This is a genomic window from Sporosarcina sp. SAFN-015 (assembly GCF_051966875.1).
Lineage (GTDB): Bacteria > Bacillota > Bacilli > Bacillales_A > Planococcaceae > Sporosarcina.
On the sequence record NZ_JBQCKP010000002.1, the window covers coordinates 57,672 to 115,342 of the forward strand.

Annotated in this window: 53 protein-coding genes and 1 tRNA gene (2 of these 54 cut by a window edge); 26 read left to right on the forward strand and 28 right to left on the reverse strand. The window is 43.8% G+C overall.

Features of this window, described 5'->3' with window-relative positions:
- From ACTHPA_RS03280 to ACTHPA_RS03295, 4 genes are all read right to left on the reverse strand, one after another.
- Positions 1-507 carry the beginning of a DUF4179 domain-containing protein gene (locus ACTHPA_RS03280; protein ID WP_440498654.1) on the reverse strand. 618 nt of this gene lie to the left of the window's left edge, so only the first 507 of its 1,125 coding nucleotides appear in the window; the start codon lies at positions 505-507; the stop codon falls past the left edge of the window.
- Entirely contained in the window at positions 504-1,052 is a 549-nt protein-coding gene (locus ACTHPA_RS03285) for a sigma-70 family RNA polymerase sigma factor (protein WP_440498655.1), read from the reverse strand. The genes ACTHPA_RS03280 and ACTHPA_RS03285 overlap by 4 nt, the downstream gene beginning before the upstream one ends.
- Before the next feature lie 99 nt (positions 1,053-1,151).
- Positions 1,152-1,853: a YjjG family noncanonical pyrimidine nucleotidase gene (locus ACTHPA_RS03290; protein ID WP_440498656.1), complete on the reverse strand. Its 702-nt coding sequence runs from the start codon at positions 1,851-1,853 to the stop codon at positions 1,152-1,154.
- Positions 1,854-1,901: 48 nt separating this feature from the next.
- A complete protein-coding gene (locus ACTHPA_RS03295) occupies positions 1,902-2,414 on the reverse strand; it encodes a DUF1648 domain-containing protein (RefSeq protein WP_440498658.1) in 513 nt (170 codons plus the stop codon).
- Between the two features lie 427 nt (positions 2,415-2,841).
- Here ACTHPA_RS03295 and ACTHPA_RS03300 point away from each other — a divergent pair, with 427 nt between their 5' ends.
- On the forward strand, positions 2,842-4,491 hold the full coding sequence (locus ACTHPA_RS03300; RefSeq protein WP_440498660.1) for a malate:quinone oxidoreductase: 1,650 nt from the start codon (positions 2,842-2,844) through the stop codon (positions 4,489-4,491).
- A 48-nt stretch (positions 4,492-4,539) separates the two neighbouring features.
- On the opposite strand, the gene ACTHPA_RS03305 is transcribed toward ACTHPA_RS03300, so the two are convergent.
- A complete protein-coding gene (locus ACTHPA_RS03305; protein WP_440498661.1) occupies positions 4,540-4,983 on the reverse strand; it encodes a GNAT family N-acetyltransferase in 444 nt (147 codons plus the stop codon).
- A 205-nt stretch (positions 4,984-5,188) separates the two neighbouring features.
- Between ACTHPA_RS03305 and ACTHPA_RS03310 the strand changes: the two genes are divergently transcribed.
- The 3 genes from ACTHPA_RS03310 to ACTHPA_RS03320 are packed head-to-tail and all read left to right on the forward strand — an operon-like array spanning position 5,189 to position 7,435.
- On the forward strand, positions 5,189-5,938 hold the full coding sequence (locus ACTHPA_RS03310) for a methionine ABC transporter ATP-binding protein (RefSeq protein ID WP_440498663.1): 750 nt from the start codon (positions 5,189-5,191) through the stop codon (positions 5,936-5,938).
- On the forward strand, positions 5,931-6,593 hold the full coding sequence (locus tag ACTHPA_RS03315) for a methionine ABC transporter permease (RefSeq protein ID WP_440498664.1): 663 nt from the start codon (positions 5,931-5,933) through the stop codon (positions 6,591-6,593). Before ACTHPA_RS03310 ends, ACTHPA_RS03315 begins: the two co-directional genes overlap by 8 nt.
- Positions 6,594-6,607: 14 nt before the next feature.
- Positions 6,608-7,435 (forward strand): MetQ/NlpA family ABC transporter substrate-binding protein, encoded by an 828-nt coding sequence (locus tag ACTHPA_RS03320; RefSeq protein ID WP_440498665.1) that lies wholly within the window; start codon positions 6,608-6,610, stop codon positions 7,433-7,435.
- A 100-nt stretch (positions 7,436-7,535) separates the two neighbouring features.
- Here ACTHPA_RS03320 and ACTHPA_RS03325 read toward each other — a convergent pair whose 3' ends face one another.
- Complete coding sequence (locus ACTHPA_RS03325) at positions 7,536-8,909, reverse strand: purine-cytosine permease family protein (protein WP_440499198.1); 1,374 nt, start codon at positions 8,907-8,909, stop codon at positions 7,536-7,538.
- A gap of 371 nt (positions 8,910-9,280) precedes the next feature.
- Here ACTHPA_RS03325 and ACTHPA_RS03330 point away from each other — a divergent pair, with 371 nt between their 5' ends.
- Positions 9,281-9,595, forward strand: coding sequence for a DUF378 domain-containing protein (locus tag ACTHPA_RS03330; protein WP_440498666.1), 315 nt, complete (start codon positions 9,281-9,283; stop codon positions 9,593-9,595).
- A gap of 34 nt (positions 9,596-9,629) precedes the next feature.
- Here ACTHPA_RS03330 and ACTHPA_RS03335 read toward each other — a convergent pair whose 3' ends face one another.
- Positions 9,630-10,208: a hypothetical protein gene (locus tag ACTHPA_RS03335; protein ID WP_440498667.1), complete on the reverse strand. Its 579-nt coding sequence runs from the start codon at positions 10,206-10,208 to the stop codon at positions 9,630-9,632.
- 151 nt (positions 10,209-10,359) lie between these two features.
- On the opposite strand from ACTHPA_RS03335, the gene ACTHPA_RS03340 reads away from it, so the two are divergent.
- The gene (locus ACTHPA_RS03340; RefSeq protein ID WP_440498668.1) at positions 10,360-11,070 is read left to right on the forward strand and encodes a GNAT family N-acetyltransferase; all 711 of its coding nucleotides are present in this window, start codon (positions 10,360-10,362) and stop codon (positions 11,068-11,070) included.
- 162 nt (positions 11,071-11,232) lie between these two features.
- A complete protein-coding gene (locus ACTHPA_RS03345) occupies positions 11,233-12,180 on the forward strand; it encodes a Gfo/Idh/MocA family protein (protein WP_440498670.1) in 948 nt (315 codons plus the stop codon).
- Positions 12,181-12,281: 101 nt separating this feature from the next.
- Here ACTHPA_RS03345 and ACTHPA_RS03350 read toward each other — a convergent pair whose 3' ends face one another.
- From ACTHPA_RS03350 to ACTHPA_RS03360, 3 genes are all read right to left on the reverse strand, one after another.
- Positions 12,282-13,304, reverse strand: coding sequence for a DUF4179 domain-containing protein (locus ACTHPA_RS03350; protein WP_440498671.1), 1,023 nt, complete (start codon positions 13,302-13,304; stop codon positions 12,282-12,284).
- Positions 13,279-13,824 (reverse strand): sigma-70 family RNA polymerase sigma factor, encoded by a 546-nt coding sequence (locus ACTHPA_RS03355; RefSeq protein WP_440498672.1) that lies wholly within the window; start codon positions 13,822-13,824, stop codon positions 13,279-13,281. Before ACTHPA_RS03355 ends, ACTHPA_RS03350 begins: the two co-directional genes overlap by 26 nt.
- Positions 13,825-14,120: 296 nt before the next feature.
- A complete protein-coding gene (locus tag ACTHPA_RS03360) occupies positions 14,121-15,314 on the reverse strand; it encodes a coenzyme F420-0:L-glutamate ligase (protein WP_440498674.1) in 1,194 nt (397 codons plus the stop codon).
- Positions 15,315-15,427: 113 nt separating this feature from the next.
- Here ACTHPA_RS03360 and ACTHPA_RS03365 point away from each other — a divergent pair, with 113 nt between their 5' ends.
- Both ACTHPA_RS03365 and ACTHPA_RS03370 read left to right on the forward strand, forming a co-directional pair.
- Positions 15,428-16,312 (forward strand): LysR family transcriptional regulator, encoded by an 885-nt coding sequence (locus ACTHPA_RS03365; protein WP_440498675.1) that lies wholly within the window; start codon positions 15,428-15,430, stop codon positions 16,310-16,312.
- 86 nt (positions 16,313-16,398) lie between these two features.
- Complete coding sequence (locus tag ACTHPA_RS03370) at positions 16,399-16,932, forward strand: GNAT family N-acetyltransferase (protein ID WP_440498677.1); 534 nt, start codon at positions 16,399-16,401, stop codon at positions 16,930-16,932.
- A gap of 35 nt (positions 16,933-16,967) precedes the next feature.
- On the opposite strand, the gene ACTHPA_RS03375 is transcribed toward ACTHPA_RS03370, so the two are convergent.
- The 5 genes from ACTHPA_RS03375 to ACTHPA_RS03395 form a co-directional block, all read right to left on the reverse strand.
- Positions 16,968-18,575, reverse strand: a complete 1,608-nt coding sequence (locus ACTHPA_RS03375) for a ribonuclease J (RefSeq protein WP_440499199.1) — start codon at positions 18,573-18,575, stop codon at positions 16,968-16,970.
- A gap of 124 nt (positions 18,576-18,699) precedes the next feature.
- Positions 18,700-18,771 (reverse strand) — tRNA-Asn (locus ACTHPA_RS03380).
- Between the two features lie 255 nt (positions 18,772-19,026).
- A complete protein-coding gene (locus tag ACTHPA_RS03385) occupies positions 19,027-19,398 on the reverse strand; it encodes a cytochrome-c oxidase (protein ID WP_440498678.1) in 372 nt (123 codons plus the stop codon).
- 120 nt (positions 19,399-19,518) lie between these two features.
- Positions 19,519-20,985 carry an APC family permease gene (locus ACTHPA_RS03390; protein WP_440498679.1) on the reverse strand — a complete coding sequence of 489 codons (1,467 nt, stop codon included), beginning with the start codon at positions 20,983-20,985 and terminating at the stop codon, positions 19,519-19,521.
- Between the two features lie 140 nt (positions 20,986-21,125).
- Positions 21,126-22,796 (reverse strand): ABC1 kinase family protein, encoded by a 1,671-nt coding sequence (locus ACTHPA_RS03395; RefSeq protein ID WP_440498681.1) that lies wholly within the window; start codon positions 22,794-22,796, stop codon positions 21,126-21,128.
- A gap of 125 nt (positions 22,797-22,921) precedes the next feature.
- On the opposite strand from ACTHPA_RS03395, the gene ACTHPA_RS03400 reads away from it, so the two are divergent.
- Positions 22,922-23,632, forward strand: coding sequence for a sulfite exporter TauE/SafE family protein (locus tag ACTHPA_RS03400; RefSeq protein ID WP_440498683.1), 711 nt, complete (start codon positions 22,922-22,924; stop codon positions 23,630-23,632).
- Between the two features lie 68 nt (positions 23,633-23,700).
- On the opposite strand, the gene guaC is transcribed toward ACTHPA_RS03400, so the two are convergent.
- Positions 23,701-24,684 (reverse strand): GMP reductase, encoded by a 984-nt coding sequence (guaC, locus tag ACTHPA_RS03405; RefSeq protein WP_440498685.1) that lies wholly within the window; start codon positions 24,682-24,684, stop codon positions 23,701-23,703.
- A 190-nt stretch (positions 24,685-24,874) separates the two neighbouring features.
- Here guaC and ACTHPA_RS03410 point away from each other — a divergent pair, with 190 nt between their 5' ends.
- The 5 genes from ACTHPA_RS03410 to ACTHPA_RS03430 all read left to right on the forward strand — a co-directional run bounded on the left by ACTHPA_RS03410 (position 24,875) and on the right by ACTHPA_RS03430 (position 31,361).
- Complete coding sequence (locus ACTHPA_RS03410) at positions 24,875-26,422, forward strand: diguanylate cyclase (protein ID WP_440498687.1); 1,548 nt, start codon at positions 24,875-24,877, stop codon at positions 26,420-26,422.
- Positions 26,423-26,443: 21 nt separating this feature from the next.
- Positions 26,444-26,620: a hypothetical protein gene (locus ACTHPA_RS03415; protein ID WP_440498688.1), complete on the forward strand. Its 177-nt coding sequence runs from the start codon at positions 26,444-26,446 to the stop codon at positions 26,618-26,620.
- A gap of 74 nt (positions 26,621-26,694) precedes the next feature.
- Positions 26,695-27,537 (forward strand): class I SAM-dependent methyltransferase, encoded by an 843-nt coding sequence (locus ACTHPA_RS03420; protein WP_440498690.1) that lies wholly within the window; start codon positions 26,695-26,697, stop codon positions 27,535-27,537.
- Positions 27,538-27,730: 193 nt separating this feature from the next.
- Complete coding sequence (locus ACTHPA_RS03425) at positions 27,731-30,883, forward strand: DEAD/DEAH box helicase (RefSeq protein ID WP_440498692.1); 3,153 nt, start codon at positions 27,731-27,733, stop codon at positions 30,881-30,883.
- A 52-nt stretch (positions 30,884-30,935) separates the two neighbouring features.
- A complete protein-coding gene (locus ACTHPA_RS03430) occupies positions 30,936-31,361 on the forward strand; it encodes a hypothetical protein (RefSeq protein WP_440498693.1) in 426 nt (141 codons plus the stop codon).
- A 120-nt stretch (positions 31,362-31,481) separates the two neighbouring features.
- Here the strand turns inward: ACTHPA_RS03430 and ACTHPA_RS03435 are convergent, their stop codons facing one another.
- Positions 31,482-32,477, reverse strand: a complete 996-nt coding sequence (locus ACTHPA_RS03435; RefSeq protein ID WP_440498694.1) for a nuclease-related domain-containing protein — start codon at positions 32,475-32,477, stop codon at positions 31,482-31,484.
- 385 nt (positions 32,478-32,862) lie between these two features.
- Between ACTHPA_RS03435 and ACTHPA_RS03440 the strand changes: the two genes are divergently transcribed.
- On the forward strand, positions 32,863-34,101 hold the full coding sequence (locus ACTHPA_RS03440; protein WP_440498696.1) for a copper amine oxidase N-terminal domain-containing protein: 1,239 nt from the start codon (positions 32,863-32,865) through the stop codon (positions 34,099-34,101).
- 55 nt (positions 34,102-34,156) lie between these two features.
- Here ACTHPA_RS03440 and ACTHPA_RS03445 read toward each other — a convergent pair whose 3' ends face one another.
- Positions 34,157-34,810, reverse strand: coding sequence for a hypothetical protein (locus tag ACTHPA_RS03445; protein WP_440498698.1), 654 nt, complete (start codon positions 34,808-34,810; stop codon positions 34,157-34,159).
- Between the two features lie 155 nt (positions 34,811-34,965).
- Positions 34,966-35,229: a DUF2188 domain-containing protein gene (locus ACTHPA_RS03450; RefSeq protein ID WP_440498700.1), complete on the reverse strand. Its 264-nt coding sequence runs from the start codon at positions 35,227-35,229 to the stop codon at positions 34,966-34,968.
- 163 nt (positions 35,230-35,392) lie between these two features.
- Between ACTHPA_RS03450 and ACTHPA_RS03455 the strand changes: the two genes are divergently transcribed.
- The 3 genes from ACTHPA_RS03455 (at position 35,393) to ACTHPA_RS03465 (ending at position 38,096) form a co-directional block, all read left to right on the forward strand.
- Positions 35,393-36,235 (forward strand): GNAT family N-acetyltransferase, encoded by an 843-nt coding sequence (locus tag ACTHPA_RS03455; protein WP_440498701.1) that lies wholly within the window; start codon positions 35,393-35,395, stop codon positions 36,233-36,235.
- 295 nt (positions 36,236-36,530) lie between these two features.
- Positions 36,531-36,899 carry a MarR family winged helix-turn-helix transcriptional regulator gene (locus ACTHPA_RS03460; RefSeq protein ID WP_440498702.1) on the forward strand — a complete coding sequence of 123 codons (369 nt, stop codon included), beginning with the start codon at positions 36,531-36,533 and terminating at the stop codon, positions 36,897-36,899.
- A 12-nt stretch (positions 36,900-36,911) separates the two neighbouring features.
- Complete coding sequence (locus ACTHPA_RS03465; protein ID WP_440498704.1) at positions 36,912-38,096, forward strand: MFS transporter; 1,185 nt, start codon at positions 36,912-36,914, stop codon at positions 38,094-38,096.
- A 42-nt stretch (positions 38,097-38,138) separates the two neighbouring features.
- Here the strand turns inward: ACTHPA_RS03465 and ACTHPA_RS03470 are convergent, their stop codons facing one another.
- From ACTHPA_RS03470 to ACTHPA_RS03495, 6 genes are all read right to left on the reverse strand, one after another.
- Positions 38,139-38,513: a VOC family protein gene (locus ACTHPA_RS03470; protein ID WP_440498706.1), complete on the reverse strand. Its 375-nt coding sequence runs from the start codon at positions 38,511-38,513 to the stop codon at positions 38,139-38,141.
- Positions 38,514-38,559: 46 nt separating this feature from the next.
- Complete coding sequence (locus ACTHPA_RS03475; RefSeq protein ID WP_440498708.1) at positions 38,560-39,420, reverse strand: helix-turn-helix domain-containing protein; 861 nt, start codon at positions 39,418-39,420, stop codon at positions 38,560-38,562.
- Positions 39,421-39,559: 139 nt separating this feature from the next.
- Positions 39,560-40,435, reverse strand: coding sequence for a metal ABC transporter permease (locus ACTHPA_RS03480; protein WP_440498709.1), 876 nt, complete (start codon positions 40,433-40,435; stop codon positions 39,560-39,562).
- Position 40,436: 1 nt separating this feature from the next.
- A complete protein-coding gene (locus ACTHPA_RS03485) occupies positions 40,437-41,363 on the reverse strand; it encodes a metal ABC transporter permease (protein ID WP_440498710.1) in 927 nt (308 codons plus the stop codon).
- Between the two features lies 1 nt (position 41,364).
- The gene (locus tag ACTHPA_RS03490; RefSeq protein ID WP_440498711.1) at positions 41,365-42,096 is read right to left on the reverse strand and encodes a metal ABC transporter ATP-binding protein; all 732 of its coding nucleotides are present in this window, start codon (positions 42,094-42,096) and stop codon (positions 41,365-41,367) included.
- The gene (locus tag ACTHPA_RS03495; RefSeq protein WP_440498713.1) at positions 42,097-43,041 is read right to left on the reverse strand and encodes a metal ABC transporter solute-binding protein, Zn/Mn family; all 945 of its coding nucleotides are present in this window, start codon (positions 43,039-43,041) and stop codon (positions 42,097-42,099) included.
- Between the two features lie 377 nt (positions 43,042-43,418).
- Here ACTHPA_RS03495 and ACTHPA_RS03500 point away from each other — a divergent pair, with 377 nt between their 5' ends.
- The 3 genes from ACTHPA_RS03500 to ACTHPA_RS03510 all read left to right on the forward strand — a co-directional run bounded on the left by ACTHPA_RS03500 (position 43,419) and on the right by ACTHPA_RS03510 (position 47,671).
- The gene (locus tag ACTHPA_RS03500; protein WP_440498715.1) at positions 43,419-46,475 is read left to right on the forward strand and encodes an efflux RND transporter permease subunit; all 3,057 of its coding nucleotides are present in this window, start codon (positions 43,419-43,421) and stop codon (positions 46,473-46,475) included.
- A gap of 126 nt (positions 46,476-46,601) precedes the next feature.
- A complete protein-coding gene (locus ACTHPA_RS03505) occupies positions 46,602-46,784 on the forward strand; it encodes a hypothetical protein (protein WP_440498716.1) in 183 nt (60 codons plus the stop codon).
- Between the two features lie 278 nt (positions 46,785-47,062).
- Positions 47,063-47,671, forward strand: a complete 609-nt coding sequence (locus ACTHPA_RS03510) for a class I SAM-dependent methyltransferase (RefSeq protein WP_440498718.1) — start codon at positions 47,063-47,065, stop codon at positions 47,669-47,671.
- 249 nt (positions 47,672-47,920) lie between these two features.
- Here the strand turns inward: ACTHPA_RS03510 and ACTHPA_RS03515 are convergent, their stop codons facing one another.
- Positions 47,921-49,858: a GTP-binding protein gene (locus tag ACTHPA_RS03515; RefSeq protein WP_440498720.1), complete on the reverse strand. Its 1,938-nt coding sequence runs from the start codon at positions 49,856-49,858 to the stop codon at positions 47,921-47,923.
- 282 nt (positions 49,859-50,140) lie between these two features.
- Complete coding sequence (locus tag ACTHPA_RS03520) at positions 50,141-52,561, reverse strand: sensor domain-containing protein (RefSeq protein ID WP_440498722.1); 2,421 nt, start codon at positions 52,559-52,561, stop codon at positions 50,141-50,143.
- A gap of 353 nt (positions 52,562-52,914) precedes the next feature.
- On the opposite strand from ACTHPA_RS03520, the gene ACTHPA_RS03525 reads away from it, so the two are divergent.
- Both ACTHPA_RS03525 and ACTHPA_RS03530 read left to right on the forward strand, forming a co-directional pair.
- A complete protein-coding gene (locus tag ACTHPA_RS03525) occupies positions 52,915-54,534 on the forward strand; it encodes a M20/M25/M40 family metallo-hydrolase (protein WP_440498724.1) in 1,620 nt (539 codons plus the stop codon).
- A gap of 155 nt (positions 54,535-54,689) precedes the next feature.
- Entirely contained in the window at positions 54,690-55,952 is a 1,263-nt protein-coding gene (locus ACTHPA_RS03530; protein WP_440498726.1) for an MFS transporter, read from the forward strand.
- Positions 55,953-56,006: 54 nt separating this feature from the next.
- Here the strand turns inward: ACTHPA_RS03530 and ACTHPA_RS03535 are convergent, their stop codons facing one another.
- Complete coding sequence (locus ACTHPA_RS03535) at positions 56,007-56,636, reverse strand: CBS domain-containing protein (protein ID WP_440498728.1); 630 nt, start codon at positions 56,634-56,636, stop codon at positions 56,007-56,009.
- A 142-nt stretch (positions 56,637-56,778) separates the two neighbouring features.
- Here ACTHPA_RS03535 and ACTHPA_RS03540 point away from each other — a divergent pair, with 142 nt between their 5' ends.
- Together ACTHPA_RS03540 and ACTHPA_RS03545 are read left to right on the forward strand one after the other, a co-directional pair.
- On the forward strand, positions 56,779-57,417 hold the full coding sequence (locus ACTHPA_RS03540) for a LytTR family DNA-binding domain-containing protein (RefSeq protein ID WP_440498730.1): 639 nt from the start codon (positions 56,779-56,781) through the stop codon (positions 57,415-57,417).
- A gap of 132 nt (positions 57,418-57,549) precedes the next feature.
- On the forward strand, positions 57,550-57,671 hold the 5' end (the start) of the coding sequence (locus tag ACTHPA_RS03545; RefSeq protein ID WP_440498732.1) for an acetyl-CoA hydrolase/transferase family protein. Its footprint extends 1,393 nt past the window's final position; only the first 122 of its 1,515 coding nucleotides appear in the window; its start codon is at positions 57,550-57,552; its stop codon lies off the right edge, out of view.

Here is a 57,671-nt window from a genome sequence, read left to right on the forward strand (position 1 = left end):
TTTCGTAATGTACTTCGAGTAAGATCCATAATGTTCATATTCGTTTCCGAATTCTTCTGCATAAAAGCTTCCTTCCATTATGGGTCTTTCCCCTAGGTCGTGTTCACTTTCCATTGTATAAGCAATTGCAATATTTTCACCGTCATACACTGCATCTGTTACTGTGACTGCAATTCCGTTGCTCTCCTTCGTCACCCCAATATCTGTTGCGAATGAGTCGAATTTCTCAAAAACGTAATCATCATGGTCAACAAACTGCTCAAAGAAGTTTCCGACAATCGGCAGTTTCGCAGCAAGGGCCGGAAACGCAGCGCCAAACGTTATCCCTGAAGCAATGAAAAAGGCTGCCGCGACAGATAGATTCCTTGGCAAATGGTTTTTCTTCTTCACCCTCCTCATGACAGCTCGTTTAATGCGTGCCTTTTCAAGATCGCTCACATCCATCGGCTGAATGTCCGTGTCGACGCTCATTTTTTGTCTGTCGAATTGTTTATAAAGTCTCTTCAAGTCAAAGCCCCTCCCAATTCCTGCAATCTTTTTTTTCCGCGATACAGTCGATTGTCCACTGATGCTTTAGTTAGGCCGAGGTTATCGGCGATTTCTTTATTTCCCATGTTTAAAAAGTACTTCATCGTAAAAATATCTCGGTCGACTTGGCGCATTTTTGCCATCATGCGCAGCAGTTCCTCGGTCGATGTTCGTAGAAGAAATTCTTCTTCAGCGGACTGCACAGTCATTAAATCTGTTTCGAATTCCGCGGCAATTGGTTGATTACTTAACTTCCGCTGCGCATCGATCGCCTTGAACTTCGCGATTGTGCAAATCCATTTCCTAAAATCCTCCTGCTCCCCTGAAAATTGCTTGGCATTTTCAAAGGCACCCAGGAACGTATCACTGATGCATTCTTCGATGACTTGGGAATCGTTGTAGGATTGCAATGAATTATAGATAATGGCTTTTACAATCCCGCTATATTCATCAATGACAAACTCCAACGCAGCTTCTTTCCCCTTTTTGAAATTCTTAATAAAGTTTTCAGGTGTAATCTCCATACCATCAACTCCCTCTTATCCCGTAAAGGCCTTTACAATAAATACATCGTATCAAACTGGGAATGTTCTCATATTTTCAATGAAAAAACGATCGCATCCTTAACTGGACGCGATCGTTTGAGCATTTATGGATTGAAACTCTTCCCAATCATGAATTTCATATGTTGGCTGTGCCAAACCATTATTCTCTTTTCGTTTTGGATTATACCAGCACGTATCGATACCGTAGTTGTTGCCTCCGCGGATGTCTGACGAGAGCGAGTCTCCGACCATCAGGACACGTGATTTGTCTTTGATATGCAACTGCTTGAAAACATGTTCGAAAATTTCTCTCTGTGGCTTTTGGAAACCGATCTCTTCAGACGTGAAGATTGCTTCGAACGTATCAGCTAAACCGGAAGCGGCGATACGGGCCAATTGCACTTCTTTGAAACCGTTTGTCAAAACTGCAATCCTCGCACCCTTAAGGGAATCAAGCATGGGTACCACACCGTCGATCAAGTGGACTTCCTTCCCTAAATAATCAAGGTATTTTTGACCGAACTGCTCTGCATCCATTTCAAGACCGTGTTCAAGGAACAAACGTCTGAACCGCTCTGTTTTCAGTTCCGCAAGTGTTATTCTGCCTTGTTCCAAATCCTCCCAAAGTACAGTGCTGACTGCCCGGTACGTATCCCTAAAATCCACTAATGCGTTCGGTAAACCATGTGTAGTGAACACATTCGTAAACGCAAGTTTTTCTGTCTCCCCGAAATCCATCAATGTATCATCCAAGTCGAATAAAAACACATCGTATTTCATTCTCACATCTCCTGACTGACTGTAGGCTGTATCTTTAGTATAACACCTTTATTTATATTGAATGGATCGGATAATGAAGAAAATCATTGAACCGAAAAGAATGCCAAGAAAAATTGGCAAGAATAGTATACCAAGTGGCTCAGCCTTACCTAATGCAACTTGCACCATATTGTAATTCACAAAGACAAACAACAAGACACATTCATTTTTAATTACATTTAATAATAAAACGGAATTTTTGTATTGGAATTCAATATTGTTTTCATTGAGATTCATATAATTATGCCATTCCGGATGTTTTTCGAGAAACGACATGGAAATGCCTAAGACTGCAGCAATTATAGGAAGGAGGAGGAGTTCCCACCTTGATCCCCAACGATCCACTTCACCAGCTGCATTATAATGAGCCGGAACTTGATCGGGCAACTGTCCCCAAACGACAAACAAATAGACGATTCCTGCTGCAAAGATAAGCATTGTAATGATGTCGAGTACTTTTTGAAATGTGGACTTCGGGATATCCAATTTCGGTTTATTGTAAATGTGTTTATCTTTATCCATTTCCTTTCAACTCCCCTTCAAGGCCTTCTTTACGAGGGGGACTTCAGAAAAGTTTCAAAACGTCAGCCACAGGTGCCTATGCAATTTTACAACGAAATCAAATTTTTAGGAAAAGTAGTGATGGTGGAAAGGAAAGTGATTGTTGAGTCGATGAATGATGGGAAGTCTTTTATGAGAGTGTACGTCTCCTTTATAAACAACGATATTGAAAATAGCCCACTATATTATTATTTCGATAGAATAATAATAGAAGCTTCTATTTCTATAGGCTGTAGATATTTTAATCATTTTATTATTGTGATACACTACAATAAGGTAATAACAGAACAGAAAAGGTGTGTTCCTAGCTCGCGTCTTGTCTTTTTGTGACGCCTAAGAAGGAGCGTCTACATCCTTTCTGCAAATTCAGGGTATAAGGATGATAAAAATGAGCAACGGAGAAACAAAAACAGACGTCATCTTAATTGGCGCCGGAATCATGAGTGCAACTTTGGGAACAATGTTGAAGGAATTGGCACCGGACTGGAAAATTACAGTGTTTGAGAAGCTTCCGGGCGCAGGTGAAGAAAGTTCCAATGAGTGGAATAATGCAGGGACAGGACATGCCGCACTGTGCGAGCTCAACTACACTACTGAAAAGCCAGACGGAACTTTAGATATTAGCAAAGCAATTAAGGTTAACGAACAGTTCCAGCTTTCTATGCAATTTTGGTCTTTTCTAGTGAAGAATCAACTCATTAGCAATCCAGAGGATTTTATTATGCCATTGCCTCATATGAGCTACGTATACGGTGAGGATAACGTGAAGTTTTTGAAAAAACGATTTGAAGCGCTTTCCAATAACCCACTGTTCGAAGGGATGGAGTTCTCCGACGATCCGGAGAAACTGAAAGAGTGGCTGCCTCTCATGATGAAAGGCCGGACTGTGAATGAACCGCTGGCAGCGACAAAGATTGATACAGGAACGGATGTCAACTTTGGCGCTTTAACACGCATGTTATTCGATCATTTGAAAAATAAGAATGTAGATATAAACTATAATCATAGTGTAAACCAATTGAACCGCATGGCGGATGGATCATGGGAAGTGAAAGTGAAAAATCTCGATAGTGGAGCCGTTGAACGCCATACTGCGAAGTTCGTCTTTATCGGTGCTGGCGGTGGAAGTTTGCATTTACTGCAAAAATCAGGCATCCCTGAAGGAAAACATATCGGAGGATTCCCGGTGAGCGGGCTCTTTTTAGTGTGCAAAAATCCGGAGATTGTCGAGCAGCATCACGCGAAAGTATACGGCAAGGCTTCCGTAGGTGCTCCTCCTATGTCGGTTCCGCATCTTGATACGAGATATATTGATAATCAAAAATCATTGCTGTTTGGACCGTTCGCTGGATTTTCGCCGAAGTTCCTGAAGACAGGCTCCAATATGGATCTCATTTCTTCCGTGAAACCGAGCAATGTCTTTACGATGCTGGCGGCGGGCGCGAAAGAAATGTCCTTGACGAAATACTTGATCCAGCAACTGATGTTATCGAAGGAACAGCGGATAGAAGAATTGCGCAGCTTCATCCCGACAGCTAAAAGCGAGGATTGGGATATTGTTGTAGCAGGCCAACGCGTTCAAGTCATTAAAGACACGGAAGCGGGCGGCAAAGGCACGCTTCAGTTCGGTACCGAAGTCGTCAATGCAGCTGACGGCTCGATTGCCGCATTGCTCGGAGCTTCGCCGGGAGCGTCCACAGCAGTTCACGTTATGCTTGAAATACTCAATAGATGTTTCCCACAACATGTAAAAGAGTGGGAGCCGAAAATTAAAGAAATGATTCCTTCTTATGGAGTGTCGCTCGTCAACAACCCAGACCTTCTGAAGGAAATCCATGCAACAACCGCACAGGCGCTTGGACTAGTTGCACATATACCAGAATCGTCAAATGAAGAAGCAGAGCCGGTAGAAGAGGAATCTGTTGTTGTTGAAACTGGGGAAACGGAACAAGATGCAGCCTTAGGAGTAGACCGCGAAGTGCAAAACGTAGATGATACGTTGATTGTAGAAGAGCATCCTGAGAAAAAAGAAGAGTAACAGTAAAAAGCTGACTCGGCAATCGTGCCGCAGTCAGCTTTTTGCATATTAAAATGTATAGCGGGCTACTTGTTCACCACTAATAATGAACCCGTCCACTTCCGTAAACCCTATTTTTTCGTAGATGCGTTTTGCGTGTTCATTCTCCGGTTCATAAGAAAGTGTGATTGTTTGATGACGTTCTTCTTTATTTGCCAAAATATCATTAATCACTAGTTGGATCGCTTCTTTCCCATACCCTTTTCCTTGATGTTTTTGATCGATCATCATACGGTAGATCCAATATTCATGATCATCTTCATCAATTCCGTAAAGCGCAAAACCGATCATTTCCTCTCCAAGATAGATTCCTTTCGCGTGGAAGTTTTCAAGGAAGTTCAATTGGGCGAGCGATACCGCGTTTGACGCGACAAAATTCACTTGATCCTCCCGTACACGCAACGATATGGCTTTAAACCAATTGTCTTTCGTAATCGTTTCCAAATGCAACATGATCATCTCCCCTTTTCCTAAATTATAGTCGAAGATCTAGTAGTCATGAAAGCAAATTATTTAAAAAAAGGAACTATTTTCATTGGAATTTACAGGAGGCAATATTGGAAATCAAAACTCTTTTACATAATCTGATAAAATGACACGCTAGGTAGATTAGGCTATAATAGTAAGCGTCGCAATCACCCTGAAAGGGGATTTTTTTATGATTACATTACATAATGTGAGTAAAAGTTTCGCGCGTTTCCAGGCTATTCAGTCAGTCTCCTTATCGATAGGAAAAGGCGATATCTATGGCATCATCGGAGCAAGTGGTGCTGGCAAATCGACGCTCCTTCGGCTTATGAATTTATTGGAAGTTCCGGATGGAGGGGAAGTGGAGGTCAATGGTCAAACATTGACAAAGTTGAATGGCAAACAACTTCGGCAAGCAAGAAAATCAATCGGTATGATTTTTCAACACTTCAATTTGGTCGCGAATAAAACAGTATATGAAAACGTCGCAGCATCGTTGGAATTGGCCAAATTTCCGAGAAAAGGACGCCGTGCCCGTGTGGAGGAATGTCTTCAGTTTGTCGGCCTTGCGAGTTACATAGATAAATACCCCGCCCAATTGAGTGGGGGTCAGAAACAACGTGTGGCGATAGCAAGGGCATTGGCGAACAATCCGCAAGTATTATTATGTGACGAACCGACATCATCACTTGATCCGAATACAACCGCGGAAATATTAAGCGTGTTGGAAAATATCAATCGGAGCTTCGGAGTGACAATCGTCATTGTCAGCCACGAGATGGAAGTGATCAGAAGCATTTGCAACCGTGTCACTGTCATGGATCATGGCAAAGTGTACGATACCGTATCCATCAAGCCACAAGGGATCGGGATGGCAGAAAATAGCCCGAGTTTCTTTGTTGAACAGCTTACAAAGGACGGTGAAATAGGTCGTGCTTGACGTTTTACTTCAATATGAGACTGAGATTTGGCGATCGATCGGAGAGACTTTCATCATGGTCGGTGTTTCGATTGCGGCAGCCGTTTTAGTCGGACTTCCAGTTGGCACACTGCTTTTCCTATGCAGGAAGGGCCAAATTTATGAGAACCGGGTTATATTTTCAGTACTGAATTTACTAGTAAATATCATTCGATCTTTCCCGTTTCTATTGTTAGTCGTATTCCTTATCCCGTTCACAAGGATGCTTATCGGCACAGCCATTGGGACGGCAGCCGCAACTGTGCCTTTATCAATCATCGCTATTGCGCATTATTCCCGACTCGTTGAACAATCTTTGCTCGACGTGCCAAAAGGGGTAATAGAGGCTGCAATTGCTATGGGTGCTTCTGTGAGGCAAGTCATTTTTAAATTTCTATTCGTCGAAGCCCGCTCAGGACTCGTGTTAGGATTAACGACGTCGATCATCAGTTTCATTTCGTATTCAACGATCATGGGAGTTGTTGGTGGCGGCGGTATCGGAGACTTTGCGATCCGGTATGGCTATCAGCAATTCAAAACGGATTTAATGATGTACATGATTATTATAATGGTCATACTGGTGCAGTTCATCCAATTTACCGGAACGACTGTATCAAGAATGATAGATAAACGATAACAGGAGGAAACAACATGAGAAAGCTATTAATGCTAACAACATTGCTAATCGTTTTATTAGCAGGGTGCAGCAAGGATAAAGAAGAGGTAGACAATGCGAAGGTGCAGGAGACCGATGAAGAAGTGACGTTGAAAGTTGCTTCATTGATCCCGCCAATGACAGAAATCCTTGAACTCGTGAAACCGAAGCTTGCGGAGGAAGGAATCGACTTGGAAGTCGTTGTACTAGGTGATAATGTGCAACCAAACAGTGCGCTTGCAGCGAAAGAAGTAGATGCGAACTTCTTCCAGCACGTGCCGTACATGGAGGAATTCAATCGCAATAATGACGCGAACCTCGTTCCGATTACGCCTATCTATTTCGCGAATTACGGCGTATATTCGAAGGACTTTGCGTCAATTGATGAACTGCCTGAGGGCTCCGTCATTGCAATGGCGAATGATGTTTCCAACATCGACCGTTCGTTGTCATTGCTTGCTCAACATGGAGTTATAACGTTAGGTGAAAAAACAGACACGTATTATACGCAAGCGGATATTACCGACAATCCGAAAAACTATAAGTTCGAGGAAGTCGATTTGCTAATGCTTGCGCGTATGTACGATGATGCTGATGCAGTGGTCATGACGCCAGCATATGCTGCGCCACTCGGATTGACGCCGAAGAGCGATGCATTGCTTACAGAAGGAGTCGAAAATGACTTTGCAATCACATTAGTAGCACGTGAAGACAACAAAGATTGGGAGCCGATTCAAAAGCTTGCTGACGCAATGACAAGCCCGGAAGTTCGCAAGTTCTTAGAAGAGAACTACGACGAAACTGCCATCCCTGCGTTTAAATAAAATAGGAGAAGAGCCATTCTAATGTGTTTACAATATAGAATGGCTCTTTTTTTGCATAAAAAAGCCATGCCCGATCGAGCGCGGGCATGGCTTCTGTCGTTCATCGTTTCAATTTGTCCTCTTCAACGATATGAGCTGGTTCACTTTGCAAATAATACGCGCCTTTCGTCACTATCGCAATGATGACTGTCAAAATAGCAGCGAGTACCGCGGCGAAAAACGCAGCTGTCGATTGGAGGAACAATCCCATATAGCCAAGTGCGGCGATTGTACCGATTACACTTGAAACGAGGAGAGAAACAACTCCGACAGGATTCCATTTGTATAAGTATTCTTGTGTCGCAACATAATAATTTGGTCCGATTTTCAACCATTTTTTTACGACTAGCGCATCCGTCACCAAGATGGAAGCCCATGCAAACAGGAAGACACCTTGGAATGTCATGACCGTAGCAAGATGGTCTACAATTCCGCCAAGCATTAACACAATTGCCGTCAGTGCGGAGACAACAACCCAAAAGCGTCGGCCAGGGGTGAAACGGAAGATATTTTCAAAGAAGTTTGATAAGGAGAGTGAACTACTATAAATATTTGTGACATTAATACGCAATTGCGTCAACATCGTAAATAAAGCGCCGCCGATTCCGAGCAGCAGCACAATATAAACGCCTGGATCCGACTCCAAATAACGGACGCCGAACCAGATACCTAATCCTCCCATAACGCCATAACAAAAAATTTGAGGAATGAACCCGATTGCTAAAGATCCAACTTTAATATCTTTAGGGCGTAAAAAACGGGCATAATCAGAAGCGAGAAGAGCGGTCAAGCCCATGATCCCATTATGCATACCGATACAGAACAGCAGCGCGGTTCCGCCAAGCTGTACTCCTTCGGGCATATAAGAGAAAACTGGACCCGTATAGATAGCGGGTTTGATAAATGAAACAACAATGGCAGCGAGCAAAAATAAGACGAAAATCGGTAATGACCATTTCTGCAGCTTATCCAGTTGTTTAATTCCAAACCAATTTAGAGGAATAACAATGAGTCCAAATACGAGGATTAAAACCCATTTAGGAAGGGAAGGTAAAAAATGATGTACAGCCGATATAAGAATCAGGCCTTCAAAAGCACAATACATAATAAAATTCGATGCGTAAATGAGTGAGGTCAAAGATGCTCCAATATAGCCGAAGCCGCCGCCCCTCGACAGCAGGTTTACATTCATGCCCGACTTCGCGGATAAATACACAATGACCGTACCGAGTACGCCTGCTACGATGATTGCGTAGCCAGCGGAAATAAGAGCATTAGGAGCTCCGAATTGGAGTGCCATCACACTTCCCATTTGAAAGTAGAAAATAGCTGTTGCTATCCCGAACGTAATATTCGTAATGCTAAGCCAGCCAGCCTTTCGTTCCTCGCGAGGTACACGGTCCAAGGAATAATCCCGGACAACCTCTTCCTTCATATCGTCTTGCACAGTGGTTTGTTCTATTGACAATACATTTCAGCTCCTTATGTGTAAAGCACCTACTCCTTCTGCCTTGAGGCATAATATTTTTCAAACTTCTTTTAATAATGCGCACCACTCCATTTTATCAAAAAAGTAATAAAAAAATCAAGTATTTCGATTTACGTAGTATTAATATATATACATACATTTCAAATGAAAATCGGCATGCCCTTTGCATAAAAACTATAAATCGACAAAAACTTTTTCAGCAAACGGATACGATGCCACACGGGTACAGCATGGAGTTTTTTGGAAGTGGATCGTATGTATGAAAAAGTTCTTATAGCAAATAATAAATATAATTGTTTACATGAGGAGGAGTAGAAATGGGAGCAGTTCGACGGATTGCATTGGCGTTGGTTATCATTGGTGCATTGAATTGGGGACTAATCGCTTTTTTCCAGTTTGACTTGGTTGCATCTATATTCGGAGGACAAGATGCATTTTTATCGAGAGTAGTTTATGCACTTGTAGCGATAGGCGGTTTGATTTGTTTAGGGCTATTATTCAAACCGGATGAAGAGAGGGAAGTCACTACGACGCGCAGTCGCATGTCTACCCCTGCCATGCATACCGAGTTTGGAGAAGAACCGGACTTCAAGAAGGAACGGGAGTTATCCGACAAAAAAGAAGAACTATAAAATGGAGTGACAGTCCCTACATACAAGGGGGCTGTCACTCTTTTTTTTCTTCCTCTATGATTTGATCAATTTTTTCCATTTGCTCCTGAACCTCCTCTTCCACGTCAGTCGTGGCGGGAATGAAAGGCTCGTTATTATAATCGATACGTTTCCCGTAGCGCAGCATTTCATACAGGATCATGCCGTTGTTCGGTTTGCCGTTCACAGTGAACATCGGAACAATGTCTAGCAGTACAAAGTAAAAAACATAAAAAATGAAGCGTTCAAAAAAGGTTCTGTAGTCTTCCAAGAATCCATTCGCCAGCAACATATTTATTGCTAGCGCCAAAACAAGATTAATGAGGATAGGGGCGGCGTAAATGCATATATTCGCAAACTTGCTGTCCCTCTTCAGCGAATCAAAAGAAAACCAACTATACATATGATAATATTTCCGGATATCAAAAATACCGATAATTTTAAAACGGGGTCCCGAACCTATTGTCAGCCTTGGATTTTTCACGCCAAAAATAGCGCTCACAATCAAATAACCGGATTCCCTCAGAAACGACACGACAGGCAGGATGATAAAAGCTGAGATGACGAGTGAAACTAAATCGGAAAGTCCAAACATAGCAGTCCCTTCTCTTCCAGCAGAAGTAAAATTACAACTTCTACACCACGTACCCGAATTAGGAGAAGTTGAATCTTTTCAGAAAAAGCAGGAATCCATACTTGTTTTGGCGAAAAGCCTTGTAGATAAAAGATAAAGGAGAACTTGAGAAGTGAATTTATTTAATCGGATTGAGAAGGACAATGAATATTGGCTTGTTGACCAAGTGAAGGTAGATGGAGTGACGGAACAGGAATATGTAGAAGTGTTTTATACATTACTTAGCAGCTGGAAAGAGAAGCAGATCGGATATTTATCATTGTTAATGGATGCATCCTATGAGAAGTGGCTGTTGGAAGAAGGCTTCCGAAAAGTATCGATGATTGTTGAATATACACGGAAATTGGATGAGACGTTTCCGGCAGAGCAAGGAATTACCGTTACAGCATTAGCAGATGGAATGATGGCAGATTCTGATTTTGCGCTGTTGTATGAACGCTGTCGTAGCGGCTCTGCAAATAAAAATAAGCTATTCACAATTGAGCAGATGATGGAATCACTCGAAAATGAACTTGGTACGGATTGGAGAACGCACTGTTACATCTTCCGAAAATCAGGCGAGCCTGTTGGATTGAGCATCCCTATTATCGAGCAAGGTACCGTCGACGAGGGGCGTCTGTTTTATTTCGGTGTTGTACCAGAATGGAGAGGGAAAGGGTACGGCTCTGCTTTTCATAGGATTTCGCTCAATTTGCTTCAGAGAATCGGTGCCACGACTTATGTCGGCAGTACGGATGAAGCGAATCGGCATATGATTCGTATTTTTGAACAGAACGGCTGTCGGTTGCGGGATCGGAAGGGGATTTATCGGATCGATCGGTAAAGGGAGATTGGTCAAGGGCTCATTTATTTCATCAAGGGCTCAATTAATTGCACAAGGGCTCCATTAATCGTACAAAAGCTTCTTTATTCCATTTTTGTTCTAGCAATGAATAAATGACAGCTCGCCTCACCTATTGTACGATGGAAAAAAGGGGGAATTTTCATGATACATATCGGCATCATCGGGTTAGGTGCAATCGGTCAACGCTTAATCAAACAATTTATAGAGCAAGACAAAGTTACGATTACTGCAGTTTGTGACAGGAATGAATCACTTGCAAGGGAAACATCTGAACAACTAGGCAATGTGCAAGCCTACACGGACTATAAACAGCTGCTTGCAAACACACAAGTAGATCTTGTTTACGTCGCAGTACCACCAAAATTCCACCACGCCATCGTGATGGACGCCATTCACGCAAAAAAGCACATCCTTTGTGAGAAGCCTTTAGCAAATTCATTGGAAGAGGCGAGGGAGATGGCGGATGCGGCGAAAGAAGCGCGTATCGTGCATGCCATGAATTTCCCACTGAACTATGGCCAAGCTGCAACGAAATTCGCAGAGTTGATTAACGATAACTATATAGGCAAGCTTAGGCGCCTACAGCTTTCGATGCACTTCCCGGAATGGCCGCGTGCTTGGCAGAAAAACGACTGGGTCGGCGGTCGGGACCAGGGCGGTTTTGTCCTCGAAGTCGGTGTCCATTTCATCCAGCAGACGCTAAAATTATTTGGCGAGCTTTATAATATCCAAACACGTTTGGAATTTCCGGAGGATCCGACACTATGTGAGAAGGGCATCATCGCTACAGCTGAACTCGCGGATGGCACGCCTGTTTTAATTGAAGGGATAAGCGGACAAGCTGGAAAAGAGCATATTGGATTTACCGCATACGGATTGGATGGCGTCTTAACGCTGGAAAAGTGGGGAGAGTTACGAGGTGGTAAAACGGGTGATGATATAAAAACGATCTCACTTGAAGGAGTGCTTACACCTCGATTGATTGACGAGTTGCTAAAAGCAGTGAGCGGGGAAGAAGCGGAGCTGTATGACTTTGAAGTCGGCTATGAAGCTCAGAAAGTGTTAGAGGAGTTAAGAAAAGAAAGGTAGAGAGGATTGCCCTCTCTACCTTTCGTCACTTTTCAATATCAATTACAATCCCATCCAACTCAAAATTTTCCAACGGTGCTTTACTGTTTTCATGACGATTTCTATAATTCAATTTCAATGTCTTCAAAATAGATCTTTTTTGCACCTTCAAGCGTGCTCACGGTCGCGAACGGATGGAAAATGAGTTTCGTCGCCTGCGGGTCTATATTATGGATGGTCGCACTCCATTGAAAGTCCTCCCGAGTTCTAGCGCCTCCCTCAGTAAATCCGCCGTTATAAGGAACTTTGTATTCATTCCCTAAGTTATCCGTCGCTTTCAGCTCCGCTTCTACAGCCGTCCAGTCATCCAGTATTGCGGGATCGACCAATTGCTGATAGTAAATATTGAAGGTTAGCGGTGTTTTTCTAACTTCCTTGAATAGTATAGCCACGCCATCTTTTTCAACCTTTTTATTCAACGTCTGCACTTCAGCCTCGATTCGCGGTAAGGAGAAGTTCAACTTCCAGTCGCCTTTCACTTCTTTATTATCGCCAAGCAGCATTTTCGGCTCCCATGTGACGTCCACCTGATCAGGTGTTTCTGAAAACCGCGGAGTAATGGTCATAATGCCTGCGTAGCCTAATCCCTTCACCTTCTCAAAGGAAGCGCCGGCATTTCCAGAGGGCACGCCGTCGACGGTTGGCCAGCCGTCGAAGATTAATGTTGAGCCATAATTTTTATTTGTTTGTATCGACACCGCCAAAGTGATGGTCGTCCCATCGAACACCCCTTGGTCAATATTGATTAAAGTGCCTTTATCCTCCGCAGTACGGCCGACATCGGTCGCAAGCTGTCCGAACTCTTTATACGCAGGTTTACTCGTTGAACCGAAATAATCGAATACATTCCCAATGACCGGCAATTGGCTGATCATATTCGCCATTGCTGGATTCAACATTACCGTCCCGCCCAAGATACTAATTGCTAATGTGGCGGCAAGTATATATCCAGTGCGCTTTTTGCTACGTCGTTTTCGGGACGAGGCATTTCCTTTGAATGAATTCTCTATGATCGAATCCAGCTTCTTACTTGGAACAGCTATTGTTTCCATTGTGTCTTCAATAACTTTCGTTTCGTCTTTCATCCGTATATACCCCCTTCATCTTTGTTTTCAACAGGGCAAGACCCCTATGTAAGTTCGTTTTGACAGTACCCTCAGGGCATTCCAGTATATCTGCAATCTGACTGACCGTGTAATCATAATAAAAACGCAATACGAGAACGGATTTATACTTTTCATCTAGTTCATATAGGACATTGGTCAAATCCAGTTTTTCTTCAAGCGAGCTGCCAATCTCTATAACGTCAGGGATTGAATAGCTTTCCATAGTAACGATTTTTTTGTTTTTGCGGATTTCCTTTAACGCGACATTGATACAAATCCGTGTTGCCCATGTGCTGAAATAAGACGGATTTCTTAGTTGGTGTATGGATTCAATGATTTCCAATACGGTTTGCTGAAATACTTCCAGTGCATCATGTTCATTTTTCATATAAATGAATGCCATTTTATACAATTTGTCTTTCTCGTCTTTCAAAAGCAGCTGCAATGCATGCTGATCCCCTTTGATCGCTTGCTTTATAAGCCTCTCCCTTTTCGGCATGGAATCACCACCTTCTATACATTAGGTAAACGGGTTGGATAAAACGTTTCAACTTTTTTAAAACAGCTACGGAATCATAACAAGAAATTAAGTGGTTCCTAAGTCCCGAAATGACAATAACTATTGGGAAATGAACGATATCTCCCCATAATTGATCGATATCTAACGGGAAATGAACGATAAATTTGTGAAAATGACCGATAACACGCGGCAACTGACCGATATACGAAAAATCACTGCCCGCCGGCTCAATGAAGCATGAAAAAGCCCTCAGTCAAAAGACTAAGGGCGGAATCTTATTTCGTATAGTTATCAAAGTATCCTTGAATGAAGATAATCGGTGTTCCTTTATCGCCGCTGCCTGATGTCAAATCGGACAAAGAGCCGATGAGGTCAGTCAGTTTACGAGGAGTTGTCCCTTGGGATTCCATCGAGCCGACGAGGTCTTCTTCTTTATTCACAATAAACTCATTGATCGCCTTTTTCAACTCTTCACCGCGTAGATCAGCAAAGTTATTGTCTGCAAGGTATTTCAGTTTGATTTCATTCGGTGTACCGTCAAGACCTGCAGTGTAAGCAGGGGATACGACTGGGTCCGCAAGCTCCCAAATTTTTCCTACAGGATCCTTGAACGCGCCATCACCGTAAATCATGACTTCAACGGTTTTTCCGGTCTTTTCTTTTAATGCAGCTTGGATATTGTCGACGATCGGCTGGCAATTGCGTGGGAAGAGCTTCACGCTATCTTCTGTTGCCTTATTCGAGCCGAGCAGTCCATATGCTTCATTATAACCGCTGCCATCGACAGATTCGGCAAGAATATTATCGAGGCTGTAGATCTTTTCGCCGCCATTCGCTTTCAAAATGCGTTTCGTTCTTTGGCGAGTATGGATATCACAAGTGAGCACGTCTTTCGTGTAGTCAAGAATCGTCTTCGCATTGTTCGAGAAGATGACTTCACATTCCACGCCGTATTCTTCAATGATTGATTTATAATAGTCGATGTAATCGACTCCAGTGAATGTATGTTTATTGTAGCCAAAGTGACTGCGGAATTCTTCTTCATTCAATACGTCCGTCCAAGGGTTGACGCCCTTTTCGTCGAGTGTGTCGATATCGACAAGGTGATTGCCGACTTCATCGGAAGGATAGCTGAGCATCAAAACGATTTTCTTTGCAGCGCCTTTCGCAATTCCGCGGAGACAGATGGCAAATCGGTTACGGCTTAAAATCGGAAAAATAACGCCGATTGTGCTATCGCCGAATTTCGATTGTACGTCTTTTGCAATATGATCGATTGTCGCGTAATTGCCTTGCGCGCGAGCTACGATGGATTCCGTGACTGTGACGATATCTCTGTCATTGATAGTAATTCCTTCGACTTCCGCCGCTTTCAACACGCTATCCACGACGATTTCTTCAATATTGTCCCCTTTATTGATAATTGGGCAACGAAGACCTCTGACAACCGTTCCTACTACTCTTTCCAATGTTATCGCTCCTTATCGGTATTAACTTAACTGACGATCTACTTGTACTATACTACCGTTTGGTGGTATAAGTAAAATTAATATCTCTAATAATGGGTATAAGGGGTGGTTATATGGTTAGTAAATTAGATTTGTACCGCATTTTTTGTGTCGTCGGCAAAAAAGAAAGCTTTTCAGGGGCGGCAAAGGAACTTTTCATGACCCAGCCCGCTATCAGCCAATCGATTATGCAGCTGGAAAAGGAGCTTGATACGCGACTCTTCAACCGGACGCCTAAAGGGGTTACATTAACGAATGAAGGAAGCCTTCTATTGGAGTATGTTAATTCGGCCATCAATTTAATCGAAATTGGGGAGGAAAAGATTGCCGAGTTCAAAAATCTGACGACCGGTGAATTACGGATTGGCGTCGGAGATACTATATCGAAGTACTTTCTTCTGCCCCAACTAGAAGCCTTCCGTACTCGATACCCGAATATCAAATTAAAAATCGAAAATGGCACGACGGATGAACTTATTTCTTTTCTCAAGTCGGGAGAAGTCGATATCGTCGTCTGCAATTTGCCTGTCAGCGACACTTCGTTAAATGTAACGTCTTGTATGGACATCCACGATACGTTCGTCTATGGCGATAAGTACAGAAAGCTGCTTGCGAGGCCGGTCAGCTTCCGGGAGCTCGCCAAGCTGCCACTCATTTTCCTCGAGCCGAGTTCGAATTCGAGAAAATATGTCGAGGAGCATTTCTTATCCGAAGGCGTGAAGATCTCGCCTGAATTTGAACTCGGCTCCCATGACCTTGTCGTTGAGTTTGCAAGGATGAACATGGGGATTGCCTGTGTTACAAGGGAATTTACGAAAGACTATCTGGAAAGTGGAGTCCTTCATGAAGTCCAGTTGACCAAGCAGATTCCACATCGAAGCATCGGCGTCTGTTCATTGAAAAGTGTTCCGCTATCACCGGCTTCGACAAGATTTTGGGAGCTGTTGGTAGGGAAATGAATAAATAGATCTGGATGGCGCTTGCAATTTAGAAAACTACTTTATAATAAAAGTGTGAGTGATAATGAAAAGGGGGAATTAGTAGAATGTTTGCATATAAAATTGACGAGAATACCGAGTTGCGTTTATTGGAACTAAGACATGCCGATCAGCTATTCCAGTTGACCGACAAATCAAGAGAGAGTCTCCGTGAATGGCTGCCGTGGCTTGATTTTACGAGGACAGTTGCGGATTCAAAGAATTTCATCGGTGCCACTTTACAGCAGTTTAGCAGAAATGATGGCTTCCAGGCGGGCATCTGGTATAACGGGGAGCTTGCTGGTGTGATCGGTTTGCATGGCGTTAATTGGTCAAACAAATCGACATCGATCGGCTATTGGCTAGGAACTGGATTCGAAGGCAGGGGTTTGATGACGAAAGCTTGCAAGGCAGTTGTCGACCATTGTTTTAATGAATTAGGACTGAATCGGATTGAAATTCGCACAGCGACTGAAAATGTAAAAAGCGCAGCCATCCCGCAACGTCTCGGCTTCAAACAGGAAGGCCGTTTGGAACAAGCTGAGTGGCTGTATAATAAATTTGTTGATCATTATGTGTTTGGATTGGTGAAAGAGGGCTAAAAAGCGGAGGACAAGCGACGTCCTCCGCTTCATTCTTATATCTCAATAATAAAAGGAAGGATCATCGGCCTTCTTTTCGTTCTTGTATAAAGCAATTTCTCAACTTCTTTCCGGATGGCATGTTTCATGTCGTTACGTCGATAGCGGGTCGATGGCTTCGCTTCCTTGATCGTTGTGACGACCAACTCATTCACTTCTTTGTAAAGCTCATTCGCGTCTCGTTCGTAGACGAAACCGCGTGAAATTGTATCCGGATCTGAAATCATCCGGCCGTCCCTTTTGCTCATCGAAACGACGATGATGAGCATTCCTTCCTCGGATAGCAATTTGCGATCGCGCAATACGACTTTTCCGACATCCCCAATGCCTAGCCCGTCCACAAAGACATTGCCGGCTTCCACATGCCTCGTTTGGCGTGCGACTCCGTTTTCAATGTCCACGACATCGCCGTTATTCAATATGAAAATATTTTCCCTTTCCACACCTACCGACTCCGCCATTTCCTTATGCAGCTGCAGCATGCGATATTCACCGTGGATTGGTATGAAATAGGTTGGTTTCATCAATGTCAGCATTAGTTTTAACTCTTCGCGGTACGCATGTCCGGAAACATGCATGCCGGATGCTCCGCCTGTCCCGTAAATAACATTGGCTCCGAGACGATACAGATTATCGATAATGCGCGACACGCTTTTTTCATTCCCTGGTATCGGGCTGGAAGCGAAAATGACTGTATCTCCGGGCAGGACGGATACTTGCCGAAAATTATTGGTCGATAGACGCGATAATGCTGCCATTGGCTCGCCTTGGCTGCCTGTACAAATGATAACGACGTTTTCAGGGTCCATCTGATCGACTTCCTGCGGTTCGATTAGCATCCCTTCGGGCATCTTCAAATACCCGAGCTCCTCGGCGACCGATACGACGTTTACCATGCTTCTGCCGAGCAAGGCAATTTTCCGGTTCGTCATTTGCGCGGCTTCGATGATTTGCTGAATTCGATGGACATTCGAGGCGAACGTCGAGATGAATATTTTACCTTCCGCTTTCCGAAAGGCATCCGCAATATGCCCGCCTACAACCCGTTCGGATTGCGAAAAGCCGTGACGTTCCGCATTCGTGCTTTCGGATAATAAAAGCAAGACACCCTTTTTCCCGAGTTCAGCCATCTTATGAACATCCGCATATTCATCGTTCACAGGCGTTAAGTCAAACTTGAAATCGCCCGTGTGCACGACCATTCCTTCAGGTGTTTCAAATGCGATGCCAAGACAATCGGGAATGCTGTGATTCGTTTTGAAGAAAGTGGCGGACATTGCACCGAGATCAATCGTCGAATCTCCGTTGATTAATGTAAGCTTCGTTTCTCGAAGTAGGCCATGCTCTTTTAATCTTAACTCGATCAGTCCGAGTGTCAGCCTTGTCGCATAGACAGGAACGTTCAATTGTTTGAGAAAATACGGAATGCCGCCAATATGGTCCTCATGACCATGAGTGACAATAAGTGCACGAACGTTTTCCCGATGTTCCTTTAAGTAGGAAACGTCTTGGATGATGAGGTCGACGCCCAGTAAATTCTCATCCGGAAATTTAGAACCGCAATCGATGACGACGATATCGTTTTCATATTGAATGACGTACATATTTTTCCCGATTTCATTAATGCCGCCTAACGCAAAAACCGCTAATTTTGTGTCCACAACGATGTCCTCCCACACTAATAATGAAAAAAGGGCTGTCCCGTCATATCGACAGAGACAGCCTTTACTCCGAAAGTAGGATTCGAACCTACGGCCTATCGGTTAACAGCCGATTGCTCCACCGCTGAGCTATTTCGGAAAGATAGTAGCACACCTATCATGTGCAAAATTCGGAGGTTTATTCACGTTGATTTCAAAAAAAATGGACAGCAGAAAGTTATCTATTGAATAGACGAAGTAATCCATCGAATAAAGGGAGTTATCTATTGAATAGCTGCAGGTATCTATCGAATAAAAGAAATTATCTATTGAATACCGGAAGTTATCACCAAATCGTGACTTAAGCACCCAAAAAGCACCTCCAATCTGAATCAGAGGTGCTCATAAGGCTAGATTAATTCTTATCTAATCGTAAAAGAACGTTGAAGCCGAAGAAAAGAACGCCTAGCACAGTCATCACGCCGCCTAACATTGCAAACAGGAAGAAAATTTCTGGCCCTCCAAGTATAGCTGTCGCAATGCTGATCATCATAATTGGCAAACCGATATTATGAAGCCAAAAGTGAGCTCTTGCCAAGCCGGACTCTACCAATCTCGGATAGAGATGATAAAATACCCCTGCCAATGCTAGCGAAACCCATCCGACCAAATTCAAATGAACGTGCACAGATGTTAATGTAAATACATGCGTGAATGACATATATAAACCGAAAGAAATGCCGATCATGAAATAAACGACAGAGATCTTCATTAAGGTTTTTCCCATTTCCCCACACCTCCTTCCAACATAGAAATCTTTCTATAATATTCTATGTTGGACATTCATTTTGAAATGAGGGAGTGGGGAGGAGAATTTTTACATGTGCCATCGTCCGAATCGATTAGTTTACTTCGCTGGTACTCCGTTGATGCCAATAGATGGTTTCTTTTGAGGTGCCAGGGCGTCTTCGGTATCCATCACTTCTGAGGCAATGGTTTTGCCTAACATATACATCTCCGTTTCTTCCTGAGACAAGCTATTGTACCGCTTTTGCATGACTGCATAAAAGCCACCGCCTACAATGGCCCAAATGAGCAGCATGACATAAGACGGCATAGACAAAGCGGCGGGAGATATTGGGATGAGAAGAAGAGCCAGGAAGGCTGAACTTGCCATAATGCCAATCAACGCTAGAGCCTTTTTAACTGGAGCAATCTCCCTTCCGGCCGGTTCCTGCTTCCACGCTAAAATTTTATACGCAGCGAGACAGGTGAATAGGTAGGCAACAGAAACACCCGTCGATGACATGTCTACTATCCATGACAGTGCCTGCCGGCCGAACCATGGCATAGGCAAAGTGATGAACGCGACGAACCAGATTCCCCATATCGGTGTTTGTTTTTTCTTCGTGATTACACGAAATACATTCGGCAACGCACGGGCACGAGCCATCGAAAAGAGTAGACGGCTTGCGGACATATAGAAACCGTTGAGTCCTGTGAAAATCCCCATAATAATTGCAATTGCCATAACGACTAATCCGATCAATCCAAGAGCGGAAACAACGATATCCCCAGTCAGCCATAGATTGCTTTCACCGGTAGCCGAGAAATCCGGAAATGTCCAGGCGGTCAAACCGATCATAATGGCGTAAATCAATGCAGAGGTGAATAAAGATGCAACAATAAGCATTGTTGCTTTTCGTGGAGAAAATTTAAATTCCTCTGCTGCTTGCGGAACGTTATCAAATCCTACATAGGCCCATGGCGCGATTGCCACAATCACGAGGATAGAAGTGAGAATCGATTGATTGCCATTGAAATAAGGCTTAAGATTTTGGAGCGGCTGATCCGCGACTCCAAATGTGAACACGCCTAAAATGACAACACCGCCGATCAGTAAAAGGCTAAAGTAAAATTGAATTTGTCCGGATACACTTGTCCCCGTCGAATTAATGAAGGCAAACAATAGGATAAGTGCTGATGCAATAATAATTTCGGGTGCATAAACATCCCAGCCAGCGATGGAATATAGATAATGCTGGTTCATAAAATCAGGGGCGAGAAACTTTAGCAATAGCGTGAAGGCGGATGCATTCAATGCGACAATTGAAAGATAGCCGAGCGATAAAAACCATCCGCAAATAAAGGCCCATACCTTTCCTGCGGCGATGAATGCATATGTAAATCCGCCGCCTGATACGGGGAATTTTTTAATCATGACGCCATAGCTGGAAGCAATCACCATCATAAGCAATGCGCCAATGAAAAGGCCGATCATCGCACCGAGCGGGCCTGATTCTTTGATCCAATCACCGGGTAGAATGAAAGCCCCCAGCCGACCGATGATCCAAGTGCAATTGCAAACACCCAAGACGGTTTCAATGTCTTCTTCAACTTTCTCCTGCTACTATATGGCTCTGAACTTTCCATCATAATGTCCCCCTAACTAACTAGCTAATTACGTACCCTTTCCCTATTCTGAAATAGTGAAACTATATAATACTCAGAATTTTACATCCGTCCTGACCGAATGATTGTGTAGATGAGGAATAGGAACATGAGAGATGCGATGATCGAACCGGCTTCAATAATAGGGAACTGCCACAGCAAATTCGTTTGGCCTGCAATGGCGGAACCGATGATGAGGCCGACCATTAAAATACTGAAGGACAGCAGGATGATGCTGAATGAAAGACGATTGCTGATCCGGTCAAGCCTGCCAAGAAAGACTTGTACCTGCTGTACATTAATGTCCAGTTGGAGCTTCCCTTTTCGGATTGTCGTCGTAATTGCTTTCAAATCTTTCGGTAGATTTGTAAGGATTTCAATATTTTCAACAAAGTCTTTCCATGAATTCTCCAGTAGGTTTTTCGGATTATAACGCTCCCACATCAATCTCTTTCCAAAGGGTTCCACCGCTTCCATGATGCTCAACTCTGGATCCAGCTTCGCAATGAGCCCTTCAAGTGTTAGAATCGCTTTGCCTAAAATTGAAATTTCCGAAGGGATAATAATATGGTGGCGATAGGCGACCTGAAAAAGTTCGACAAAAATCGACCCTAGACTCACTTCATTCAATGAGACATCATAATACCTCGTTTGAAGATCATCCACGTCCCTTGTAAATGCCCGCATATCGGTATTTTCTGAAAGAATTCCCATAGCAGAAAAAGTGTCTATCATGTCTTCTGTACTTCCATCACGCAAATGGATGAGAAGTGTCGCGAAATGGTATTTCAATTCATTATCGAGCCTGCCGACCATGCCAAAATCCAAATACGATACAACGTTTTCGGGGAGAATGTAAATATTCCCGGGGTGAGGATCGCCGTGGAAAAAACCTTCGTCTAGGATTTGATGGAACATCGAATCGACGATACGTCGGGCAATCAATTTTCGATCATATCCCCCGGTGTCCAGTTTTTCTAAATCATTCACTTTTACGCCGTGAACCATTTCCATCGTTAACACCTTATCCGTCGAAAAATCCCAATAGACTTGCGGGATATGAACATATGGGTCCTCCTCGAATTGTTTTGCAATCCTTTCGCTATTGCGCCCTTCTACACGGTAATCGAGTTCATCTTCCAATGACCTCGAAAATTCGATGATCATATCGCGAAGATGGTACGTTTTTGCCCAATCTGTATTATCTTCGAGAAAGCGCGCTAAATCGCTTAATATGGACAGATCCGTTTCTACATTGGGCCGGATGTCAGGTCGCTGCACTTTGACAGCCACTTTTTCCCCGCTTGGCAAGTGGGCGATATGCACTTGGCCAATGGAGGCAGAAGCTAATGGCTCTTCTTCAAAATGGCTGAATAGGCGTTCAAGAGGCTCTTCCAATTCAGCCTCAACAATTTCACGGACCTTACTGAACGGAAAAGAAGCAACATGATCCTGTAATTTTTCAAGCTCAAAAGCGATTTCCGGCGGAACAAGATCCCTCCGCGAGCTTGCAATCTGTCCAAGCTTAATAAAGGTCGGTCCCAATTCCTGCAAGGCATGCCGAAGTTTGACCCCCGCATCTTGCATATTCATTTCGCTACCGCTGTCAGTAGAAGAGGCTCGATTCGTTAGTCCCAACCGGAAAAGAAAATGGCTGAATCCATTCCGTAGAAATACATTAATAATCTCTTGAAACCGTTTCGTATGCCGGATGCGTATCTTTAACAAATCCATTCCTCCAAATCTATGTCGGTCTTTTGCCTATCTATATACCCTTTTATGAATAAGGATAGCCATATAATTTTTATGGTAGGAAGTGTTACACTTAATAGACTTCATATAAAAAAGCAGGGATTGAATTGGACATATTATTATTCTTCGCAATCATACTACTTGCCTCCATCCTGCAGACAGGGACGGGATTCGGCTTCTCCATCGTTGCAACGCCGTTTCTATTGCTATTATTCGATGCAAGGGATGCCATCCAAATCAATCTCCTCTTATCACTTGTCATCTCATTAGCAATGTATCGCAAAGTGAAGACGGATATTGATAGGAGAGTGATGAAGCGATTTATTCTAGGCAGCCTAATCGGTTTGCCCCTTGGCATTATCGTATTCCTTCTCGTCGATATTCCGAAATTGAAGCTTGGCATTGGCATCATCATTCTTCTATTGACCGCTTTAATGCTTCTCAAGCTACGAATTAAGCAAAAGCCGAACAGGGACGTCGTCATCGGTGGACTTTCCGGTTCATTGACAACGAGCATCGGCATGCCAGGACCGCCACTGCTGCTCTATTTCTCGGGCACGGATACGGCAAAGGAAACGTTGCGCGGCACGACGCTCGTCTATTATTTATTCATCTATTCGATTAGCTTGGTCATTCAAATTGTTTTCGCCGGTACAAGCATGACAGTATGGAAATCCAGTCTGTTTGCGCTGCCACTCGTTTGGCTCGGTCTCTACGCGGGCCAGTATTTATTCCTAAAGGTTAATCAAACCGGTTTCCGCATTTTCATGTATATTATCTTATTTTTTACGGGGTTTTATTTACTAGGAAGCAGCTAAAAGAATCCGATGCAGAACGCCAAGAAACCAATAAGAAAAGGGCTGGCACATGGCCAGCCCTTCATTTATCAATAAACCTTATCTCCATTGAAGATGGAATTCTTTACAACGACATAGTCAACTGTACGGATCGCATCCAATTTCGTTCCACCTGCGTATGAAATAGACGATTGAAGATCCTGTTTCATTTCAGTTAATGTGTCCTGCAGTTTACCTTTGTATTCCACATGCATTTTCTTGCCTTCGACGTTTTTCTTTTCGCCTTTTTGGAATTCCGAAGCGGAGCCGAAATACTCTTTGTACAGCTTGCCATCCACTTCAATCGTCCTGCCTGGCGATTCTTCATGTCCAGCGAAAAGAGAACCGATCATGACCATGGATGCGCCAAAGCGAACAGATTTCGCAATGTCGCCATGTGTACGGATGCCACCGTCAGCAATTATTGGTTTTGAAGCAGCTTTTGCACACCAGCGAAGCGCCGCTAGCTGCCAACCGCCAGTCCCGAAACCTGTTTTAATCTTTGTAATACAAACTTTACCTGGTCCGATACCTACTTTAGTAGCGTCAGCACCAGCATTCTCAAGCTCACGAACCGCTTCCGGCGTACCGACATTACCAGCAATTACAAATGTCTCTGGAAGATGCTTTTTTAAATGCTTAATCATATTGATGACTGCATTGGAATGACCATGCGCGATGTCGATTGTTACGTAATCAGGGATAAGCTGGTCTGCAGCCAACTGTTCAACGAATCCGTACTCTTCCTCTTTTACACCGACGCTGATTGATGCGATTAAACCACGCGTATGCATATCTTTGATGAAGTCAGCGCGAGTTTCAGGATTGAAACGGTGCATGATGTAGAAATAACCGCTCTCTGCCAATTGGATGGCGATCTTTTCATCGATGATCGTCTGCATGTTTGCAGGGACGACGGGCAATGCAAATTTATGTTTACCAAACGTAACAGAAGTGTCACATTCTGAGCGACTATTGACAATACATTTAGCGGGGATCAATTGAATATCTTCATAATCAAATACTGTATCCATACATTACACTCCTAAAGGCGAATGATATTTTTTATTTCAATGTAAATGTTCGTACTTTTGTAATTTACATCATATTTGTCTTTTCGTCAACTCAAAAAGTAAGATATATTCCAACATAAGGGTGCTCGACAAGTATATAGATGATATGATTGAGCAAGGTTTTAAAATACGGAGAGGGAGATCGTTCTCGTTGAGGTTGTCATTAAAATATTTAATCGGGCTAGTGGCATTCTTATCAGTATTATTGACATTGACGGCTAGCATCATATCAGGATATCAGGCGGAACAGCAATCTTTGGTTGCGAGTACATTGGAGACAAATCGTGCGTATGCGTTGAAAATGGCTCAATCGACGGAGTCATATTTGGAGATGACGCTGCAATCATTGGAAGCAAGCGCTCAGCAAATTGCGCCTTTTATAGGTAAAGAAAATGTCGAAGAGAAATTATTATCCGAAGTGAGTCGGATGAAAAAACAGACGAACACATTCAATTCAGTATTAATTGTTGATAAAAATGGGGAAATTTTAGCTATATCGCCTGAGACTTTGGCTTTAAAAGGGAAAATGTTAAATTCGGAAGGCGGACAAGAAGCGCTAAAGAAGCGTGGCGCGTTCATCTCACAGCCCTATTTCGGACTGACGGGGCGCTTGATCATATTCCTGTCATTTCCGGTCTTTGATAGTGAAGGTGATTATCTCGGCCTTGTCGGGGGAACGGTTTATTTGAAAGAGGAAAATATTCTCCAAGAAGTATTGGGCGAACATTTTTACAAAGACGGTTCCTATGTATACGTTGTCGATGAAAGCGGGCGGATCATTTATCACCAAGATCCAGGCCGCGTAAATGATATCGTGTTGGAAAATGCCGTCGTCCAGCAATTAATAGCAGGCAAGAGCGGTTCGATGGAAGTGGTGAATACGAAAGGCGTTGATATGCTGGCGGGCTATGCGACGATTCCGATAGCTAATTGGGGCGTTGTGTCCCAGCGATCAAAGGAAGTCGCCCTAGCACCATCCGTCAATATGATAAGGGAAATGATTTGGAAAACAGCCCCAATGATACTCTTCTCACTCCTGATCGTCTTTTTGTTATCCAAACATATTGCACAGCCATTGACAAGGCTTGCTACTTTCGCAGAGTCCAGCACTGCTAGCAATCATGGAGGGAAAATCAATGACGTACACGCTTGGTATTACGAAGCAATCCAGTTGAAAAAAGCAATGAATTATAGTTTGAGTTTCTTTATTCAACAATCAACGATCGACCCATTGACTAAGCTGATGAACCGCAGGGCAATGGATGCATATTTAGAGAAATGGACAGAGCAAGGTCATCCTTTTGCTTTGCTCATCTTTGATATTGATAAGTTCAAGCGTGTCAATGATACATATGGACATGCGATGGGGGACGAAGTGTTAAAATACTTGGCAGCTTCTGTATTAGAAGTCGCCCGTAAAGAGGATGTATGCTGCCGCTTCGGCGGAGAGGAATTTGTCATGTTGTTGCCGAATACAAATCGGCATGAAGCTTACCAAATGGCAGAACAACTACGTAAAAAGCTGGAAAGTACAGTCAGTCCTTGTGGGGAAGTAGTGACGATTTCTATCGGGAGCGCGATATTCCCTGAAGATCGATCACGACCAGCGGAACTGTTGGAGTTGGCGGACCAATGCCTGTACGAAGCGAAACGGACAGGGCGAAACCGTACGATTGACTGTGCATCACTAACTATATGAAAGCATTAGGAGGGCACAATCATGCAATATTCGAAAACGAAAATGGAACAGCTCGTAAAAAACAATGCAGAGTTGACGCAACGGCTGAAACATATCATGAAGGAACATGAATTGGAAAAGAGTTTTGCCTTAAAGGCACTGTATCACGCTGAGGTGAAAGAAAGCGGCAGATTCATGAAGGACTATCAGGAGCTTTAATAGAAAGAGCGAAAGAACGGCAGCGTCCAGAGAGCGTTGTCGTTTTCTTGTAAGTTGGATGGGGAGTGGATGTAATGAAAGATGAGAGAATCGAACGTATTGTAGGCTGCATGGCAACCATCGTTGGGGATAATGAAGTACAGCGTACCCAGACGAAGCATCGGCTTGCACTAGTGGATGCATGGGGAATCCAAGAAGGAAGCCGAGTGCTTGAAATCGGCTGTGGTCAAGGGGATACGACCGCTGCCTTGGCGTATGCAGTAGGGGAAAAGGGGTTCGTACATGGAATCGATATTGCACCATCAACATATGGCGGGCCGATTACGCTCGGAGATGCACGAAGCCATTTGTTGAATTCACCGTTGGGCGATAGAGTGCAAATTGATTTTGAAGTAGATGTCCTTTCGGATGAAGTTGATTTTTCGCCAATGTCATTTGACTATATCGTCTTTTCGCATTGCGCGTTCTATTTACAATCGGAGGAAGAGTTTAAGGCTATTTTAATGAAGGCCCGCAAATGGGGAAAGCGGTTATGTTTTGCAGAATGGGATACGCGCATTCAAACGATAGAACAATATCCTCATCTTTTAGCTGTCCTTATCCAATCGCATTATGAATGCTTTAAAGAAGGCAGCCAATCGAACGTAAGGACTTTATTTACGCCTGCCGATAGCTTGCGGATTGCAAAGGAAGCCGGTTGGAAAATAGCACTGGACCAAATTATTCAATCGCCTGATTTGCAAGATGGTCAATGGGAAGTTGAGATGACACTGGGCGAATATGCAGGGGAAATCAATGATTTAGAAGTGCCGAATAAATTAAAAGCGCTTCTCCATTCTGAATTGGCGCTACTAAAAGAGGCGTATAGTAAGAAAACGATTCAACCGTTATTTGTATTCGCCTTCATTGGTGAATGATGCAAAGCTATTGTATAAAACCAGTGACACAGCGAATTGATGTGTCACTGGTTTTTTTATGCTAATAATATCAATTGTACTATTTTGAATTCTGCATCTACTTTGTTGATTAATATGTACATATATGATAAAAAATCTCCTTCAGTGATAAAATAGAAAATGTAAAACTTGTTCCTGAAAGGAGACAAGCAGATTGAGTATCCAACTAACACAAAATAAGATCATAGATCTGTGCGGCTCCGTTTCATTCAGACGGGGTGAGATGTTTAACCGTGCAGGAAAAGTGAACTTTATCCAATATAGAGACGACTATTGTGAAGCGACTGTTGCAGGGAAGGATGACTTCCATGTCACCGTCGACCTTTCAAATGGGAAGCTTCAAACGGAGTGCGATTGTCCGGTCTTGCCGTTTTATAAATATAAATGCCAGCATGTCGCGGCTGTTTTGATAGCGATAATGGAACGCGAAGGGACTGGGAGACCGGAAGTTGAGCCGGATTTGACGGAAGGGCTGCTATCTCTTTTTAACGGTCAACCTCGTACGAGCGGGCATCAGCTTCATTTCGAAAATAGGGAAGTGCTGGAGCTGCTGTTTACGGTAAAGCCCGTTGCCACGGGAAAACAACATATGCTCGGCATCGAGCTTGCAGTCGCAGGAATTCATGTGGAGGATATCCGACAGTTTTTGAAAGATGTTAATGAAGGTCAGGCAAGTCGGCTAACATCTGCATTCACTTTCGATTCCCAGCTTCATTGCTTCGTTATTGAAGCGGATGCCGTTCTGCAGCAACTTATCGGCCTTAATAATGAAGAGAGGGCGTTTCGGCACCATTCTGTCAGCCCCGCTACATTGCTCATTCCGCCATCCTTATGGAATAGACTTCTGCCGATTTTGAATGAAGCATCGGGTGTTGTATTGGAATGTGACGGTACAATAAGGGACTTTCACATAGCTGAAGAAACTTTGCCCATCAAATTTCATTTCGAAAAAAAGCCTGAAAAGGGACATACACTGACAATCGACGGGTTGGAACGTGTCCATGTTTTACAGTCTTATGAACTTGTTCTTTGCAACGGGCAATTATTTCAGTTGAGCGGTGAAGACTGCAAACGCCTCGCAGATCTCCAACAAATGATTGCAACGTCAGGAACCCGTCAGTTGCCGATTTCGAATGAGCAGATCGGCTTTTTCATCGAAAAGGTCGTCCCAGGTTTGCGGAGGATTGGCGAAGTCCATCTCGATGAAACTGTGCTGGATCAGCTTGTAAAATCACCGTTGAAGGCGAAATTATATATCGATCGGGTGAATAACCGATTGCTTGCGAGTCTCGAATTCCAATATGAACAGATCGTCATGAACCCTGTAACAGAAAGGGATTTGCCGGCAGGCTCCTTGCTAGTTCGCGACTTGGAAAAGGAAGAGGCAATTCTTCAGTTAATGGAAGAAAGTTCATTTGCAACGACTGATGAAGGTTATATAATACACAACGAAGAACTGGAATATGAATTTCTCCACCATATCCTCCCGAAGCTCCAAAAACTTGTTCAAGTGTATGCAACGACAGCGATTAGGAACCGGGTTTTCAGAGGAAGTGCGCGTCCGCGAATCCGGGTGAAGGCATATGAGGACCGAACGAATTGGCTTGAATTCAAATTCGATATGGATGGCATCCCCGATAAGCAAATACGAGAAATCCTTGAAGCGCTGGAGGAAAAACGGAAGTATTACCGTTTGCGGAATGGCGCTCTTCTTTCATTGGAAACAAAGGAATTTGAGGAAATCCAACGGTTTTTGAATGAAATTCCCGATGGTCTTGATGCCTTGGAGAAAGGGTTGAACATTACGATGGTGCGCGGAATCCGTTTCTTGGATGCAGTCGGCGACGATGAAATGTTTTCCGTCGAGGACTCCGCCCGTGAGTTTTTTGACCGTCTACTGAAGCCCGGCAATTACGCGGAAGTACCAGAGGCGTTGGAAACGGTATTGCGCGATTATCAAAAAATAGGTTTTCAATGGTTGAAAACGATCGCAGGCTTCGGCGTGGGGGGCGTGCTTGCGGATGATATGGGACTCGGCAAGACTTTGCAGAGCATTGCGTTCATCCAGTCAGTGCTTCCCGAAATTCGCGAGAAAAAACGGCAAGTCTTAATCGTCTGTCCCTCTTCCTTAACGTATAACTGGCTGAGTGAATTTCGGAAATTCACGCCTGACATTAACGCGGTGGTCATGGACGGGTCGAAAAAGGAGAGGGCAGAGAGGCAGAACGACGTGGAGAATAAGGATGTGTTGATAACGTCCTATCCGTTGATTCGCCGGGATATCCATTGGTTTGAGAAACAAGATTTCCTGACCATCTTTTTTGACGAAGCGCAGGAGTTCAAAAATCCGTTTACGCAAACGGCGCGAGCAGTGAAAAGATTGCAGGCGGATACACGTTTTGCATTAACCGGAACGCCGATCGAAAATTCAGAGGAAGAACTTTGGTCCATCTTTCACGTCATATTTCCTGAACTGTTCATGGGGTTGCAGGAGTTTAGTGAACTTACTCCAAAAGCGATATCCCGCCGCGTCCGCCCATTTTTGCTGCGGCGGATGAAAGAGGATGTCCTCGCAGAGTTGCCGAATAAGGTAGAAACGATGGAATCTGCGGAATTACTTCCTGAACAGAAAAAGCTTTATGCCGCCTATTTGGCAAAGCTTCGCCATGATACATTAAGACATTTGGATAAGGACACAATCCGACGGAATAAAATTAGAATCCTTGCAGGAATAACGCGGCTGCGGCAAATTTGTTGTCACCCGGCTTTGTTCGTAGATGGGTACAAAGGCAGTTCAGCGAAGTTTGAACAATTAAAGCAACTGATTCAAGAATCGAAGCTGGCAGGGAGAAGAGTATTGATCTTTTCGCAGTTCACAAAGATGCTCGGTATCATCGGCAAGGAGTTGGCAATGAACGGAACGCCATTCTTTTATTTGGACGGCCAAACGCCTTCTGAGGAACGATTGGAATTATGCAATCGATTCAATGCAGGAGAGCGCGATATTTTTCTCATTTCATTGAAAGCAGGAGGAGCCGGTCTCAATTTGACAGGTGCTGATACGGTCATTCTCTATGATCTTTGGTGGAATCCGGCTGTTGAAGAGCAAGCTGCAGACCGTGCTCACCGTATCGGTCAAAAGCAAACCGTTCAAGTGATCAAGCTCGTCGCACGCGGCACGATTGAAGAAAAAATGAATGATTTGCAAGAGAAGAAGAGGAATCTAATTGAGGAGATCATCGATTCGAAGGATGCTGCGAACACGACATTGACCGAGGATGACATACGCGAACTATTGGAAATATAGAAGTATAGTGGCAGTAAAGGCAACGGATACTGAAAGAAAAGGAGAGGGTCAATTGAGAGCAATTAAGATTTTATTGGGAACTGTCGTCGTGGTTGCCATCATCGGCTTCGGTGTGTACCATTTCGGAACGAAATACATCGCCGACGAAGTAATGGGCCAAGTCGCGGCTGAACTGGAATCGAGCGGTGATTTGGAGTCAATTAAACAAGAAGTCCAAAACGATCCCGAGTTACGCGCCTTCATTGAAGAAGGAAAAAACGTGGACAGCTCAAAGCTTCCTTTCCAAACGAAAGAGGAAGCGACTCGAGTTTTGATGAAAAAGTTCGATTTGAACGAACTCAACGAACTGCAGATCCAAGCGCGACAAGGGATGACTGCAGAAGAACAGCAAGCCCTTTTCAATAAAATCCAAAGCAGACTGACAGAAGAAGAGATGCTGGCATTAAAGGCTTTGGCTTATAAAGAGTTATTTAAGTGAAAAACCGCTTCAGTCTAGGGTGACTGGAGCGGTTTTTCGCTTGGAAAAGAGTTATCGGTCACTTGGCGTAAGTTATCGGTCATTTTCCGGCAGTTATCGGTCACTTTCACAAAGTTATCGTCATTTTGTTACTTTAGACCTAAACGAATCAAGAAGTCCTCTCACAAATTCAAGGTTCGCCATGTAAACTCTTCCCCTTCTTTCTCCCTCAAAAGGAAGTCTTGTTCGTCTTAGAATCCGTTTCATCTTTTGTTCATCAGACAGTCGTAAAAATTGCCTGGCTGTCTTATTAGTAATGCGATAATCCACCAACATAAAATAATCTAATAGAGCACTGACATGGGCGAGGGAGTCAACATTCCTGCAACTCGGACAACCCCAACCATTTTGTATCGACTGCATGCCATGGAAACCGCAATTCACACAGTGGACTCCCGATATAAGTTCGGATGGCTGGATTCCAAATCGACTTGAAAGTGGGAACGGATCAAATTCACGGTGGGCATTGCTAAGTTTCTCCGCAATGTCTTGGAGTTGACAGGATTGAGTTGCTGGGTGAAATGAATGTAGTCTACGTAGAAAAATAGGGATTTCAAGAGGGAAAAGGAGTGTCAAATCTTGCCGATGATTCAAAAATTGCTGTTGCGGTCGGGGGAAAACCGCTGCTAGATGAATGGGAATAGAAATCTGTTGTGCATGAAACCAGTCTTCCAGTAGCATTTTATTTCGCTCCAGTTGGACGGATGGACATTCAAACGCATCAACTTGTCCATTTTCAAGTGTTCGAGTAAGTTGATTTTGCGTTTCGGGGAAACTGATTCGGCCGGCTATATTTTTCATTTCCAAAATGACCGCTCCTTGTTGGAAAAGAAAAAGTGTATCTATTTGGAATTTGCCGGTGGATTGAAGATTTAAGTCATGGAAGATGTAATGCTCGAAAGGGAATTGATATTGTCGAAAAACATTAGCCAGTATTTGTTCTCCATTTTCACCAGCCTTGGTCTTCCGCAGCTCGTTTTCAATGTCCGCATAGCGGGGATGATGCTCCGGCAACCTTCGTAGCAATGCTTCCAGCCCGATTGCCTTTAATGAATTCATTTTTTCCTTTACAATCAATGCACATCGCCTCCGTTGTAATAGTGTGACTTTTATTCTACCATGAAAAACTAATAACTTCATATAATACTGTTGGGCACAATTTATCTGTCATTTCCCGAAAGTTATCGGTCACTTTAAGGTAATTATCGATCAATCAGTACGAGTTATCGATCACTTATTGAAAGTTATCGGTCAATTTCACAAAGTTATCGTCATTTCATGACTTCCGACCTAAGAAAGTTATTGAAAGAACCCTTTAGGAGAGAGGATAAAATATAGTTTATTTAAATATATGAAACTAAAACCATGGTTTGGCAATTAGTGCTTCCCGCATATTTCGAAATAGTAGAATTTCATTTACTCTTAAATGTAAATTACCCAATTATGGAAGGAGTGTTTTACTATGAAAGGCATTCAACGGATATTTTGTATTGCTGCAGCCTTTGTTTTCCTTTTCGGAATGGCGGGCAATGCGTCTGCGGCAAACAAGAAGATTTTTGACCAAGTGAGAAATGAGTATGCGTCCTATGAAAAGAAAACGACGAACGCTTATGAGACATACCGTGAGAAGACAAAAAAGGCGTATGAAGCCTACCGTGATAAAGAACAGGCTTCTTTTGAAACTTTCGGCAAGCAGACGGATGCCGATTTGACGAAACTGACGAAGTTGTTAAGTGAAGATTACAACCAGCTCCAATCCCAATATGGCGGGAACAAAGATTTTGCTGAAAAGCTTCGAAAGTATAACAGCCAAATCAGTCCAACGTCGCTCGGCAGCCCGATGCAAAGATACGCGCAAAGCGTCAACCCGAATTATTTAGGGAGTCTCATGATGCACTATAAAAACGCCGTCAACGAACATTATTTAGGTGGGCCGATGACCGCTTACAAAAACGCGGTAAATGAACACTATCTTGGCGGGCCGATGACCGCCTATAAAAACACGGTGAATGAAAATTACTTAGGCGGTCCAATGACGAAGCTCAAAAACAATAGTCGTGACAGCTATTTAGGTGGGATTATGCAACAGCATAAAAGAGGTAAACTATCTCAAAAAGAAGCGCTGAAGCAATGGAAAGCAATGTTTCAAAAGGAACGCAAGCAAATCCAATCAGATATATCGAAGTCAAATAAAGATATTAGCCGGGTAATTGACTCAACGACTGATAAAATCCTTTCACAAAAATCCAAAACGGTGAATGGCATCCTCGAGCAACGCGAGAAATCACTTAAAGCCGTTTCAGACATGCGAGCTGAGTATTTCGGGGAAGGCATCACCTTTGAAACGCTCATTCCTGACTTAGGCGAGAACCAAGTGATGGTTGATGGGACATGGCTTGCGCTTCATCAACCGCCAGTCCTGCAAAATGGAGAAGTCCTCGTTCCGTTGCGAGCAATCTTTGAGGCAATCAATCCAGGAGTGAAATTGCAGAAAAAAGGCGACGTCATAACAATAGCTAAACCATCTGTGAAAATGACAATTGGTTCGAAGAAAGCGACAGTGAATGGAAAGGACATAACGCTTTCAACGGCCCCGACCGTAGTAAACGGTCAAACGATGATTCCACTCCAATTGGTGGATGCGTCATTTAGTAATTCGATACAGTGGGATCCCAAGGTGAAGACGGTATTTATTGACTGAAATAGAAATGGAAAACACCCAGAGAATCCGGTCTCTGGGTGTTTCCATATAGTATTTAGTTGATAGATCCGTAGAAGATTTGTCCGCCTCTTGTGTCGATAACTTTCAACATGTTCGTGCGTTTCATGAAGATGGATTTATACTGCACGCGTCCGTTTTGGTCCTTCAACGTGATGACGCGTTTGCTAGCATTGTCTTCGACAACTTGTAAGTTTATGCTGCTCACATTTACAACAGAAGAAAGCTTCGCATATTCAGCGAGTGTGCTGTTTTGTTCTGCAACCGGCTTGCTCTCAGGCTTCGTTGGTTCTGTTGCTGTTTCAGCTGCCTCTACAGTACCGAAGAAGATTTCGCCTCCGCGGAAGTCGATGAGTTTCAAGCTGTTTGTGTCTTTAACAAAGATGGATTTGTATTTGCCTTGTCCACGTGCGTCTCGGAACAAGACGATGCGTTTATAGTTATTGTCTTCCGTCACTTTTGCGGTAAGCCCAGTTACATCGATTTTGGAAGCGATTGTTTCATATTCAGGAAGTTGCTTCAGTTCATCTGCTGTAATGTTTAATTGGTATCTTGCTTCATGGTTTTTGTAAGAAGTTTCATATTTTGAGATAGCCGCCTCAGCTTTATCTGCGTGTAGGACGTTTGCTGCTCCGAAACCACCTGTAGTAAGTAGTGCTGCGCTCAATGTAGTTGCAAAAAGTTTTTTCATGTTTTTTCTCTCCTTTGTTTTGGTATGGCTTTATCTTACCCTCGCTTTTTTAAAGGACTCTGTGAAATTTATGAGAAATTGGTGAGAATTTCCGACAAGAGCGAAATAAACATCGCATAAAAAAGCGCCCAGAGATTGGCATCTCTGGGCGTATCCTATTTATCTCCGTATTCTAACTGCTTCTCAATCTTTCCATCATCTCCATGAATATAAACCATCGTTCCTGCTTCCTCGGCCATCCGTTTTGCTTCATCGACCGCGTCATCTCGAGAACCTGCTGTATAGGCTGGTTCATCGTTGCCTTCCTTTTTCACAGCCCAACCATCTTCATCATGGGGGACGACGTGGAATCTTGCGTCGTCCGTTCCTGCACGATCCTCAAAATATTCATCTTGGTCACGTTTCTTATCATTTGCCATGCAATAACCTCCTTCACTGAAATCTCTCAGTCTTGTACCTCTCCATTACCCTGTTGGATGGAATCAAAACAGCAGCAAATCATAGAATAGTATGTACGAATACATATCGTGAATTTATCGATTTCCCCTTATAATTAGTTTGAAGGATATGAGGAGGAAAACAATGTTAACGACTGAACAGCTACAGAAAATCGAAAACTTGCAAGAAGAATGCGAGACAAACGACGGTATTTTATTGAAATTAAATTGGGATATGCTACGCCAACGTAAAAATCAGTCTATGGACTTTTATCATTACATGGACGGCGAGCTAGTTGCATATTTGGCCCTTTACGGATTTGGCTCAACTGTTGAAGTATGCGGAATTGTAAAGCCTGCCGAACGAAGGAAAAAGTACTTTTCAACTTTATGGAAACAGGCATTGCAAGTCATCAAGGAAAAGGGATATAAAAAAATTCTTTTGAATGCTCCTTCCACTTCTGAGTCGGCCAAGAGATGGCTTGAGAATCAACCATGTACCTATGATTTTTCTGAATATCAAATGGTATGGGAACAGCAGTCTATGGAAGAAGGTAGAGGTATCCAATTAAGGCAATCCACCGAGGATGATGCCCCGTTTGAAATTGAATTGGATATGTTAGGATTCGGCATGTCGCTGGAAGACGCTACAATTCATAAACAAGAAGTGAAAAATTATCCGAATGACGCGCATTACATTATTGAAGTGGATGGCAAGAGAGTAGGCAAGATCCGAGTAAGCCGAAATGATGGCGAGTCTTATATATATGGTTTTGTCGTTCATCCCGACTTTCAAGGAAGGGGTTATGGCCGTCAAGCATTGCAAGCGGTCGTCCGGATGGAACAGCCGTCAGGCAACCCGATTAAACTTGAAGTGGAAGCGAAAAATCGCAATGCCCTCCGTCTATATGAGTCAATTGGATTTCGAACGGTCCAAGGACAGGATTATTATCTTTGGGATGAATTTGAGGGAGGCCACGATGCATAGGAATTTCCTCAGCCTGAGTGAAAACGCTTGTCAGTCTAGACGCGAATAGAACTAAAGTTCATGAGTGGACGAGCGAGACAAGCAACAACGGATGCGAGCGTTTGTCAACAGGCTGGAAGTTCGGCTATTAGCCGGACTTTTTTTATATTGAGGAAGTCTTTCTTTACAAACCCTGAATTTGCTGATAGAATTTAATAGTTACTTAACCTAACTAATTATATTCGCAAAGGAGGCGGCAACAATCGAAACGCTTCAACAAAACTTTTTTGGGCACTATAGTAAACTCTACCGCCCGTTGCTCAATGAAGTAAACGCAAAACTGGCCAAGTACGGATTGTTTAATTCTCAATGGGCGATCATGAAAATGCTCAAGCAAGAAGGTGCGATGACGCCTGCAGAAATTGCACTTCGACAGCAAGTGGAAAAGCCGAGCATCACGAAGATTCTCCAACGCCTCGGGGAATTGGGGTATGTGGAATCGACGCCGGGACAAGATAAGAGAGAGAAATGGATTCGGCTGACAAGTTCAGGGGAATCCGTTTGCAGTGACATAATGGAGCAACTTGCATCTCTATACGAAGACCTTCTAAAAGGTTTATCGAAAGAAGAATTGGAAATGGCTATAAGCGTATTGGCGCGCGCCCACCAAAATTTAACATCATGAAAGAGTGAAAATATGCAAGAACAAAAACTATGGACAAAGGACTTCATAACGATATCAATTATCAATTTCATCCTCATGCTTGCCATGTATTTATTATTAGTCACCATTGCGCCGTTCGCGGTTGAGCAATATGGAGCTTCGACAAGCATGGCAGGGCTTGTTTCGGGAATATTCATCATCGGAACATTGATCGCACGGATTTTTTCAGGAGGCTTGATTGGAAAAGTCGGCGGCAAGAGAATGCTGTTCATCGGTCTTCTCGTGTCCACGATTGCAACCGCCTTTTATTTCGGATCAGCGAATATGCCGTTGCTCCTTGCAAACCGGCTATTTCACGGAATCGGACTTGGAATTGCGTCTACTGCGACTGGCACGATGATTGCACAAGCAATCCCAGCGTCGAGGAGAGGAGAAGGGATTGGCTATTTTAGCATGAGCACTGTAATGGCGACAGCCATCGGGCCATTTTTCGGTATTTTCATGAGCCAGCATTATCCGTTCCGTATGCTGTTCGTCCTCTGCCTCGCATTAAGCATCGTAACGCTGGTCATGTTCTTCTTCGTCAATGAAACCGTGAAGCCGACTGCTTTGAACAAGCCGGTAGTAGCGAAAAAACGGATTGACTTATCCAATTTCATTGAAAAGAAAGCATTGCCGATTTCCATCATTACGTTATTCGTAGCGCTCGCCTATTCAGGAGTACTGTCATTTATATCGTTTTACGCGAAGGAGATTAACCTCGTTCAAGTTGCAAGCTTCTTTTTCCTCGTCTATGCAATCGTCGTATTGCTGTCCCGTCCATTTTCTGGAAAGCTATTAGATGTAAAAGGAGCGAAGTTTGTTGTCATTCCTTCGCTCGTACTCTTCGCGCTCGGCATGATCTTGTTGAGCCAGACGCATAGCGGCATCATGCTCCTTGCGGCAGGTGCCATCTTCGGACTAGGCTACGGGAATTTCCAATCATGCGCCCAAGCGATCGCCTTAAAAGGAATTTCCGTTGAACGGCTCGGCATCGCCACCTCTACGTTCTATATCTTCCTCGATTCCGGACTCGGATTTGGGCCGTACTTTTTAGGCGTTGTCGTTCCAAGCCTCGGCTATCGGGGGATGTATGAAGTGTTGACGCTTGTCATTGTGCTATCCCTTGTTGCGTTCGTGTACCTGTTCCGTAAAAGAAAAACGTTGGCTACTGCATAAATAGAAAGGCTTTGGATGCCCTAACGGAATCCAAAGCCTTTTTTATCCCACAACAATTTCACTCATCAACGCATGCACATTATCTTCCGTATCTTTGAAAAATGCCATCCACGTTTCCGTTTGTCCCATCTTTGCGACCATATGCGGTTCATCGATGAAAACGATGTCTTTTTCCTTGTACTCTTCATAGGCCTGTTGAATATCTTCCACGTGAAAATAAAGGACGGAGCTTGAATGGGCGAACTCCTCTTTTTCAGGAAGGCTTATGAAGAGGCGTACGCCGTTGCAATCAAAAAACGCCATTGTTTCCGTTGTGAATAAAAGCTGCAAACCTAAACGGTCTTTGTAAAATGCGGTAGCCCGCTCAATATCAGTTGCAGGCAAAGCAACTTGCCCGATTTTCGTAATTGTCCCCATGTAACATCTCTCCCTTTTTGTCTATTTCTTTCATCATACATAACTGTTAAACGGATTTCTTATCCAAAATCACCTTTTTACGATAATGGAGCGGTGACATACCTATATGTTGCTTAAACATTTTGCTGAATGAAACAGGATTGGAAAATCCAATTTCAAATGCGATATCCGTCATATTGAGTTCGAAATTTGCCAACAGCTTTTTTGCTTTTTCGATCCGCAACTCCGAAATATGCTGGTGTGGAGTCCTTCCGAACACTTGCGCATAAGTGCGCAATAAATGATTTGGTGACAAACAGGCAGCTTTTGCAATATCCGCTAATTGTAGAGGCTCTGCAAAAAATGCGCGGATATATTCGTGGGCTGTTGTTACGCGTTGGAACAATTCTTCACGCGTCGATCTGCGCAAAGCCTGTAGCGCTTCAACTTCACGGAAAGTCGTTAACTGTTCCATTATCAAGGATTCCATAATTCGATGGAATTGCTCGTCATGCCAACAAGCATCCGATTGTTTGTGATGTTTTTTAAACGTATTGATTTGCGCAGCTAAAGAAGAGCTAATTTCATATGTTCTTTCAAAAAAGTAGAGGGGGTCCGCCTTTTCAAAGGGATCAGTCAGAAGTTCATTCGTCGAGGCATCCATTGTCCGATAGATGTCTTCTGCGAATCCATCACCGAAAAACATGCAAAATGATTCCACAACCTGTTTCTCTTCAATTCCGATAGTATACGGTCCTTCATTCAAAAGAAGATATCGGTTTTCTTCAACCGCAAAGAAACCCCTATCCGTCTTGTAAAGGGCTCTGCCATTCGAGAATGTCTTTATGGAAAGCTGTCCGATGCCTTCCCAGTAGAATTCGTTGCTTTTTGCATGCAAAATAAAATTGGATGAATCTTTTACTTCCATTCCCTCACCTCTGTATTATCTGACTAATCAAAAGTATACCACTTTCATACTTTGTCTAATAGCTTGATTGGGGCAAGAGGAATGAAAAGGCTATCGCAGAAAAAATCTACTTTCGCGATAGCCCAAAAATATTGCTGTCTCAATCTTGAATTGTCACTGGCCGTATATATCGTACAAGGTAGCCGTGTTTGGGAGATCCAATAAAGCTGATTAGAAATACTACACCAGTTGCAAATGCCATGGATCCCGATATGGATGTATCAATCCAGACGGCAATATAGTAACCGCCGATTGCAGAAATGACACCGAATAGGGCGCTCAGGCACATCATTACAGACAGTCGTTCGGTCCAAAGATAAGCCGCAGCGGCAGGGGTAATGAGCATTGCCACAACCATGATGGCGCCGACTGCGTCAAATGATGCGACGGTCGTAATCGACACGAGTGTCATGAATACATAATGCATGAGCATGACTGGAATGCCAAGGCTTGCTGCTAGCGCGGCATCGAACGTCGTAATTTTCCACTCTTTATAGAAAGCGACTACCATGACGAGCACAATCGCCAATACAATGAGCAGTATGAATGTAGCCTGAGGCATTTCGCCAATCAACGGGACATCCATCGTATTCCACGGAACGAATGTGATTTCTCCCATTAATGCGTGTTGCACGTCTAAGTGGACATTTCCGGTCTTTGTTGCAATTAAAATAACGCCAATTGCAAACAACGTCGTAAATACGACCCCGATGGAAGCGTCTTGCTGTACGCCGAGCGAATGAAGCAACTGCACCAAAACGGCTGTCAGCAAACCCGCGATAATCGCGCCGATCAACATATGCACGCCGCTTAACTCTCGCGTGATCAAATATGCCATGACGATGCCTAATAGGACTGTATGACTGATGGCATCGGCCATCATCGCCATCTTTCTGAGGATAAGGAAGACGCCAATAATTCCACAGGACAGCCCCACTAAGGAGGCGGTAAGTAAAATCCAACCTTCATAACTCAATTTATTTACCCTCCTTCACAGTTTGGCGAGCCATGGAGCGATTTCCCACTTCATGGTATTTGCGTTGCATCCTTAGTTGGATTGCGCGGATCAACAACCCTCGTTGCGCTCCGAAAACGATTGAAATGGTAAATATGGCAGCGGATGCGATGACGATGAACGGACCAGTTGGCCATCCTTTTCCCATTGTGCTCAGCAACGTCCCAATCATGCCCGAGCTACCGCCAAAAATAGCTGAAAGAACGAGCATCTGTTTGAATGAATGTGTCCAGTAATGTGCGCTCACTACCGGAATGATAAGCAATGCCGCCATTAGAATGACACCTACCGCTTGGATGCCGATGACAATGACGAGAACGAGCATGGACAGATAGGCACCGTTCATGAACCGTGTTGAAAGACCGAGCCCCTTAGCAAAATTTGCATCGAACAGGAACAGCTTCCATTCTTTGAATCCGACAATGATGACCCCTATAATAATTAAAGCGACAATTAACATTGTATAGACATCGGTTCGAACCATGGAAGCCGCTTGCCCGAAAATGAAATTATCAAGACCGGCTTGGTTGCCGCCTCCTTTCCGGCTGACAACCGTCAGAAGCATGACGCCCAAACCGAAGAAAACGGATAGGATGATTCCCATCGCTGCATCTTCCTTCACCCGGCTGGACGAGCGGATCCAGTGGATGAGCCATGCACCGATGAATGAGCTGATGGCTGCACCGATAATCATGAGTGGTAAACTTTTGTAACCCAAAATGGAAAAAGCAATGACGACACCTGGCAAAGCTGCGTGTGATAATGCGTCACTCATAAGGCTTTGCCGCTTCCAATAGGCAAGGCAGCCAATCATTCCGGATGCCGTCCCTAATATCAATGTGCTAAGTAGGACCCACTGCGCATTTGGAGATAAAAAGACATCGAACATGTCACTGGGCCTCCTTCATCCAGCGTAATGACCCGCCATATGTTCTCTGTACATTCTCCTTCGTAAAGACTTCCTCCGTTTTCCCGTATTTGATAATTGTTTTATTCAGCAGCATGACATGGTCGAAGTAATCTTCCACCGTCAATAAATCATGATGAACGACCATGACTGTTTTCCCGGCGCACTTTAACCGTTTCAATGTTGTCATGATAGCCGTTTCCGTAGCAGCATCTACGCCGACTAGCGGCTCATCCATGAAGTAGAGATCCGCATTTTGGACAAGCGCTCGTGCTAAGAAAACACGCTGTTGCTGCCCTCCTGATAATTGGCTGATCTGTCGATCGGCATAATCCGCCATCCCCATTTGAGCGAGCGATTCCAGAGCGAGCTCCTTGTCGTGCTTTGAAGGCCATTTAAACCATCCAACCTTACCGTACAAACCCATTAGCACGACATCCAATGCGTTCGTCGGGAAGTCCCAATCGACTGAGCCTCTTTGAGGAACGTAGCCAATTCGTGATTTCGCCTTCGCGAGGGTGGAACCGAAAAATGACACATCTCCTGAAAGTGCCGGATGTAGATTCAGCATCACTTTTAGCAAAGTGGATTTCCCGGCGCCATTCGGTCCGACAATTCCGGTCAATGAGCCAGGTTGAACGTCGAAGTTCACATCATAAAGCACTTTGTTTTTCCGGTACGATGCAGAAAGGTTTTTAACCGTAAGTACAGACATTTAGTTCCCCTCCCCTAAGAGTGCCTTGTGGATCGTATTTACATTATGTTTATACATGCCGAGATACGTCCCCTCTTCCGTACCCGCGTCTCCCATAGCGTCAGAGTACAGCTCGCCGCCCAACTTCACATCTAACCCTTGTTTTCCGGCTCCTTCGATTACAGCTTTGATGGAGTTCTGGTTAATGCTGCTTTCAACGAAAACAGCGGGAATTTTATATTCCATCAGTATATTGATTGTATCGTCGATATCCGTAATCCCAATTTCATCTTCCGTACTCAATCCTTGCAAACCGACTACTTCAATATTGTACGCTCGACCGAAATAACCAAAGGCGTCATGAGCCGTTACCAATACACGCTTACCTTCTGGAATTTGTGCAAGTTTATCTTTTGATTCTGCAAGGAGCTCATCAAGCATTTTAAAATAGGACTCCTTGTTAGCGTCAAATTCATCGGCATATTCCGGAGCAAATTTCTTCAACTCTTCAGTAGCGGCTTCGAGAGAGGTTTTCCATAATTCGATATCAAACCAAACATGTGGATCAATGGCACCATCTTCATCTGTTAATAACTTTTCTGTTGGAATGGATTCAGAAATGCCGAGCACAGGCTTTTTGCTGCCGATTCTCGTAAATGCTTCTGTCATATTCCCTTCAAGATTGAGTCCGCTATAGAAGACAATATCACTGCCCTCCAATTTCTTTATATCACCCTGAGTCGCTTTGTATAAATGGGGATCGACACCAGGCCCCATTAAACTTTCCACCGCAACATGATCGCCGCCGATGATGGATATCGGTTCAGCAATTTGTGCGATTGTCGTAACGACATTGATTTTCCCATCTGCATTGCCATCGTCTTTCTCTCCGTTGGAACATGCGGCGAAAACTAGAAGGGATAATAATAGTCCAGCAAGTACGATGCCTTTTCTCAATTTCCTCAATTCAAATTCCTCCTGTACAGGTAATGTAAATGAACAATAAAGTTTCCCTTGCGCAACATTTTGGATAAAAAAAATGAATTCACTCGGAAACTTCTAACCATCCCTCTTCAAAAAAGGTCTCATAGAAATAGTATTCACATATGCTCACAAAGTTTCCCGAGGGAAACTATTTCTCTGTTAAAAATAATTCAAAGCTCTATGTTTGTCAATACCTTTATTCGAAACTATTTATTTATCCGAAAATTATTCAGATGAAGTGTAGAACTAAACAAACTACATCAAAAGTCTGAGAGAGAATCCGACTGGGGCTCGTTATAGGAGTTGGGAAAAGTTGTTAAGCTAATGATCAATGGTGCTGGAAGGAAAGGGGAATGGTTGTGAAAGTATTGGAGTTTATCGTAAAAAAGAAGGTGTTGGTCGGTTTATTGACCGTATTGGTTGTAGCTTTGGGGAGTTTTGCAGTAGTGAAACTGGATAAAGAAATTATGCCTTCGGTTGGAATGGATGGCGCATATATAATGATCGACGCAGGGGATATGGCAGCGATTGACGTGGAACAAACTATAACGTCGCCTCTCGAACAGAGTCTGGAAGGAATCGAAGGTGTTGAGGAGATCAGGTCGACAACGGCGGTTGGAAGCAGCGCCATCGATATAACGATTGCCAGAGGACAAAGTGAAAAGGTTATGAAAGAAATAGAGACGGCGGTGAATGAAACAAAAGCCGAGCATCCTGAAATACGTGAAGCTATGGCAAGTCAATATGGCGTAAGGCAAGGCTACGAGTTTTTCATGGATCTATCGGGCGATGATCTTCAAACGATGACCGCATTCGCTAAGGATGTGCTTGAACCGAGGCTTGAAAGCTTAAAGGAGGTTCAAGATGTCAATCTGTCTGGTGTGTCGGAGCAGGAAGTTTCCATTGCGTTCAATCGAGATGAAATGAAAAAGCATGGATTGGATATAACGCAAGTCGCGGGGTTCATTGCACAAGCAAATTCGGAAGCGACACTTGGCGAATTGCAGGATGGCGAGAACGGATCACTCCTTCGTTGGAATTCGAAACTTGCGGATATTGACGGAGTGAAGCGTATTGAAATTCCAACAGGGGAAAGGTTTATCCAGCTGAAAGACATTGCCAATGTGACAGTAGAGACTCGTGGACAGTCATCATTCGTATGGAAAAACGGGACGAAGGAATTGGTGTTCATTCAAGTGGGGCGGGCAGCAAATGTCACGCAGATTGATATGGCAAAAGCCGTCCGTGAAGAGATTCAGAAAATACGCGAGGAAGGACTTGTGGAAGGCTTTACGTTAAATGAAATGGTAGCGCAGGCAGATATCGTACAGGAATCGATCGACGGAGTGGTCGTCAATATACTGATTGGCAGCGCAGTGGCGATTGCGATTCTGCTTTTATTCCTCAGAAATATCCGCGCTACGCTCATTATTGCGGTTTCCATCCCAACTTCGGTGTTGCTGACCTTTTTGACAGTATACGTGCTCGGATACAGTCTCAATATGCTGACGCTTATCGGTCTAGGTCTCGGTGTCGGAATGATGGTGGACTCATCGATCGTCATTTTGGAATCGATTTACCGGAAACGGGAGCTTGGGCTCACTAAGTTTGAAGCGGTGCTTGCGGGAACGAAGGAGGTGGCGGGTGCTGTTTTCGCCTCGATGCTGACGACGATCGTCGTATTCTTGCCGATCGGTTTTATTGGCGGCGGGCTTGGCGAGTTCATGGTCATCCTTGCGATTGTAGTGGCGATTACATTGATCAGCTCAGTGCTCGTCGCATTTACGCTCATACCTGCGCTTTCTGAGAATTTTCTTCGTTACCGGGGCATCCGTGACGCCAGGAAAGAGAGCCGTTTCAGCAAAGGGTACAATTTGATCGTTTCGTGGATTGTTGCGAAAAGGCGTCGGTGTCTTCTCGTCGTCGCCCTCTTTTTCGGACTGTTTGGCGGTTCACTTTTCCTTGTGAATAAAATCCCGATGACCGTCATGCCGGACGTCTTTAATCGGTATAGTGAAATCGTTGTAGCATTGGAAACAGGGGTGGAGCGTGCTGAAAAAGAGCGGCTGGCAAAACTGATGAATGATAAGATGTCAGAAGTTATAGATGTCGAGTCAAGTTATGTTTTGGAAGGCAGTGGGAATGAGTTGTTTGTCATTGTCAATATGACAAAAGATGATGACATTACTCTTGAGCAAAAGGAAGTGAATGAACAGATTTTGCGATCACTTCGTGAATTCCAAGACACCGAACCGATACGAACTGTGCAAGTAGCTATGTCCGAAATTAGTGGTGCGCCCGTACAAGTGATGGTCAAAGGAGAAGAATTTGGCCAGATGCAGGCAATTGCAGAAGACTTTATGAAAGAGCTTGGTAAAGTTGAAGGAATCGTAGGTGTGACAAATTCGATGGAGCGCACTTCCGAGGAAAAGGCGATTGTGTTAAAAGAGAAAGCGATTATGGATGCAGGCTTAACACAAATGCAGGTTAGACAATTCATCGAACAGGCTTTCATTACTATGCCTGTAGGTCAAATGGCGCTCGGTGGAGAGAGTGTGCCGCTCATTGTCAGCTGGAATCCAAAAACGGATTCCACTCAAGGGCTGCTTGACTTGGAAATACCGACGATGGAAGGCGATCAGAAGTTATCAATGTTCATCTACTTGGAAACTGTTCGTACGCCAAATGAAATCACGCATATTGGCAAGGAACGATTCATTTCTGTTTCCGCGGATATTGAAGGTAGAGATTTAGGTGCGATCAATCGCGACGTGCAAAAAGTCATTAAGGATTTTGATACGCCGGCAGGCTATGCAATTGATGTCGCCGGTGATATCGAGCAGCAACAGCAGCTGATGATGGAAATGATTTTAGTGTTAAGCATCGCACTGTTCCTCGTCTACTTTGTGATGGCTGTGCAATTCAATCATTTAGGGCATCCGCTTATCGTCATGTCTGTCATTCCGATGGCGATTATCGGTGTCATTATCGGATTGTTCGTGACGCAAATGGAATTGAATCTATTGTCCGGGATGGGTGTCATCATGCTCATCGGTATCGTTTTGAACAACGCGATTCTCTTAATTGACCGGACGAACCAGCTCCGTAAAGAAGGGATGTCCATGGAGGATGCATTAGTTGAAGCGGGCAGAAACCGTATACGGCCGATTTTTATGACGACATTGACGACGGTAGGCGGAATGCTGCCGCTTGCACTTGCTTCCGGAGCATCGGGCAATTACCAAGCGCCGCTCGCCACGGTATTGATTTCGGGATTGCTGTTTGCGACGTTCATCACATTGCTGCTCATTCCATCGGTTTATCGTCTGTTTACGAAGTCTGAGAAAGTGGTAAAAGTGGCAACCTCTAAACGTAAAAAGCGTGTAACGACACGGGTAGTTGACCCTGTGAAATGAAATAGAGGAAGTCAGAAACGTATAAAGTGTGCTAAACGACTCAACTTTCGCACCGGGAAATTCGCTGTAAATCCTTGAACTTTCACGGTTAGATCTGAAAATAAAATGTGTGAAGACGATGGTCGTGTGGCCAATAAGGCTCTGCTCTCTTGGGAACACCGAAATGAAGCGGATTCCCAGACACTTGGAGGGATGTTTTATGAACTATGTGATGAAATTGACGACCTTGACTGGGCATGCGCATTGCAGGAATTGGTCGGGTTTCTTGAAGATGCCCTTAAGAAGACAGAAAGCGAACCAGAAGCCTGATCCAAAAACAAGTCATGCATTGGATTGAAGGATTGCCTTTATATCAGGGCTTATTTGCGGATTCACTCTGCGAAAGTTGAGTAAACGAGCATAAATCGAGCCAAGCAAGCATAAATCGAATTATTTACTCATAAAACCCAGAAAAACGCATAAATCAATTTAAACACGCATAACTACCTTCACACGATCTTCATCATATATGGAGATCGTGTTTTTTCGCTTGTCATCTCACAAAGAAGACAGCTACAATGAGGCGATGAAGAAAGGGAGTGAATTCATTGAATGAAAAGGAGTATGACAACCTTCTTCGGATAAAAACAGCTGGAACGCTTGAGTTGTTAAGCCAGTCAGCCCATTATAACCGCTATGAAGCAACACCTTACGAAGCGTTGGATGAGCTGTTCAAAACGTATGAGCTGCATCAGTCGGACGGTTTTGTCGATTTCGGCTGCGGTAAGGCACGCGTGTCATTTTACGTCCATCATCGCTTTGGCGCATCGGTGACAGGGATCGAGATGAATGGGCAGCTTTATCAGGACGCGCTTGAAAACTTGGCAAGATACCGACGTAAAGCGAAGCACCGCGGCGGGGCAATCCGTTTTGAACGATGTTTCGCAGAAATGTATGAAATTGATCCGTCGGAGAATACATTTTATTTCTTTAATCCATTTTCCATCCAAATATTTATGACCGTCATCAGTAACATTTTGTTGTCTGTCGAACGGGAAGCTCGCCCCATCGACGTCATCCTTTATTACCCGACAGCCGAATATGTGCAATATATGGACAATCAGACGCCATTTAAGCTTTGGAAGGAAATTAAAATCGTTAGTCTTTATGATAAAAATGAAAATGAACGATTTTTAATCTACCGATTGGATGAGTAAGGTAGTTATCGTTCATTTCCTAGAGGATATCAATCATTTCGCGGTGGATATCGATCAATTCGAAGGAGTTATCAATCATTTCCCGGCATATAGTAATCATTTCCCAGGATATATGGTCATTTTGTGACCTAAGGCCTAATTGGTTAAAGACATTCGGCGTGACAGGTTTGGTCATTTGCGATAAAAACGACCGCGGAAGAGAATAAGTATTATCCCATGCCTGTCGCGCCGTATGCACTTACAAATCAATCACAACAAATGCATCGCTGCCTCCGCTTCATGCCATAGAACAGGGTATCCTTTCCCTTTCGCGCAAAAGATTGACGTGGATGTGTATTCCGGGTCGGCGTCTTTGTTGTAGCCGATTGCCTCGATCACTTCCTCCGTATTATGGCATTCGTCATAGCCACCAAATTGCAAAGTGAGCGCGCCTTTGCCGTTCGTGAACGATGCAAAGACGGTGCTATAATTCATGAAAGTTGCGACTGGGACGTGTCCAGTCACGATAGTATTTTCGCCAATCGTTTCGGGCGGTGCAAAACTTCCGGATGCTTGCTGGATATCGGATAGGACGCGGCCGATATGGTCCATCCCAACTTTTATTTTGAAGTCATAAACCGGCTCGAGCAGGACGTTTTCCGCTTTCTCCAACCCTTGCCGCAATGCGCGGAATGTCGCTTCCCTGAAGTCTCCGCCGGACGTATGCTCAATATGTCCTTTTCCTGTCAGCAAAGTGATTTTCACATCGGTCAGCGTCGATCCAGTCAATAAACCATGATGTGCCCGTTCGAAAATATGACTTTGTATCAAGTTTTGATTACCGACAGACAAATCATTCGCATGGCATACATTCTCGAACGAAATGCCGCTGTTCCGCTCGGCCGGTTCAATCCTCAAATGGACTTCCGCATAATGCTTTAGCGGTTCAAAATGGCCGTAACCGTTGACGGCGGAGCGAATTGTCTCTTTGTATAGGATTTTCGGATCGCCAAACGACACGTCGAATTGAAATCGATCCCGCACGATTTGTCTCAGCACTTCAAGCTGGATGACACCCATTACATGGACATGCACTTCTTGGACATGTTCATCCCAGACGACGCGCAATGAAGGATCCTCGGCGTCCAGCATTCTAAAGCAGCGCAGTACTTCTTTTACATGAATGGAAGGGTCGAAAATCACTTTCGATTTCAATGTTGGAATTAAATCAAACACCGCCTTCTCAACGAGCGTACCGAGCGGATCGCCCGCGCCTGCTTCAGAAAGCCCCGTTACAGCGACGATTTCTCCTGCATGGGCAGCTTCTGTCGTTTGAAATTTCTTTCCGTTATATCGCCTGATCTGCGTAATCTTCTCCTGTTTGTCCGCGTAATGCACATCATCTCTGACGTGCAAGTTCCCTTGCAATACTTTTAAGAACGTTATCCGATGGCCGTTTTCATCATGCCGAACTTTATAAACCCGTGCCGCGAATTCTCCCCTATCTACATAATCGGTCTTTGTTAACAGATCAAATTTCTCAAAGAAATCAAGAACACCGATATCCTTCAAAGCGGAGCCATGCCCATAAGCGAAGACGTCACGATGTTGAATCATCCGTTTCAAAGCGTCCAGCCATGTCTCGCTGTCATAGTCGGCATCCATATAGCGTTCGAGAAGTGCCTCGTCGCGTTCCGCAATAAATTCAATGAGACTTTCATTCATACCGTCCTCTTCTATTTCTGACAAATCGAAGATGTCCTGTGACAGGCTGCTACGAATTTCAGCCACAACGTTCTGTATATTCGCACCTTCTCGATCGGTTTTATTCAAAAAGAAAAACGTCGGGATTTGATGCTTTTTCAATAATTGCCAAACCGTTTCCGTATGACCTTCCACTCCGTCTGCTGCGCTTATAATGACGATGGCTGCATCCATCACTTGGATGGCCCTTTCCATTTCAGGTGAGAAATCGACGTGTCCCGGCGTATCGATAAGCGTATAGTGGGAGCCGTTGAACGTGAATGCTCCTTGGTCTGCAAATACAGTAATGCCGCGGTTCTTTTCGATTTCGTGGCTATCGAGGAAAGTGTCTTGATGGTCGACGCGGCCCCGCTGGCGAATGCTATGTGTATGAAAAAGCAGCTGTTCAGAAAATGTAGTCTTGCCCGCATCTACGTGGGCGACGATTCCAATTGTTTTCTGCATACGTGCACCTCGATTTCATTTCTGGATTATATAACTTTTATTTTAGTCATAAAAGGGGGAGAAAAGGAAGATATGAGCGAAGCGTGGAATAATGTGACGGAGGTCTATAGTCCCGAAGTGAGCATAACTTCTTCAAAGTCGCTCATAACTCCTCAAGATTGCGCTATAACTCTCCCGAACTCGCGCAAAATTCCACAAGTTTGCTCCATATCTCCCTTAAACTCGCGCAAAACCCTATTTATAACTAGTAAAAAAACGCACCCCAAACCGGAGTGCGCAAGATCATAATTTTTGTCGCAGCAATTGCTCGATTTCTTCATGAGGAAGCGGTTTGGAATAAAGATAGCCTTGCACTTCATTGCAACGGAGCTGCTTCAGAAAAGTTTCTTGCTCTTCCGTTTCCACACCTTCCGCGATGACGTTCAGTTCTAAATTTTTCGCTAGGTCGATAATCGCTTTTACGATAGCTGTATTGCTTTTGCTCAGTTCACCGATGAACGCTTGATCGATTTTTAAATGGGAAAGCGGGAATTTACTCAAATAGAGAAAAGACGAATAGCCTGTTCCAAAATCATCGACGCTTACGGTGATGCCCGCGTTATAGAGCTCTATTAAAACGGCTTCGCAATGCGTAACATCGGACATCATGCTTTCCGTAATCTCTAAATTCAAATACGAAGGATGCAGTCCGGTTTCGTTCAAAATTTTTAATACGTCTTCCACGAACGATGGCTGGTTGAATTGCCGCATGGACATGTTCACACTCATCCTTAAAGGAGGAAATCCGTGTTCCTGCCATGCTTTAGCCTGCGCACATGCCGTTTTCAACACCCATTCGCCGAGTGGCAGAATGAACCCGTTCTCCTCCGCAATCGGTATGAATTTCATAGGTGGGATATAGCCCCGGACAGGGTGTTTCCACCTGGCGAGCGCTTCCATCCCTTTGATCTGCCCGGTTTTCAAGTCGAATTGGGGCTGATAATGAAGGAGAAATTGTCCTTTTTCCAAAGACTGCCGCAGCTCCATTTCAAAGAATGTCTTCTCCATCAGTTCTGCGTGAAGCTCTTCTGTGAAAAACCGGAAAGTGCCTTTGCCTGCCTCTTTGGCCAAATACATGGCCGTGTCGGCACTGCGGACTAACGTGCTATATTCCTCTCCGTCGTTTGGATACAACGCAATTCCAATGCTTGGCGCAACGAAGATCTCTTGCTTGTTGAAAAAATAAGGCTGTGAAATATCCTCGACAATTTGTGAGGCGATAGATGCTAATTGTTCTTTGTCTGTAGAATCAATAAGAATGATAAATTCATCCCCGCTTAGTCTAGCTACCGCATCTTCGCTTTGAACACAATCACATAATCTTTCCCCGACAGCGATGAGCAACTGATCGCCGATATGGTGTCCTAACGTGTCGTTGACATTTTTGAATCGGTCCAGGTCAAGGAACATGATGGCAAAAGATTCGCCTTCACCTGCATTTCCTATTTTTCGGTCCAGTTGTTCTTGGAAATTTCTCCGGTTTGGCAATCCAGTTAAATAATCATAATAGGCCATATGTTCAATGACTTTTTCAGCTTCAATCCGTTGAGAAATATCGATGGCGGTTCCGACAACTTCAACAATTTCCCCTTCTTTCGCAATGGGAGACAAATAAACGAGAAAGGAAAGGCCATCGAAGGTCAATTCAAATTGAACGACTTCTCCAGTCATAGCTGCCAGCAGATAATTTTTAAATGCTTCGAGTTCTTTATCAGTGAATGAATGGACGACTTCCTGTGCATTCAATTTTTCCACTGTAATGCCAACACGTTCTTTAATTTGTCCCTCGAATAGGGTAAAGACGATTTCACCGTCTTCGGTAGTCGTATATCTAAAAATAGCATTTTGCAAGTTTTTCACGGTCGTTTGGAAATCGTTCTGCAAAGCGATTTCCAAGGCTTCTTCCGCCTGTTTATGAGCGGTGATGTCGTGGCGAATCGCGATGTATTGTTCGGGCTTCCCTTCGGAGTCAAGAAACGGGACAATTGTCGTGCTTACCCAATAGAGGGAGCCGTCCTTTGCACGATTGCAAACATCCCCTTGCCAAATCTCCCCATTTTCGATCTTGTTCCACATCTCCCTGAAAAAGCTTTTTGGATGGAATTTTGAATTGACGATGCGATGAGTTTTTCCGATCAATTCGTCGCTCGAATACTGGGATAGCTCACAAAATTTTTCATTGACGTAAGCTATGACACCTTTCGCATCAGTAATAGCGACCACTGATGAGTAATCAAGTGCATTTTCAATGTTATGCAGGTTCTGCAAAGTTTCTTTATATTTTTCATTCGTCAGTTCGCGTGCTGTAATATCGCTATCTATTGACAGGAATTGAATGTTCTCGCCGGACTCGTCCAACATTGGAATAATGTTGGCGTTCACCCAATAAGGCGAACCATCTTTTGCAATAGCCCTGATGTTCTTCTGCCAAGCTTCGCCGCTTGTGAAAAACTGTAACGCATCCTCCCTGAATCGCTCTGGTACATAGTCTGGATTGACGATGTTATAACTTTGTCCAATCAACTCTTCTGCAGTGTAGCCGGACAGTTCACAGAAATTGTTATTTACATAAATAAAATGAGCATTTCTATCTGTAATTGAAATACAGAACTTTTTATCAAAGAAATACATAAGGGAAGCAAAGCTTAGTTTCGATAACACCATTTCCAATTCCTTTCTATATACAAAAACGACGCAAAAAGCGAAGAGATGTTTCTGTGGGATGCACCGGCTCTGTGAACAGGAATATACTCTAATAAGAGACACAAAAAAATCAATTTTAATAGTTTGTATTTTCACGTTAATTATACCATTCGCTAAAGCATCAATCCACTTGAACTAGCATCTTGATATGTTTTTTCATTAAAAGAATTGCGTACCTATTTTTTGCTTTATAGTTAGGCTGTAACTGAAATATTATACCATTTTATTTAAATTAAATTGTCTTTCAATTTACAAAATAGTACTCTAAAATATTGGATAGAAACACAAAGTCCAGCAGTAAAGGGGGTACTCAAATGGAGAATTTGAAGTGGAATAAGCCTGAGCAACTTGAGGATTTATTATGTGAATTGGTCAGCTGGGACAGCCGAACGGGAACGATGGGGGAAATTGAGTTTTCAACTAGGATGCTTAAAAAGTTATTGGAATTACAGTATTTCCAGGACAATAGCTCGCAAATCCATTTCCACGAAGCAGGTAAAGGTAGAAATGCAGTGACAGCCCTTTACACCAGTGGGGTGACGAATAAAACAATCGTGCTGATCAGCCATTTTGATACCGTCCATACGGAGGAATTTGGCGCGGGTCTTCAGGATCTCGCTTTTCAACCGAAACAGCTGACGGAGGAATTGAAAAATCGATTAGCCAAATTACCGGAAGATGCACAAGAGGACTTGGTTTCAGATGATTATCTTTTTGGCCGCGGAACAATGGATATGAAAATGGGTCTTGCTTTGCATCTACATTTATTGGAAAGGGCAACAAATGAAAATTGGCCGATTAATCTCCTTTTATTGACAGTGCCTGACGAGGAAGTGAATTCTTCCGGGATGAGGTCCGCCGTAAAAGGATTGGTGGAATTGGGACAAACGTATAAGTTGGAATATGAACTGTTCTTAAACAGTGAGCCGTCATTTTCACAAACACCGCAGGATCCGAACTATTATATTTACTCGGGATCCATCGGGAAGATCATGCCTTCCGTTTTGTTTTACGGGAGAGAGACACACGCGGGCGAGCCTTTAAGCGGCATGACAAGCCATTATATGGCGTCTTATTTGACGAGGGCAATGGAGTTCAATCCAAATTTCATGGAAGAACTGTTTGGGGAAAAGACGCCTTTGCCGGTTTGTTTGCAGCAACTGGATTTGAAAGAGGACTATTCGACACAAACATCCCATCATAGCGCAGCTTTGTTCAATGTTTTTGTAATGCGTCAAAATGCTGATGACATTATGAAAATATTCAAAGAAACCGCCGTTAAGGCAATGGCGGAATGCGCAAAGGACTATCGGAAAGTTTGCGAACGTGAAGGCGTTCAACCGATCGGTGACATTAACGTGTTGGAATATCAGGAATTGCTCAAGTATGCTGCTGATAAAATAGGAGATGTGGAAGTCCAAAAGATTCTTGAAACTGTAATGAACGATGAGTCGCTCGATGAACGGAAAATGTCCATGCTCATTAGCGATCGTTTACTGCTCCATTGTCAGGAATTGGCGCCAGCTGTCGTCTTATTCTATGCGCCGCCATATTACCCAGCCGTTAATTCATCCGATAATGAGCTCGTTCAAGAAAAGATTGCTCTTGCACAAAAGATTTTGCAGGAAGAGTTCCAAGTGGAAGCAAAGCAAGTCCATTATTTCAATGGAATCTCAGATCTCAGTTACGTGAATTACGATGCAATGGACTCAGGATGGCAATCGTATAAGCAGAACTCCCCTGTATGGGGAGTAACATATAGCATCCCATTCACGGAAATGCAGCAGCTGCAGGCCCCTGTGCTGAACATCGGTCCGTTCGGTAAAGATGCGCATAAGTTAACCGAACGACTGCATAAAAAGAGCGCATTCATTTATACTCCCAGAGTGTTGGGGAAAGTCATTGAAAGCATGTTTGTGACGATAGAGGCGTAAGTTGCAAAAGGGTCAACTCGCTCAGTAATGGGTTGACTCTTTTTGTATTTTGTTGAGATGTTGTAAAAGATTCATTCTTCACTACTGTTTGCCGTTTAATAGTTGTACACTAATGGTATAAACATAGTTTCGAAGATTACGAAAGGGGTGGGATGATGGGAAAGGGAAGATATACAAAGACGGAGAAAAGTTGGATGTTTTATGACTGGGCGAATTCGGCTTATTCAATTATTATTACAACTGCAGTATTTCCGATCTTTTACAAGTCGGTGGCGACCGACGCGGGTGTCAGTTTGACGCAGTCGACAGCGTATTTGGGGTATACGGTTGCGATTGCCACTTTTATTTTAGCGATGATCGGGCCGATATTGGGGACGATCGCTGACTATCAAGGATTGAAGAAGAAGTTTTTCCTCGCCTTCTTCCTGATCGGTTCACTTTCGACGATTTCCTTGGCCTTTGTTCCAAATGGAACGTGGCTGCCGTTATTGATCATTTATACGATTACCGCCATCGGATTCCATGGTGCAAATATTTTCTATGACGCATTTCTGGTTGATGTAACGCCTGAAGAAAAAATGGATGAAGTTTCGTCACGTGGTTTCGGTTTAGGGTATATCGGAAGTACAATTCCATTCATTATTAGCATCGCCATCATCCTGTTGGCTTCAAAGGAAGTAATTCCTCTATCAGCAACCGTTGCCAGCAAGCTGGCATTTGTCATCACGGGAATTTGGTGGTTCACCTTTACGATACCGATGCTGAAAAATGTTGTCCAAATACATGCGATTGAACGGGAGCCGAGAATTTTGGCAAGCAGCTTCCGCAGGCTTGGCGAAACGTTCAAGGAGATTAAGAAATACCGAACCGTTTTCATCTTTTTATTAGCATATTTCTTCTATATCGATGGGGTCGGTACGATCATTTCGATGTCGACGGCTTATGGAACAGATTTGGGCATTGAGCCGACCGACCTTCTCATTGTCTTATTTGTAACCCAAGTTGTTGCTGCGCCGTTTGCGATTCTTTACGGCAGGCTTGCGAAACGGTTTTCGGTGAAGACGATGCTGTATGTAGGGATTTTCGTCTACATCGCCGTTTGTATTTATGCATTCTTCTTATCGACGACGTTAGATTTTTGGATTTTGGCTATGCTTGTTGCCACTTCGCAAGGGGGAATTCAAGCGTTGAGCAGATCTTATTTTGCTCAATTGGTACCGAAAGAGAAGTCCAATGAGTTCTTCGGCTTCTATAATATTTTTGGTAAATTTGCATCCGTCATGGGACCTTTATTGCTCGCAGTGACGGCTACGCTGACAGGCAGCTCTGCGTACGGCGTTTTCAGCCTAGTCATCCTGTTCATTATCGGAGGTATTTTGTTGCGGATGGTGCCAAGGCCGGAAAGCGAGATGGCGTGAATTAATAAAAGGCGAAGGGAGATTTCAATCCCTTCGCCTAATTTCTGTTTTAGCTCACTTAGGTTCTATCCGTTGCATTTGCAAAATCCTGAATCCGTGCTTTTCGAGTCTTTCGCGCATTTTGACCATTTCTTCGTCGGATTTTCCGTCCTCGAGCGTGATGACGACTCTTCGTGCGAGCGCTGAGCCGTTGTCGAGGGTGAGCATGCCTTCGATATTTTCGTCCTTCAACGTTGTCGTCAGCTTTCTGATCATCCCTCGTGCCTCAGTCGATGCAAGCGTAATATTAATGCCGCCCGTTTTTAAGCCGAAGGCGTCTTCCAAGACACTTTCAATTTTATTATGTGTCAAAATGCCGAGAAGTTTTCCATCTCTAACGACGCTGACGAAAGGCAATGCTTTGATCTTTAACAGAGCACTTAAAAAAGAGGCATCCTCGTATAAGTAGATGTCTTGGTGTTCCAATAAGAAGTCGATTGGCTTTTCGCCATCCCCTTTGTCCTCATAAAGATAGGAAAGCAGGTCGACTTTGTAGATCATCCCTTTATAGGTGTCGTCGTTATCCACGACAGGAATGCAGCGGTACCCTGTCTCGTTGATTTTCGCTAGTGTTTCAGATACGCTTTGATCGACCTTTACCGTAGCGACACCTAGTCTTTCTACAATTAAATCTCGAATGTGCATAATTACTCCCCCTTATTAACTGTAGTTTCTGGAAAGTCTAAATTTTTGTTTAGATTGCTTCCCATTATAATTGAAAATTGGAATGTTGTACATGAAAACTTATAATAGTAGTTACTGATATAAGAGAGGGGCTTGGAACTACTTGTTAAACTTGGACTCACTCCTCGACGTTGTCGGCGAGTTGTTTGCAGATGAAATCTCCATTGTCGTATCGAATACGAAGGAATATATTTATCATCGGCCTAGCAAACGGATCGACTTAAAAATCAGGCCAGGCGACCCTGTTCCTGAAGGGACGATCGCCTATAAAGCTCTCACGGAAGGGCAGAAGGTTTCCGAATTCATCAACCGTGATGTATTCGGCGTGCCATATCATGGCATGGCGGTTCCTTTCCATGATAACGGTGTTTTGGACGGCTGCGTCGTTGCCATCTATCCGGCATACACCGAAGGAAAGTCGGTCGTTACACTAAAAACACAGGATGGATGGGTGCCTGTCCCGTTTTCTGAAGTAAAGTATATTGAAGTGCGGGACAGAAAAACAATCGTTGTAGCCGATAATATTACAGGTACCCATCGAAATTCATTGCAAAACTTTGAATTCGTGTTGCCTCATGAATTGTTTGTCCGTTGCCATCGGTCATTCATCGTCAACGTGACGCAAATTAAAGCGATTTACCCGGATACTCACTCGACGTTCATGCTTTCGATGAGAGATGGTGCCCAAATACCGGTCAGTCAGTCGTATTCTAGTTATTTTCGAAAGCTTTTAGGCTTCTAAGACGAAAAAATGCTGCTTTAGACAAATTATATGATCGCTTGTTCGTGAATTCCGTCTTTCATTCAGGAAACCCCTATCATTCTAAAATTTACGATACGATTATCTAAAAGTTATGAAAAGGGGCGCTTGTGAATGGGGAACCTTATGGATCGTATCAGGATTGAAAAATTGAGAGATTTGGTTGTGACGCCTGAAGAGGCTGCTTCTTGGATTAAAGACGGAATGACATTGGGATTGAGCGGATTTACTCGTGC

Bases quoted from the DNA above. Each gene is read 5' to 3' on its own strand.
- ACTHPA_RS03285 (WP_440498655.1), bottom strand. From the start codon at position 1,052: ATGGAGATTACACCTGAAAACTTTATTAAGAATTTCAAAAAGGGGAAA.
- ACTHPA_RS03290 (WP_440498656.1), bottom strand. From the start codon at position 1,853: ATGAAATACGATGTGTTTTTATTCGACTTGGATGATACATTGATGGAT.
- ACTHPA_RS03295 (WP_440498658.1), bottom strand. From the start codon at position 2,414: ATGGATAAAGATAAACACATTTACAATAAACCGAAATTGGATATCCCG.
- ACTHPA_RS03300 (WP_440498660.1), top strand. From the start codon at position 2,842: ATGAGCAACGGAGAAACAAAAACAGACGTCATCTTAATTGGCGCCGGA.
- ACTHPA_RS03305 (WP_440498661.1), bottom strand. From the start codon at position 4,983: ATGTTGCATTTGGAAACGATTACGAAAGACAATTGGTTTAAAGCCATA.
- ACTHPA_RS03310 (WP_440498663.1), top strand. From the start codon at position 5,189: ATGATTACATTACATAATGTGAGTAAAAGTTTCGCGCGTTTCCAGGCT.
- ACTHPA_RS03320 (WP_440498665.1), top strand. From the start codon at position 6,608: ATGAGAAAGCTATTAATGCTAACAACATTGCTAATCGTTTTATTAGCA.
- ACTHPA_RS03325 (WP_440499198.1), bottom strand. From the start codon at position 8,909: ATGAAGGAAGAGGTTGTCCGGGATTATTCCTTGGACCGTGTACCTCGC.
- ACTHPA_RS03330 (WP_440498666.1), top strand. From the start codon at position 9,281: ATGGGAGCAGTTCGACGGATTGCATTGGCGTTGGTTATCATTGGTGCA.
- ACTHPA_RS03335 (WP_440498667.1), bottom strand. From the start codon at position 10,208: ATGTTTGGACTTTCCGATTTAGTTTCACTCGTCATCTCAGCTTTTATC.
- ACTHPA_RS03345 (WP_440498670.1), top strand. From the start codon at position 11,233: ATGATACATATCGGCATCATCGGGTTAGGTGCAATCGGTCAACGCTTA.
- ACTHPA_RS03350 (WP_440498671.1), bottom strand. From the start codon at position 13,304: ATGAAAGACGAAACGAAAGTTATTGAAGACACAATGGAAACAATAGCT.
- ACTHPA_RS03355 (WP_440498672.1), bottom strand. From the start codon at position 13,824: ATGCCGAAAAGGGAGAGGCTTATAAAGCAAGCGATCAAAGGGGATCAG.
- ACTHPA_RS03365 (WP_440498675.1), top strand. From the start codon at position 15,428: ATGGTTAGTAAATTAGATTTGTACCGCATTTTTTGTGTCGTCGGCAAA.
- ACTHPA_RS03370 (WP_440498677.1), top strand. From the start codon at position 16,399: ATGTTTGCATATAAAATTGACGAGAATACCGAGTTGCGTTTATTGGAA.
- ACTHPA_RS03375 (WP_440499199.1), bottom strand. From the start codon at position 18,575: ATGTACGTCATTCAATATGAAAACGATATCGTCGTCATCGATTGCGGT.
- ACTHPA_RS03385 (WP_440498678.1), bottom strand. From the start codon at position 19,398: ATGGGAAAAACCTTAATGAAGATCTCTGTCGTTTATTTCATGATCGGC.
- ACTHPA_RS03395 (WP_440498681.1), bottom strand. From the start codon at position 22,796: ATGGATTTGTTAAAGATACGCATCCGGCATACGAAACGGTTTCAAGAG.
- guaC (WP_440498685.1), bottom strand. From the start codon at position 24,684: ATGGATACAGTATTTGATTATGAAGATATTCAATTGATCCCCGCTAAA.
- ACTHPA_RS03415 (WP_440498688.1), top strand. From the start codon at position 26,444: ATGCAATATTCGAAAACGAAAATGGAACAGCTCGTAAAAAACAATGCA.
- ACTHPA_RS03420 (WP_440498690.1), top strand. From the start codon at position 26,695: ATGAAAGATGAGAGAATCGAACGTATTGTAGGCTGCATGGCAACCATC.
- ACTHPA_RS03440 (WP_440498696.1), top strand. From the start codon at position 32,863: ATGAAAGGCATTCAACGGATATTTTGTATTGCTGCAGCCTTTGTTTTC.
- ACTHPA_RS03445 (WP_440498698.1), bottom strand. From the start codon at position 34,810: ATGAAAAAACTTTTTGCAACTACATTGAGCGCAGCACTACTTACTACA.
- ACTHPA_RS03450 (WP_440498700.1), bottom strand. From the start codon at position 35,229: ATGGCAAATGATAAGAAACGTGACCAAGATGAATATTTTGAGGATCGT.
- ACTHPA_RS03455 (WP_440498701.1), top strand. From the start codon at position 35,393: ATGTTAACGACTGAACAGCTACAGAAAATCGAAAACTTGCAAGAAGAA.
- ACTHPA_RS03465 (WP_440498704.1), top strand. From the start codon at position 36,912: ATGCAAGAACAAAAACTATGGACAAAGGACTTCATAACGATATCAATT.
- ACTHPA_RS03470 (WP_440498706.1), bottom strand. From the start codon at position 38,513: ATGGGGACAATTACGAAAATCGGGCAAGTTGCTTTGCCTGCAACTGAT.
- ACTHPA_RS03475 (WP_440498708.1), bottom strand. From the start codon at position 39,420: ATGGAAGTAAAAGATTCATCCAATTTTATTTTGCATGCAAAAAGCAAC.
- ACTHPA_RS03485 (WP_440498710.1), bottom strand. From the start codon at position 41,363: ATGTTCGATGTCTTTTTATCTCCAAATGCGCAGTGGGTCCTACTTAGC.
- ACTHPA_RS03490 (WP_440498711.1), bottom strand. From the start codon at position 42,096: ATGTCTGTACTTACGGTTAAAAACCTTTCTGCATCGTACCGGAAAAAC.
- ACTHPA_RS03515 (WP_440498720.1), bottom strand. From the start codon at position 49,858: ATGCAGAAAACAATTGGAATCGTCGCCCACGTAGATGCGGGCAAGACT.
- ACTHPA_RS03520 (WP_440498722.1), bottom strand. From the start codon at position 52,561: ATGGTGTTATCGAAACTAAGCTTTGCTTCCCTTATGTATTTCTTTGAT.
- ACTHPA_RS03525 (WP_440498724.1), top strand. From the start codon at position 52,915: ATGGAGAATTTGAAGTGGAATAAGCCTGAGCAACTTGAGGATTTATTA.
- ACTHPA_RS03530 (WP_440498726.1), top strand. From the start codon at position 54,690: ATGGGAAAGGGAAGATATACAAAGACGGAGAAAAGTTGGATGTTTTAT.
- ACTHPA_RS03535 (WP_440498728.1), bottom strand. From the start codon at position 56,636: ATGCACATTCGAGATTTAATTGTAGAAAGACTAGGTGTCGCTACGGTA.